This is a genomic window from Flavobacteriales bacterium, assembly GCA_020435415.1.
GTDB lineage: Bacteria > Bacteroidota > Bacteroidia > JACJYZ01 > JACJYZ01 > JACJYZ01.
In genome coordinates this window covers 1-50,333 of record JAGQZQ010000013.1, presented here as the reverse complement: position 1 = coordinate 50,333, position 50,333 = coordinate 1, and the positions used below count along the sequence as shown (strand labels likewise).

At 45.6% G+C, this 50,333-nt stretch carries 47 protein-coding genes; 17 read left to right on the top strand and 30 right to left on the bottom strand.

Going from position 1 to position 50,333, the window contains the following annotated elements:
• The 3 genes from KDD36_04135 to can form a co-directional block, all read left to right on the top strand.
• On the top strand, nucleotides 1–440 hold a 440-nt coding region (locus KDD36_04135), incomplete at its 5' end, for a hypothetical protein (GenBank protein MCB0395817.1).
• A gap of 114 nt (nucleotides 441–554) precedes the next feature.
• Entirely contained in the window at nucleotides 555–2,276 is a 1,722-nt protein-coding gene (locus KDD36_04130; protein ID MCB0395816.1) for a SulP family inorganic anion transporter, read from the top strand.
• Nucleotides 2,277–2,292: 16 nt separating this feature from the next.
• The gene (gene can / locus KDD36_04125) at nucleotides 2,293–2,937 is read left to right on the top strand and encodes a carbonate dehydratase (protein ID MCB0395815.1); all 645 of its coding nucleotides are present in this window, start codon (nucleotides 2,293–2,295) and stop codon (nucleotides 2,935–2,937) included.
• A gap of 68 nt (nucleotides 2,938–3,005) precedes the next feature.
• Here the strand turns inward: can and floA are convergent, their stop codons facing one another.
• The 12 genes from floA to KDD36_04065 form a co-directional block, all read right to left on the bottom strand.
• Nucleotides 3,006–3,971, bottom strand: a complete 966-nt coding sequence (floA, locus tag KDD36_04120; protein MCB0395814.1) for a flotillin-like protein FloA — start codon at nucleotides 3,969–3,971, stop codon at nucleotides 3,006–3,008.
• Between the two features lie 60 nt (nucleotides 3,972–4,031).
• Nucleotides 4,032–4,496, bottom strand: a complete 465-nt coding sequence (locus tag KDD36_04115) for an NfeD family protein (protein MCB0395813.1) — start codon at nucleotides 4,494–4,496, stop codon at nucleotides 4,032–4,034.
• A 36-nt stretch (nucleotides 4,497–4,532) separates the two neighbouring features.
• Nucleotides 4,533–5,297: a M48 family metallopeptidase gene (locus KDD36_04110; protein ID MCB0395812.1), complete on the bottom strand. Its 765-nt coding sequence runs from the start codon at nucleotides 5,295–5,297 to the stop codon at nucleotides 4,533–4,535.
• Between the two features lie 71 nt (nucleotides 5,298–5,368).
• Entirely contained in the window at nucleotides 5,369–5,755 is a 387-nt protein-coding gene (locus tag KDD36_04105; protein ID MCB0395811.1) for a hypothetical protein, read from the bottom strand.
• A gap of 9 nt (nucleotides 5,756–5,764) precedes the next feature.
• Entirely contained in the window at nucleotides 5,765–11,236 is a 5,472-nt protein-coding gene (locus KDD36_04100) for a PD40 domain-containing protein (protein MCB0395810.1), read from the bottom strand.
• Nucleotides 11,237–11,435: 199 nt separating this feature from the next.
• The gene (plsY, locus tag KDD36_04095; GenBank protein MCB0395809.1) at nucleotides 11,436–12,095 is read right to left on the bottom strand and encodes a glycerol-3-phosphate 1-O-acyltransferase PlsY; all 660 of its coding nucleotides are present in this window, start codon (nucleotides 12,093–12,095) and stop codon (nucleotides 11,436–11,438) included.
• A 34-nt stretch (nucleotides 12,096–12,129) separates the two neighbouring features.
• The gene (locus tag KDD36_04090) at nucleotides 12,130–16,638 is read right to left on the bottom strand and encodes a hypothetical protein (protein ID MCB0395808.1); all 4,509 of its coding nucleotides are present in this window, start codon (nucleotides 16,636–16,638) and stop codon (nucleotides 12,130–12,132) included.
• A 62-nt stretch (nucleotides 16,639–16,700) separates the two neighbouring features.
• A complete protein-coding gene (gene prmA / locus KDD36_04085) occupies nucleotides 16,701–17,537 on the bottom strand; it encodes a 50S ribosomal protein L11 methyltransferase (GenBank protein ID MCB0395807.1) in 837 nt (278 codons plus the stop codon).
• Nucleotides 17,538–17,550: 13 nt separating this feature from the next.
• Nucleotides 17,551–18,312: a triose-phosphate isomerase gene (locus KDD36_04080; protein MCB0395806.1), complete on the bottom strand. Its 762-nt coding sequence runs from the start codon at nucleotides 18,310–18,312 to the stop codon at nucleotides 17,551–17,553.
• A gap of 16 nt (nucleotides 18,313–18,328) precedes the next feature.
• Complete coding sequence (locus tag KDD36_04075; GenBank protein ID MCB0395805.1) at nucleotides 18,329–19,369, bottom strand: ABC transporter permease; 1,041 nt, start codon at nucleotides 19,367–19,369, stop codon at nucleotides 18,329–18,331.
• Between the two features lie 46 nt (nucleotides 19,370–19,415).
• Nucleotides 19,416–20,687, bottom strand: coding sequence for a DoxX family protein (locus tag KDD36_04070; protein ID MCB0395804.1), 1,272 nt, complete (start codon nucleotides 20,685–20,687; stop codon nucleotides 19,416–19,418).
• On the bottom strand, nucleotides 20,684–21,256 hold the full coding sequence (locus KDD36_04065; GenBank protein MCB0395803.1) for a DUF1599 domain-containing protein: 573 nt from the start codon (nucleotides 21,254–21,256) through the stop codon (nucleotides 20,684–20,686). Before KDD36_04065 ends, KDD36_04070 begins: the two co-directional genes overlap by 4 nt.
• A gap of 97 nt (nucleotides 21,257–21,353) precedes the next feature.
• On the opposite strand from KDD36_04065, the gene folP reads away from it, so the two are divergent.
• The gene (folP, locus tag KDD36_04060; GenBank protein MCB0395802.1) at nucleotides 21,354–22,145 is read left to right on the top strand and encodes a dihydropteroate synthase; all 792 of its coding nucleotides are present in this window, start codon (nucleotides 21,354–21,356) and stop codon (nucleotides 22,143–22,145) included.
• Nucleotides 22,145–22,939: a diadenylate cyclase CdaA gene (gene cdaA / locus KDD36_04055; GenBank protein MCB0395801.1), complete on the top strand. Its 795-nt coding sequence runs from the start codon at nucleotides 22,145–22,147 to the stop codon at nucleotides 22,937–22,939. The genes folP and cdaA overlap by 1 nt, the downstream gene beginning before the upstream one ends.
• Here cdaA and KDD36_04050 read toward each other — a convergent pair.
• Nucleotides 22,932–23,525 carry a tetratricopeptide repeat protein gene (locus KDD36_04050; protein ID MCB0395800.1) on the bottom strand — a complete coding sequence of 198 codons (594 nt, stop codon included), beginning with the start codon at nucleotides 23,523–23,525 and terminating at the stop codon, nucleotides 22,932–22,934. The two genes, cdaA and KDD36_04050, sit on opposite strands and share 8 nt — an antisense overlap.
• A gap of 12 nt (nucleotides 23,526–23,537) precedes the next feature.
• A complete protein-coding gene (locus KDD36_04045; GenBank protein ID MCB0395799.1) occupies nucleotides 23,538–24,098 on the bottom strand; it encodes a peptide deformylase in 561 nt (186 codons plus the stop codon).
• Nucleotides 24,099–24,237: 139 nt separating this feature from the next.
• Here KDD36_04045 and mnmE point away from each other — a divergent pair, with 139 nt between their 5' ends.
• The 9 genes from mnmE to KDD36_04000 all read left to right on the top strand — a co-directional run bounded on the left by mnmE (nucleotide 24,238) and on the right by KDD36_04000 (nucleotide 30,162).
• Nucleotides 24,238–25,587, top strand: coding sequence for a tRNA uridine-5-carboxymethylaminomethyl(34) synthesis GTPase MnmE (gene mnmE, locus KDD36_04040; protein MCB0395798.1), 1,350 nt, complete (start codon nucleotides 24,238–24,240; stop codon nucleotides 25,585–25,587).
• 307 nt (nucleotides 25,588–25,894) lie between these two features.
• Nucleotides 25,895–26,638: a response regulator transcription factor gene (locus KDD36_04035; GenBank protein ID MCB0395797.1), complete on the top strand. Its 744-nt coding sequence runs from the start codon at nucleotides 25,895–25,897 to the stop codon at nucleotides 26,636–26,638.
• A gap of 19 nt (nucleotides 26,639–26,657) precedes the next feature.
• A complete protein-coding gene (locus tag KDD36_04030; GenBank protein MCB0395796.1) occupies nucleotides 26,658–27,287 on the top strand; it encodes a Crp/Fnr family transcriptional regulator in 630 nt (209 codons plus the stop codon).
• Between the two features lie 73 nt (nucleotides 27,288–27,360).
• Nucleotides 27,361–27,564, top strand: coding sequence for a DUF2892 domain-containing protein (locus KDD36_04025; protein ID MCB0395795.1), 204 nt, complete (start codon nucleotides 27,361–27,363; stop codon nucleotides 27,562–27,564).
• Nucleotides 27,565–27,568: 4 nt separating this feature from the next.
• Nucleotides 27,569–27,949, top strand: coding sequence for a sulfite exporter TauE/SafE family protein (locus KDD36_04020; GenBank protein ID MCB0395794.1), 381 nt, complete (start codon nucleotides 27,569–27,571; stop codon nucleotides 27,947–27,949).
• A gap of 75 nt (nucleotides 27,950–28,024) precedes the next feature.
• Nucleotides 28,025–29,380 (top strand): MBL fold metallo-hydrolase, encoded by a 1,356-nt coding sequence (locus tag KDD36_04015; protein ID MCB0395793.1) that lies wholly within the window; start codon nucleotides 28,025–28,027, stop codon nucleotides 29,378–29,380.
• Complete coding sequence (locus KDD36_04010) at nucleotides 29,377–29,595, top strand: hypothetical protein (GenBank protein ID MCB0395792.1); 219 nt, start codon at nucleotides 29,377–29,379, stop codon at nucleotides 29,593–29,595. The genes KDD36_04015 and KDD36_04010 overlap by 4 nt, the downstream gene beginning before the upstream one ends.
• Nucleotides 29,588–29,845, top strand: coding sequence for a rhodanese-like domain-containing protein (locus KDD36_04005; protein MCB0395791.1), 258 nt, complete (start codon nucleotides 29,588–29,590; stop codon nucleotides 29,843–29,845). Before KDD36_04010 ends, KDD36_04005 begins: the two co-directional genes overlap by 8 nt.
• A gap of 2 nt (nucleotides 29,846–29,847) precedes the next feature.
• Nucleotides 29,848–30,162 (top strand): rhodanese-like domain-containing protein, encoded by a 315-nt coding sequence (locus tag KDD36_04000; protein ID MCB0395790.1) that lies wholly within the window; start codon nucleotides 29,848–29,850, stop codon nucleotides 30,160–30,162.
• 86 nt (nucleotides 30,163–30,248) lie between these two features.
• Here KDD36_04000 and KDD36_03995 read toward each other — a convergent pair whose 3' ends face one another.
• On the bottom strand, nucleotides 30,249–30,461 hold the full coding sequence (locus KDD36_03995; protein ID MCB0395789.1) for a hypothetical protein: 213 nt from the start codon (nucleotides 30,459–30,461) through the stop codon (nucleotides 30,249–30,251).
• A 444-nt stretch (nucleotides 30,462–30,905) separates the two neighbouring features.
• On the opposite strand from KDD36_03995, the gene KDD36_03990 reads away from it, so the two are divergent.
• Nucleotides 30,906–31,832, top strand: a complete 927-nt coding sequence (locus KDD36_03990; GenBank protein ID MCB0395788.1) for a DUF4407 domain-containing protein — start codon at nucleotides 30,906–30,908, stop codon at nucleotides 31,830–31,832.
• Nucleotides 31,833–31,840: 8 nt separating this feature from the next.
• On the opposite strand, the gene KDD36_03985 is transcribed toward KDD36_03990, so the two are convergent.
• From KDD36_03985 to KDD36_03930, 12 genes are all read right to left on the bottom strand, one after another.
• Nucleotides 31,841–32,428, bottom strand: a complete 588-nt coding sequence (locus tag KDD36_03985; protein ID MCB0395787.1) for a hypothetical protein — start codon at nucleotides 32,426–32,428, stop codon at nucleotides 31,841–31,843.
• A gap of 117 nt (nucleotides 32,429–32,545) precedes the next feature.
• Complete coding sequence (locus KDD36_03980) at nucleotides 32,546–33,256, bottom strand: DUF3307 domain-containing protein (GenBank protein MCB0395786.1); 711 nt, start codon at nucleotides 33,254–33,256, stop codon at nucleotides 32,546–32,548.
• A complete protein-coding gene (locus tag KDD36_03975; GenBank protein ID MCB0395785.1) occupies nucleotides 33,253–33,873 on the bottom strand; it encodes a transcriptional regulator in 621 nt (206 codons plus the stop codon). The genes KDD36_03980 and KDD36_03975 overlap by 4 nt, the downstream gene beginning before the upstream one ends.
• Before the next feature lie 204 nt (nucleotides 33,874–34,077).
• The gene (locus KDD36_03970; GenBank protein ID MCB0395784.1) at nucleotides 34,078–34,428 is read right to left on the bottom strand and encodes an Hpt domain-containing protein; all 351 of its coding nucleotides are present in this window, start codon (nucleotides 34,426–34,428) and stop codon (nucleotides 34,078–34,080) included.
• Between the two features lie 4 nt (nucleotides 34,429–34,432).
• Nucleotides 34,433–36,184, bottom strand: a complete 1,752-nt coding sequence (locus KDD36_03965; GenBank protein MCB0395783.1) for a response regulator — start codon at nucleotides 36,182–36,184, stop codon at nucleotides 34,433–34,435.
• The gene (locus KDD36_03960) at nucleotides 36,162–38,111 is read right to left on the bottom strand and encodes a PAS domain S-box protein (GenBank protein MCB0395782.1); all 1,950 of its coding nucleotides are present in this window, start codon (nucleotides 38,109–38,111) and stop codon (nucleotides 36,162–36,164) included. Before KDD36_03960 ends, KDD36_03965 begins: the two co-directional genes overlap by 23 nt.
• 42 nt (nucleotides 38,112–38,153) lie before the next feature.
• On the bottom strand, nucleotides 38,154–38,543 hold the full coding sequence (locus KDD36_03955; protein ID MCB0395781.1) for an STAS/SEC14 domain-containing protein: 390 nt from the start codon (nucleotides 38,541–38,543) through the stop codon (nucleotides 38,154–38,156).
• Complete coding sequence (locus tag KDD36_03950; protein ID MCB0395780.1) at nucleotides 38,543–39,244, bottom strand: response regulator transcription factor; 702 nt, start codon at nucleotides 39,242–39,244, stop codon at nucleotides 38,543–38,545. Before KDD36_03950 ends, KDD36_03955 begins: the two co-directional genes overlap by 1 nt.
• A gap of 141 nt (nucleotides 39,245–39,385) precedes the next feature.
• A complete protein-coding gene (locus KDD36_03945) occupies nucleotides 39,386–39,937 on the bottom strand; it encodes a response regulator (GenBank protein ID MCB0395779.1) in 552 nt (183 codons plus the stop codon).
• A gap of 10 nt (nucleotides 39,938–39,947) precedes the next feature.
• Nucleotides 39,948–40,457, bottom strand: a complete 510-nt coding sequence (locus tag KDD36_03940) for a response regulator (GenBank protein MCB0395778.1) — start codon at nucleotides 40,455–40,457, stop codon at nucleotides 39,948–39,950.
• A gap of 36 nt (nucleotides 40,458–40,493) precedes the next feature.
• Complete coding sequence (locus tag KDD36_03935; GenBank protein MCB0395777.1) at nucleotides 40,494–41,099, bottom strand: response regulator; 606 nt, start codon at nucleotides 41,097–41,099, stop codon at nucleotides 40,494–40,496.
• A gap of 153 nt (nucleotides 41,100–41,252) precedes the next feature.
• Nucleotides 41,253–41,807 carry a cysteine dioxygenase family protein gene (locus tag KDD36_03930; protein MCB0395776.1) on the bottom strand — a complete coding sequence of 185 codons (555 nt, stop codon included), beginning with the start codon at nucleotides 41,805–41,807 and terminating at the stop codon, nucleotides 41,253–41,255.
• A gap of 361 nt (nucleotides 41,808–42,168) precedes the next feature.
• Here KDD36_03930 and KDD36_03925 point away from each other — a divergent pair, with 361 nt between their 5' ends.
• Both KDD36_03925 and KDD36_03920 read left to right on the top strand, forming a co-directional pair.
• A complete protein-coding gene (locus tag KDD36_03925) occupies nucleotides 42,169–43,467 on the top strand; it encodes a hypothetical protein (protein ID MCB0395775.1) in 1,299 nt (432 codons plus the stop codon).
• Nucleotides 43,468–43,538: 71 nt separating this feature from the next.
• A complete protein-coding gene (locus KDD36_03920; protein MCB0395774.1) occupies nucleotides 43,539–46,361 on the top strand; it encodes a S8 family serine peptidase in 2,823 nt (940 codons plus the stop codon).
• Nucleotides 46,362–46,452: 91 nt separating this feature from the next.
• Here the strand turns inward: KDD36_03920 and KDD36_03915 are convergent, their stop codons facing one another.
• The 3 genes from KDD36_03915 to KDD36_03905 form a co-directional block, all read right to left on the bottom strand.
• A complete protein-coding gene (locus KDD36_03915; GenBank protein ID MCB0395773.1) occupies nucleotides 46,453–48,693 on the bottom strand; it encodes an NADP-dependent isocitrate dehydrogenase in 2,241 nt (746 codons plus the stop codon).
• A gap of 184 nt (nucleotides 48,694–48,877) precedes the next feature.
• A complete protein-coding gene (locus KDD36_03910) occupies nucleotides 48,878–49,588 on the bottom strand; it encodes a hypothetical protein (protein ID MCB0395772.1) in 711 nt (236 codons plus the stop codon).
• A gap of 116 nt (nucleotides 49,589–49,704) precedes the next feature.
• A partial coding sequence (locus KDD36_03905) for an SDR family oxidoreductase (GenBank protein ID MCB0395771.1) occupies nucleotides 49,705–50,333 on the bottom strand: 629 nt, incomplete at its 5' end.

The window sequence follows — 50,333 nt, the reverse complement described above, 5'->3', positions numbered from 1 at the left end:
CATCCGCACAGGACACATTTGATTTCTTACCTTTGTATTGCATGACACGCCACTATAGTATATCGCGAAGCTTACGTATTATAACCTTATTGCTGGGCATAGCGCTTCTGCAACAAAGCGTGGCATGGGTATCCTTCGCGAACGAACGGCACAACCTCCCAAAAGTTGAGAATGGACTTGTCACATTGATTTCCTGGGCGACAAACACACCCACCGACCCATATCTGGACAATACCAATCACGATAGTGATTATCCTGAGCCCCAGGAAAAGGATTCCGAGGAAGATGCCCTGGAGAAGGAAACCAAGGAAGTTACCGATCATCATATCCAATTGATGTGGGCTCAGCACCGGGACAATGTCCGTTGCTTTCTGCATCACATTTCAGAGCATTCTGAACCTGATTTTACAGTCTCTACCCCCCCGCCTGAATTAAGCTAACCCTTTTTCAATACACTGCCAGTATCAGTCAGGCTTATATACTTCACCCTGCCACAGAGTATACAATGCAGTTTCCGATACTTTATCAAGCAACAAGAATACTTTATTATGTCCATGCTACAGCAACTCAAGTATGACCGTTCAAACTTTAAAGGCGATTTATTCGGTGGGGTAACCGCCGGTGTTGTAGCCCTTCCTCTCGCGCTTGCATTTGGTATGCAATCAGGTATGGGAGCTGAAGCAGGGCTCTATGGCGCCATTGCCATTGGGGTCTTTGCTGCCATATTCGGTGGTACCAGCACCCAGATCAGCGGTCCAACCGGTCCGATGACTGTGGTTTCCGGTACATTCATCGCCTCTATGATCGCAACCATGGGTAACCTGGAGGCTGCACTTCCAGCCATATTGGCTACCTTCTTACTTGCGGGAGCCATGCAGATCGCATTGGGAGTTGTGCGTGTGGGACAATATGTAAAGTACATCCCATATCCGGTGGTGTCAGGGTTTATGAGCGGCATAGGAGCAATTATCATTCTGCTCCAGCTGTTTCCGTTTTTCGGACAAAGTTCTCCTAAAAGCATCCCTCTTGTTTTTATAAATATCGGCGAAGCATTGGGCAACATGAACGTTCATGCCACTCTGCTTGCAGCGGCTACCATCGGAATCATTTATACTTTCCCAAAGGTCACCAAAGCCGTTCCAAGTACCCTGGTAGCATTGATTGTGGTGTCACTGATACCGGCATTTATCCCGATGGACATCCCAAAGATCGGTGATATTCCGAAAGGCTTGCCACAATTGAGGCTGACCGAGTTTACCGGATTAGACTGGTCCCTATTGGGTACCATTGCCGTTCCTGCCATTACCCTAGCTCTTCTGGGCACCATCGATTCACTGCTCACCTCCATAGTTGCTGACAACATTACCAAAACCAAACACAACAGCAACCGGGAGTTGATCGGTCAGGGCATAGGCAATATGGTCGCCGCAATCATCGGCGGAATTCCGGGAGCTGGCGCCACCATGCGTACAGTTGTAAATGTGAAATCTGGAGGACGAAGTCGTTTGTCGGGTGTGGTGCATGGTGTTCTTCTTTTGGTCATCCTTTTGGGGGCAGGTAGATATGCCGCCGAGATTCCGTTGGCCGTGCTTGCAGGTATACTTATCACAGTGGGAATCGGTATCATGGACTATAAAGGTTTCCGGCATATTGCTAAAGTTCCGCGTACTGATGCGGTGATCATGCTCACCGTGCTTGTAGTGACGGTTTTTGCAGACCTGCTGGTGGCAGTGGGAGTCGGTATGGTACTGGCAACGTTTCTTTTCATGAAAAAAATGGGCGATACGGCTGACACACAAACGGAAGTAGGGTCATTACAGGCGCACGAATCAACCCAGGCTTGGGAAGATGAAGCGGATATGCCTGCCACCCTTAAGGAACAGGTGTACGTAAAACACCTCTATGGTCCATTGTTCTTCGGTTTCACATCGAAATTCCAGGAATTAGCCAAGTCCATACCTGATGTTCGTGTGGTAATATTCCGCATGGAACGCGTACCGTTTATTGATCAAACCGGTTTATATGCCCTGGAAGAGGCTATTGAAGAACTGAATGACAGGCAAATTACCGTAGCTTTTTCAGGCCTTCATCCTCAAGTGATCAAACAAATGAAAGCCGTTGGAATCATTCCGGGCCTGTTACCCGAATCTCAGGTATTCGAACAATTTTCAACCTGCAAAGTTTGGGTATCCGGTGTTCTGACTATGGTGGAAGAGAAATCAAACCGCAATGGCGGTCATTCTTCCGCGAGAAGACGAATCAAATCTATTAACTAATACAAAACTGAGTATCATGGATAAATTTTATCAAACCCTGCTCGATAACAATCAACAATGGGTAAAAGAAAAGCTGAATGAAGACGACCAGTATTTCAACAAACTTGCAGAAGGACAGAAACCTCCATTGCTGTGGATCGGATGTGCCGACAGTCGCGTCCCTGCCAATGAAATCACTGGTACCCGTCCAGGTGAAGTATTTGTGCACCGCAACATAGCCAATATGGTTGTACATACCGATATGAATATGTTGAGCGTACTCGATTACGCGGTGAATGTGCTGGAGGTTAAACATGTAATCGTTTGCGGGCATTATGGATGCGGAGGGGTACTGGCCGCCATGCAAAAAACACAATTCGGACTGATCGACAACTGGATTCGTCACATCAAGGATGTATACCGCATTCACAGGGACGAACTCGACGCGATCACCGACGTAGCAGCACGCGGTAACCGGTTTGTTGAACTGAATGTCATGGAGCAGGTTTTTGATCTGAGCAAGACCTCCATTATTCAGAATGCCTGGCGAAGGGCAAAACAACCGGCGCTGCATGGTTGGGTTTATGACATCCGTAACGGATTGATCAAGGATCTTAACGTCACATGCAGCGATGACTCTGAACTGGAAGACGTCTTTAAGATCGATCCGGTGGCAGTCTGAATTAACAAGGCATAAAAAAAGCAGGCGTAAATGAGCGCCTGCTTTTTTTTATTCAATATCTAAGATTATTATTCGTCCTCTGAACCAGAGATTGAATCCCTCATATTTGTATCCGCCTGGATATTCTTCATCTTGTAGTAGTCCATGATTCCAAGGTTACCACTGCGGAACGCTTCCGCCATAGCTTTGGGTACTTCTGCTTCCGCCTCGATCACTTTTGCACGTGCCTCCTGCGCCTTGGCTACCATCTCTTGTTCCAGTGCAACAGCCATGGCTCTTCTTTCTTCCGCTTTAGCTTGAGCAATACTTTTATCGGCTTCAGCCTGATCTATCTGAAGGACCGCACCAATGTTCTTGCCGATATCCACATCTGCGATATCGATAGACAAGATCTCAAATGCCGTTCCGGAATCAAGTCCTTTGGCAAGTACAACTTTAGAAATGGAGTCGGGGTTTTCAAGGACATCTTTATGAGAACCCGCGGATCCGATGGATGACACTACGCCTTCTCCTACACGAGCCAGAATGGTGTCCTCACCCGCACCACCAACCAATTGACGAATATTGGCCCTTACGGTTACCCTCGCTTTTGCAATCAACTGAATACCATCTTTTGCAACAGCAGTCACCGGAGGTGTGTCGATCACCTTAGGGTTTACAGACATCTGTACCGCCTCGAAAACATCCCTTCCCGCCAGATCAATGGCAGTTGCTGCTTTAAAATCCAGACTGATATTGGCTTTGTCTGCCGAAATCAAGGCATTCACCACATTATTCACATTACCTCCGGCAAGGTAGTGGGCCTCCAATTCGTTGGTCACAAGCTTAAGACCCGCCTTATGGGAAGTGATCATGGCCTTAACGATTACGGCTGGTGGCACTTTCCTCCAGCGCATAAAAATGAGCTGGATCAATGAAATATACACGTTGGACAGAACGGCTGAAAACCACAATCCCACCGGAATAAAATAAAAGAGAATCCACAACCCAATCAGGGATGCCACTGCAATGGCGATAACAATGCCTACTTCCATTTTAGGAATTTTTTAGATTAAGAATCAAAGATGGTCATTTTTTTTCAATGACCGCAGGCATCAAACGGAAGTAACTATGATTTTACTTCCATCCACTTTTACCACCCGGATATTCATTCCGGCATCAACCCATCCGTCCTTGCTTTGCACCTCGTATAACTGTCCGTTAATACGCGCTTTGCCCATCGGCGCCAGCCTGGAAACTGCATTCCCTGAATCACCTGCATTCACCTCCCCCTCTTCCAGCACATTCATTTTACCGGTAATTTCCTCCTGGACAGACAAACGCTTCCACGTTTTTGCCCTTAATGCCAATCGGAACATAACTGTAATCACTATGAGCGCACCACCCAAAACCATGTGCCCGGTTGTACTTCCGTATTTGTTGTAGGTAAACCAGATGCCTGCAATAAGCATCAATCCACCAATCACTCCTACGGCGGTGGTTCCGGGCACCACCAGTAGTTCAAGAATCACCAGGCCCAGGCCAAGTAATAACAGAATGAGTATGGTGGTAAGGGTCATGTAAATGTCGTTAGCACTAACAAGAGACTGATCACATCACTTTTTGTAATGCTTCATTGCTTCCGGAAGGTACGCTTTAATTTCTTTGATCCTGGTTGCATCACTGGGGTGTGTGCTTATCAACTCCGGTGGCTTCGCCCCACCTGTTTGTGCCATACGCTCCCAGAAGCTTACTGCCTGGGAAGGATCATAACCTGCCATGGCCATGAAGATCAATCCCATTTTGTCGGCTTCCAGTTCATGTTTGCGTGAATAAGCCAAAACTCCCAGCGTGGATGTTACACCATAAGACTGCATAAAGAGATTGCGCGTTTCCTCTGGCTTCTCGGACATTGCTACCGACAATCCGATCCCTCCAAGTTGCACCAGAAGCCCCTGACTCATACGTTCGTTGCCGTGGCGCGCAATAGCATGTGCTATTTCATGTCCCATCACCACAGCCAGCCCTGTTTCATCTTTTGTCACAGGAAGAAGACCGGAATAAACAACTACCTTTCCGCCAGGCATACACCAGGCATTTACCGTATTTTCGTTCACCAGGTTAAACTCCCATTGATAATCCTTGATCCGGTCTGTGAGGTTCTGGCTTTTCATATAAGCCTTCACAGCTGTGGCTATTTTATTTCCAACTCTCGACACCAACTGTGCATCTGTTTGTCCGGACGCAACAGGCGGGTTTTGCTTTAAAAAATCTCGGTAGTTGGTGAGACTCATTCCCACCAAAGTGCTCTCCGGCAAAAGATTCATTTGCTTACGTCCCGTGATGGGCACCTTATTACATGCGGCGGTAATGAATGTCATTCCCGCAACAACCAACCATACTTTTGTATTCATAGCTCAAAGTTAGTAAAAAGGAGAATCGGTAGATTGGCCTACTGACAGGATCCGTCGGTGACCATTGTAGCATTGCTTCCGTCACCTTCCATAATGACGCAAAAACGCTCAGGAAATTTTACCAGGTTCAAAGGCTTCACATAAACGAAGGCCACTACCAGATGTCCATCTTCATTGTTATCCAGAACCGTCTGGTTATAATATTTGGATTGAAGTTTGATCTTTTTATCCTGGGATTTCAGAAAACCCATCAACTCCTTGCCTTCATAAGTTTCAAGAAACTCCTTGAGGTATTTATCCGCCAATTCGCTTGCAATAACCTGCGCTTCCTTCTCCGAGATTTTTTGGGCATGTCCAGCAAGTGATATACAAGCAAGAAGCATAACAAAAGTGAACCTACCAATCGTTCCTATGAACGTTTTCATCGTGTTGGTTTATTTTGACGTAAGATCAATTGCCCGTTGCAGACTTATCGGCTTACCATTCTCGTAAGCCGTGACAAACACGCCTTCCATGCCCTTGGAGGTCAATTCTTTTTTCACAGCCGAAGCGGCATCATAATTAACAAGCTCACCCACAGTAAAAAGAGTGATACCTGTTTCCGTTCTGTAAGTCTTAATCTTCATACGAACCTGGCGTGACCATTGATTCACCACTTCGGTAGGAACTTCCTGTTGATATGCACCGATCTGCACCCTGAATACCACTCCTGTTTCCAGAGGGTTGATCTCTTCAAAAACACTCACTGTTTCGTTGCTACTTGAAGGTGAAGGTGTAGTTGTTGGAGATGTCGTACCTGTATTGGTGCTTCTGTTTGTTCCGGTAGATCTTTGAGAAGCTGCATCATTCAACGATATCCGTTTCCCATCCCGGTAGGCGATAACAAATGCGTCTTTGATTCCCATATTCACAATTTCCTGTTTAGCAGCGGAGGCTGCATTGATATTGTCAAACTTTCCGCTGGTATAACGGGTCAATCCGTTAGACATTGTCTCGGTGTATACCGGCGTTATATTATTGAGATCCGAAGCGGTGACTGCACGGCTATAAACACCAACCTGCACCGTGTATACAAGTCCTTTGAAAGTGGTCAGTTCGCCATTCGTTTTTACCGGCGCATTGTTGTTTGACTGAGTTGTGCTTCCCGTACTACTTCCGGTATTTCTGCCTGAATTATTGGCTGTGACATCACCGCCAGAATTCCTTCCACCTGTTGAAGTTGATGGCGTCGTTGAGGGTTGACGGTTGCCTCCTGACGGATTACTTCCATTCAATGACGCCAGAACCTCTTCACCGGTTTTTTCATTTTTGGCAATCGCCATTGCCTCATAGATCGGAATTCTCTTACCATTGTAAAATGCCACAACAAAGGCATCCCTGAATCCCTTATTACGAATATCCTGTTTGGCATTATTTGCTGGCGAGAAATCCCTCCACAAACCTGCCGTATACCTGATCATTCCACTGGGTGTGCGCTCTCCTGCAACCGGTTTTGTACCCCCAAAAAGATCCTGGCGTATCGCATTTCTGAATGCACCTATCTGAACTTTAAATATCAGGCCGTCGGGAAGTTTCGGATCAATCGGAATAGGATTGGATGCGCTGTAGATACTATTTCCTTCCAACGAGAATGTAGCTGTTTCTTCTGCGACAGAACCTCCAAGCGCCCCAACCGGTGGCAGGTTCTTCGGCTCGTTTAATTCGCCACCACGACCTGTGGTACGCTTTCCAACGGGCAGAGTAGCATAATCCAGAGACTGATCTCCTGTTCCTTTTGTGATGGATCCTTTATACTTATTGGCATTCAGGTCGTCCATGAATGCATCGGCATCCCTGACACGGGTTGCCGCATCCTGACGGTATTGCCTGGCCATGATTTCAGCTTGCTTGGCCTGACGTTCGAGCTCGGGTATTTCCGCAATCAATCTTTTGGACTCAGCTCTTTGTTGTTCTTTAAGTGCGGTTTCCCCGAATGTCGGGGTGTTCTCATCCAGAACAGCTGCCTCCTTCCGGTTTTCCTCTTTTTGTTTCCTGAGGTTAACCACTTTTTGTCTTTCAGCTGCAGCCTGCTCATCCAAACGCATAGCATCCTTTACAAGCGCGGTATAGGTAGCATACTCTGCATCATCAACCACAGCACGAACGCTGTTGGCATCATGTTTCATTTTTAAAGCCGGGGGCGGTGGTGGCGCCTGAATATCTTCCTTGTTTTCAGATTTCTCAGCGGCAGATGCCGTATTATCGTCTGAAGTTCTTTCTGCTGATGCTAACAAAGGCTTGCCGGTTGCCCGGTTCTCAAAGACTGCTGCCATAATTCGATCTCCTTCATCTTCGGCGGCCATGGCTTCATCCATTTTAGCAGTACGTTGCTGGGCAAGTTCCTCTCTTTTTGTTGCGGAACGCGTATCAAGCATCTCATCAGTCAGTGCATCGGCTTCATCTCGCAGCTTTCTTGATTCATTCAGCTTACCATTAGCGATGTCTAGTTCGTTCAGGCGGCGGATACGCTCCTGTTCCGTACCCGGAGCTGCTTTGGTGCCATCATAAGCAGGAGGAAGATTTGCCGCATAAAGATTTGCATTGGCTTCTTCTTTAAGCAGGTCACTCTTGGCTTTGTTAAACTGTACCTGTTTATCCAATATCTCCTGTTTCGTTGCGATGTTATCCAACTTATCCAGATACAACTGTTCGTTTTCTTTGGTCTTGGTTTTGGCCATCGCTTCAAAAGCGGTATTCTGCTGGGTTTCCAATGCTGCTTTTTGCTCTCGCAAAACGGTTGCGGCACGTTCCTGCTCAGCAACCTGTGCCTTATACATCTCCGCATCCCTTACCATTTGCTCCCTGCTTTTTGTAGCGGGAAACTCGGAGGGTTTAATTTTGGCATCGGACCGGGTTGGTGCTGGGTCAGGTTGCACATCAGCTACCGGGGTGTCAGGTACGGGTGCATCTTCTACTACAACGGGTGTATCTTGCACTTCAACGGGCGCGTTTTGCACCGCAGGTTTATCCGGCACTTCTACCTCCGGTATATCAGGGACCACTTCCGTGGACACAACGTCCGCATTATCCGGCATTATTTCTTCCACTGGCGGTTCACTGGAAGCCAAGGAGGCTGTATCAATTGTCGGTTGGTCCACCAACTCGGTTTCTACTACGACCTCATCTTCAGTCCGAGCCTTAGCTATTGTATCCGCCGGAACATTCCCCTCCGTTTGATCCTCGGAAACATCGGGCACCACTTCCCGGGTATCCTGGGCTACTTCATCAGCAGGCTCCGGATTATATGCCGACAGACCATCTGCCCTGAGCTGTTGCTCCTTTTCAAGAGTGGAGATTCTCGATCTTGCCTCATTTACCTGTTGCTCTTTTTTACTTGCATCTGTTTCCAGTTTAACCGCCTGATCAATCAGTGCCTGGCGATTCTTAGGATCGGGAATACTTTCAGCTGTCGAACGCAGGATTTCTGCTTCCTCCTTCATGGAAGGGATAGATTTCTCACTTTCACTAATGAACACCTTTTCCTCTTCTACCCTGGCGGATAGCGTCTCATCATCGTACGATCTCAGGGCCGGGTCTCCACCTGTTGATGGAGGAGAATCATTCTTCACAACAGGAGTTTCTTCAACCCTGGCTGTATCCAGTTCGGATTCCTTCGTATCTGAATCTACAACCGGAGGCGTTGATATCACCTCCTCCTGAACAGGCTCTTCGATAACTTCCTCCTCCTTCACCTCCGGAGAATCTTCGGGAAATGTCTCCTCAGGTATTACCTCCTCCACAGTTGCTACATCCGGCTTTTCTGTCTTCACATCTTGCCTTTCGGGTGCATTCTCAGAGGGAACATCAACCATGGCTAAACTGTCCGTTTGACCATACCCCCTGATCTCCTCCACAATATTTTCCGCAAGGTCCTGGTCACCCTGTTCTGATCCACCTTCGTCCTGAAGTTGCTGCAACTCTTCTCTGGTAGCCTGGGCCTGTTGTGTTTTGTTCTCAGATTCCTTTTCCAACTCTCCGGCCTGCGCCAGCAACTCTTTCTTCAGGTCAGGATCTTTGGCATTTCCCGCCTCATCTCTCAAAATGGCCGCATCTTTTTGAAGGTCAACCGCATCCTTTTCCAGAGCCTCCAGATAGGCTGTTTTCTTCACCAATTCTTCTCCTTTTGATGCACTTAGTTCAGAGACTGCATTCTTAGCAATGGAGGCATAGTCCGTTTCTTTTTCTGAACGCGCCTCCAACTTGGCTTTCTGTTTCGCCAGAATGGTCAGGGCCTCGTCCGTAGAATTAGATTTCAGGGCTTTCTCGATGATCTGAGCATTTTCGGTTGCCTGTTTGGCATTCTGATTTTTCTCATCCGCATCACCATCCAATTGCTGACTGATCTTCAGGGCAACGGCATATTCCTTCCGCAGTTTTGCCGCAGCCTGTCTTAGTGCCTCCGCTTCATTTTCATGGCCTTCCTTTTTGACAGGATCTGTTTCACTGTCTACGCGGCTTTCTGCTGCTCTGGCCATTTGGTCATACTCTTCTGCTTTTAATCTTTTCTGTTCGGCAATCATAGATGCCGCATCAGCATCTCTTCTCAGCACCTTGGACTCATTACCAAGCCTATCCGCATCGGCATACGCCAAATCAATGATCTTATCCGGTGTAAGGTCTGCATAGGATGTAATATCAACAGGAGGTTCTTTCTCTGGCGTTTTGTCTGCAGAGGGTTCCGGGTTTTTATTGTTCTTGTTCCGCTCGGCTTCCAGCATAGCCATCAGATCAGGGGAATTGTTGACCTCCAGCATGGCTTTTTTCTTCATTTCACCAGATGACAGGGCCAGGCTATCGCGATCTGAAGAAATACCTCCGGGTCTTGAAGAAGCCGAGTATGTTGATGGCAATTGCCCTACCCTGATCTTAAATACCCCCATTTTTCCTCCAACGCTTGCCCGGTTGGATGCAAAAAAAGCAACACTGTCCGCTTCATCAACCGCAAATAGGATATCATCGGCTGGAGTGTTAATCGCAAAATCGACATTCTGCGGAGGCATCCATGTATGGCTTTCCTCATTGTAGGTAGATCGGAAGATATCGAAACCACCCATTGAATTATGCCCTGTGGACGCAAAATACAGCGTTCGCCCATCGGGATGAAGAAAGGGATATGCTTCATCGAAAGGTGTATTGATGACACTTCCAAGGTTTTCAGGCTTACCCCATTCACCGGAAACCGTCTTTGCAATTCTGTATAAATCAAGGTTGTCGGACTGATCTCCATAACTGGATATGAAAATCTCATCTTTCGAGGCTGTAATAAACATTACCGGCTGAGCATTGCCACCCTTATCCTTTCGCCCCTGAAACTCCTCGGTCATGGGAATGACCTTGCCTCCAAAAGATGCATCCAGGTCATATGAACGGAAAAAATCTGCCTGGTTTACCTCTTTACGTTCTAAAACGAGAAGGTCTCTAATTTGACTCAACAGGGTTTTACCATTACGACACATTTCCATTTGATGGGTAACATCGTACTTCTCCAGTTGAGCCTTTGTCGCCTTTTCTTTAAAGGTATAATAGGAGGTAAGGGCCTCATTGAAGCGATAATTGAGGTGATATGCCTTTCCAAGAAAGAAGTGTGACTCTAGTGGAGCGTCGGCCTGGGTTGAGGCATATTTCAGGAATGGTAGCGCCTTTTCCTTGTCCCGGTTCACAAATAACTCACAAACCCCGAAGCGATAATTCAGGTCGGTGTTGTATTGATCCAGGCTGAGAAGCTGTGAATAGATGGGATGCGCAGAACCATAGTCCTCCTGATCAAAGAAAGCATCGGCAGCTGCCTTTTGAGAATCACCGCTGTCGCCTTTCTTTCCCTTCTGTGCCCATACGTTCACATGAACCAACAAAAGCAGGAGGCTCATTCCGAGGGCGATCAGAAAATACCTTATGGTTAATTTTGAATAAATACCTAATCAAATATTTGATTACCAATCATATACCTCATGTCCCACCATTTCGAAATTACGCATTCCGTAGCTATTGAGCCTTTCTACGCAAAAACACCAAAATGGTTAATACTTAGAATTTTACGAGGTTCATGGAGAAAAATAGTGCGTGTAACTACTTATCATCATCCTCATCCAATTGCTGGGTATTCTTTCTTAACCTGGCCTTGGACTCCTGACCACGCAACAACCGCTCCAGATTCTTCTGGTGAGTGATCAGTACCATGATAACCACAAAAAAAGAGAACAGAATAACCGCCGATTGGTTGGGCTGAAAATAGGTGATCAGCGAAATTGGAAAGGACAATGATGCGATGATGGAGCTAAGAGAAACATAACCTGTAATCAGAAGAACAACTGTAAACACAACTATGGCAACCATAGCAGCAGGGGTATGCATCGCAATCACTACCCCTAACAGTGTGGCTATACCCTTACCACCTCGAAAGCCAACGTAGACGGGAAAAATGTGTCCTATCAGAGCACCCAATCCGGTGATCAATTGCACACTAACGAATTCATCGTTTCCCGGAGTATACTGCGGCAGAAGAAAAGGTATATATACGGCAGCAATGCCTTTGGCAACATCGAACAGCAATACCGGAATCCCTGCCTTTTTACCAAGTATCCTCATGGTATTGGTGGCTCCTGCATTACCGCTGCCGTGATCTCTAATGTCTATGCCGTAGAATACCTGACCTACCCAGACTGATGTTGGAATAGATCCCAACAAATAAGCCAGTAGGAAGGGAAGAAAATCAAATTCAAAACGCATCACGAATCCGTTACTCTGTAGCGCAATTTATGATTTATTCGATAATACCGCACTTCTCCAATATTTCACGTCGCTTCCGTTCGGAAGTTAGCGGCATATATTGGAAAGGCCCTTCATTCTTCTCTGTTTTGGCCCTGCGATCATCCGGCTTCAACTCCATCAGTATTTTATTGAACTCTACATTGGAAGACATGATCTGCATAAGTCCGCGCTGATAAATAAACAGGTACCATGTATTACCTTCAGCCTCCAGGTAAACATTAAACCGGTCACCGCTGCGGCGCTTCTCAAATTCCATACAACCGCCATAATACTTATTCAAAGCATCTTTCCTGATACTGGCCAGACCAAGATCTCCCAGGGACACAAACGTATGGGTATTCTTGTCGAACTTCATTTTCACATCTGCAAAGTAGAAATTGTGTACAAGGTCAGACGGCCATTTTTTTGGAGCACCGTAGAGGTTAATTTCCGAAAACATCTTGTCTGCATCCTTTTGCGGCACATATTCCCTGGCAGCCTTCTCAAAGGATTTCTTACTGAGATCCACTGGTGTAAGTTCGGCAAACGTTTTAAGGTCCGCCGTCATTTTATCTTCGGCATTATTGGAGAAATGGAAATCAAATGACATGGTTGTTTGAACCAACACAGAATCGGGGATCAGATAATGTGTTACACTGCCGGCAGCATTAACTTTCACATGTCCCAGGTTTACACCCAGATCTAACTTACCCTCACCATATGTGATACAATCTTTGGTATTCAGGGTAATATAATTTCCCGGAAGATTCTGTTCCACCAATTTCTCCTTGGACCCGATCCGGTATTCACCGGATTCCTTATGATAATACAGAAATCCTGAGGCTTGCACCACCGGATCATCTCGCCGATCCTTTAATGGGGTGAGGAAAGCAGAATACACCGCTGTAGAATCTCCCCCCATAAAAATTCCGGACACCAACTTGATATTGTTTTCGCTCACAGTTCCGCTATCCACAGGTATATATATATCTCCCGGATTAATTTCAGACTTGAACTTGAACCAACTCTTGCCTATCTGAGCGCACTCATGTTTGATCTGACACGCTCCTGCATAGGTAAGATACTGGTTGCTTGCCGCCAACTCAACCCTGCCTTTGTAATCAAAAAACGGGCTGAGGGAGAATCCGGCATCAGCAGCAATCTCACCATGAGCAACAGTTTGCTGCGTCGAGTCTACCGAAATATTATCGAGGTGAATGGTCTGTTTGTTTTCCAGTTCATCCACATAATCGATATCTCCGGACCCGGAATAGGATTTCTTTCCGGCGATATTAACCTGTGCATTGTAAATCTTATGGTACTTGGTAATCTTGTTGGCAAGAACCCTCGCGCTGTCAAGCTGATTCATTTTAGCCTTTTTCTCAACAATCACCCTACCATTGCCTGGATATATGATTGCATCAGCCACGGCAATCAATTTCACGTCTTCAGCCTCAATAATATTCGTTTTCAGGCTATATCTGGCCCGTGGAGCAACCCAGCTGAGTGAATCCTGCTTGGGGTGATAAGATATGAACCGGGATCCTTCGAGCTTCACATCCTCCCCTGCATCGGTAGAAATCACTTCATTCTTTCCGGCACTCATTTCGATCTCACCCTGATCCATATACCAGGTAAACTGGTCCATATAACAAGCATACATATTCACCGGGAATTCCACAACGGATCCTCCTCCGTTTGATTTGAAGACTGCCTTACGCTCAATAAAATCAACCTTTGCGTTTACGTTCACCGTAGAGAAAGCCAATGCATCCAACTCCAATGCCGCAAGTCTGAAATCCGCTGTATCCGCAGTGAAGTCATTTTGATTATACTTCATCAACTTAGAGTCAAGTTCCGCTTCTCCGAAGGTAATGGTTCCACCACCGGTGAGCCCGGTAGGTTGCAATGTTGCCAAGCCTTTCAAGGTAGCTTGCTTATTAAAGAACTCAAGGGGTGTTGCACGATCCTTGATGGTCATCATATCCTTGTATGGCCTCCAGTGAAGCTTCACACTATCTCCATGAGCCTGTGGAAACTCAAGGGGTTTACCCTGTTCCTTGTTGTCAAAGGTTTGCGCAATCGTATTCATGGAATCGGGCAGAAAAATAAACTCCTTGGAAATTGAAGTGGAAGTCACATACTCTAGTTTTCCATCTCCCCTAAGCCCTTTATGGCTGAGATCAATCACATTATAATATTGCCCTTTCCCTCCATATGCAGGAAAGCCTGGTGTTGGAGTATTTCGCACAAAGCCTAATGAATAGTCCGGTTGTACCGTAAGTTGTTCCTCAAACTCCGGGAAAATTCCGGCAGACACAAATCTCCCTTTCAGTTCAAGGCCCTCCGGATCAAACGTGCTCAAGCTGTCAACTGCAAATGGCTCAAGATGGAAATAAAACCGGTCCTTTGTATAGACACCATGTTGTATACTTGGCTTATCATAGAAAACATAAGAATCCTTAAAGCTTTTAAATACCGGGTATTGTTTAAATGGCTTCACTCCTGATCTGTTGGCCGGATGGTCGATCAACAGCTCTCCTTCCAGCGCCTGAATAACAGTGCGCACTCTTTGCAGCTCGGGTCTGCCATATTCATCTGTCTTTCCTGTCTCCACCGACATCCGCATGGAATCGATGTTGGCCATATTAATCTTGAACATATCATATTCAAAGGAGAAATCCTTTCCAAAGAATTCGAATCTGCCGGCATTGACCTTTCCTGAAAACTTGAAATCTCTGTTTTCGGACATGGTCAGCTCCTGATCTTGCGGATAGATATAAACACTTTGTGAATCGCTAAGAAGAATACGAGCCACGCCCCTCATCTTCAGGTCGTAGTTCAGAAGACTTAAAGTTGCATTGCTAGCGCCGCTAATCACCGAGTTGAATTGTAAAACGTCGTAATCCACCTTCTCTGCCTTGGCATTGAGATAGCGATAAAGCTTGTCTTTCACGATTGCTGTTTCATCGTCAAAGTCGTAAATCAAAAATCCCTCGATAGACAAATTGATAAGCATAGCTCTTACCTGGCTCTCTGCCATATGCATTTGTTCAGCCAGCACTTTGGTATGCACCACTTCGCCATAGTTATCCACATATTTCTTGATATAAATCAGGGGGTGGCTATTGTCTATACCACGAAGTCTGTCAAAATGGGATTCCTTATAATAATTGGTAGACTCAAACATCGCCTTATCACGTGTACTTCCTTTCAGCGGTCGGAAATCTATCAGAGGCTCATCTATCTTCCAGTAGAGTGCATCAAAGTTCATGTCCACATCATGAAAGGTATTGGTGTATGGACTTTGCGAAACACCCCGGTCTTCCCGGTACAAAGTCAACTCACGGTCATCCGTCGCAAGTTTGAAAGACAGTCCGGGGTGAAATATGGAATCATTTTTAAGGTATATGGTAACGGCACAGTAATCCGAAACGATGCGATCTTCTCTGATAACAAAGGATTTGCCATTGGCAATGAGGAACTGTTGTCCTTCCCGTCGAAAAATGAGCCGGGCATCATTCACAGCGTTACTTGACCCGATCACTTTTCCTCCGTTCATGGAAAACCCGCCGATATAATCCACATTCTTGATAATATCCTTGATCTGGAATTCTGTCTGGTAAGAAACAAACCTTGGATAGGATGCTTTTTCTTCGGTTACATCTGCCAGCACTTTTTCCTCAAGGCTTCCAAGCAATGGGAAATCAAAGTACTTTTTGTTGTAAAACGTTACTGAATCAGCCTTGTAATGGGCACTATTGATTGAAAAGCTGTAATTGCTCAGTTCGGCTTTAACCTCATCCACCGGGATTCCTGCTCTTTGCCATGTTACGGTCCCTCCCTGCCCCATAAAAGTATTTTCGGTAGGATACAAGGTGCCTTGGGTATTCAGTATCACCGCACTATCACGCTTTGTATAGCAGGTCAGTGTTGCTCCTTTGAAAACGATCTTGGGCAATGAGTCATAGTCAAACACGTAATCGTTGTTGCTTGCAATCCACCGGGTTGTATGGGAAGCATAAAGTGCATTCTCGGAGAAAAGATTATCGCAAACTTCCAGAAAGGAATTGAATTTCCGGGCGGTACGGTTCTCCAGCATCTTCATGATGCTGGCCATGAAAGAATCAAAACTGGATTCGGGTTGTTCGGTAATCACAAAATTGATGAGGGTGTACATGTAAGCCATAAAGTGCGGATATGCCTTCATCCGCTTATCCAGCATTTTATTAGAGGTAAGGTAGATGACTTCCCGGTGAATTTCATTGATCTTTTTGGTATCCGGACCATACCGCTGTTTGATCTGAACCGGGGCATCTTTCAGTCTTTTCTCGAGGGCCTTGTTTGCCTTTTCGTAAATCTTTTCCTGTTCCTTTTCATCCAGGGGTCCCATGTCCCACATCACCCTGAATTCAGCCATGATATCATCCGCCTGATCCTGATTGGTCTCCGTCAGAAACTGATGCATCTCCTCAAAGAATTTCGCCGGTTCTGCAGAGAACCTTCTTTTTTGAGCCTGCATTTGCATGGCTGATAAAAAAATGACGAGAAAAAGAAAAATTGATCGAATATATCCTTGCATACCTACACCGGTCTTTTTTCAAAACGGGCCATCACCCAGTTTTGTTTTTCCCGGATTGCCCTCAATTGAAGCCCAAATGACAGTGCCCTGTGGTAGATTTCAAGCAGGTCTTTCACCAGGAAACCACTTGTGAATAAAGACCTGTTTTCTCTAAGGCATGTTGCATATACTGGCATATGTTCCAAAAGCACATTCCGGTTGATGTTGGCTAAGATAAAATCAAAGTGGGTATTCTCCAACCGGTCGATGTCACCAACCTCTGCAATCACACCTGTGACCCTATTTTCAAGGATATTATCTTTCGCATTGGATACTGCATCCGGATAGTTATCCACAGCCAATACAGATTTTGCACCTTTTTTTGAAGCATATATCCCAAGTATTCCGGTACCGCATCCCATGTCCAGGCCTTCCTGGTTGGTGAAATCTTCGGTCATCATTTCCGCCAGCATGAGCCAAGTACTGGCATGATGTCCTGTTCCAAAGGACATGCGCGGCATTATCACCAGTTCCTCACCATCGGGACTGGCAGAATGAAAAGGAGCACGGATTAGCAATTTTTGTTCTACCCAGATCGGATGAAAATTCTTCTCCCACTCTTCATTCCAGTTCTTCCCTCCAACTTCCCGGATCTCATAGGAAAAGGTAAACCTTTCATCATCGATTTCCTTCAGGTGTCTTTGAAGATCAAATCCAAGTTCATTTCCCGCAACATATGCGTTAAAACCCAACTCAGTTTCCTCAAATGACTCAAAGCCCATGGAAGCAAGCTCATCAATGAGCAAGTCAGCCCAAGGTTCCCTTGGGGCTACCTGACATATAACCTCCATATAATTCATTTACCCAATGTATTTAGGGATGCAGTGCCTGAATCACCTCAGAAAAATCAGAGGCCTTCAGTGATGCGCCACCTATCAATCCTCCATCTACATCCTCCATGGCAAACAATTCCTTTGCATTGCCAGGATTGCAGCTGCCACCGTATAATATTGTCACCTGTTGGGCAACATTGCTCCCATAACGATCAGAAATGGATTGACGTATAAATGCGTGCATTTCCTGTGCCTGTTCAGGGCTTGCCGTTTTACCGGTGCCTATTGCCCAAACCGGTTCATATGCTATGATCATACCTGCCATATCCTCCGAGCTAAGGTGATATAATCCTTTGCTTAATTGAGATTGAACAACTTCCTGATGCTTGTCTGACTCACGCTGCTGCAGGTCTTCTCCACAACAAAAGATAGGAACAAGATCATTTTCCAATACCCGATCTACTTTACGTGCAAGTATGGCATCGGTTTCACCGGCGTATTGCCGGCGTTCAGAATGACCAATGATTACATGGCTACAACCGACAGATGATAACATGGATGCCGAGACCTCACCCGTATAAGCTCCGTGGGCCTCATCATGACAATTTTGTGCGGCAAGTTTTAAATTAGCGTTGCCTCCAAGCATTTCAAAAATGCCTGGAAGATGTATGTAAGGGGGTGCAAGCAATACCGTCACCTGGTTATATTGCCCGGCTTGTTGAATGACCTCCCTCGCCAGCTGCAATCCTTCCTGAAGATTTTTATTCATCTTCCAGTTGCCGGCTACCAATTGTTGTCTCATGAAGTTAAAACATTAATTACCGTACCCTGACCCGAGGGTCCAGTATACCGTATAATATATCCACAACCATGTTGATAATGACAAACGTAACTGCCACAACCAAAACACAGCCCATCACTACAGGAAAATCGTATTTATCAAGGGAATCCACTATCTCCTTCCCGAGACCTTTCCAGCCAAAAATAATTTCCACAAAGATAGCGCCTGCCATGAGGGATGCAAACCATCCCGAAACAGCTGTCATCACGGGATTCATTGCATTCTTTAATGCATGCCGCGTGATTACCTTATAATAACTCAGCCCTTTGGCTGATGCCGTTCGAATATAATCCTGCGATAATACATCCAACAACGAACTTCTTGTGAGCTGAGTGATAATAGCCAGTGGCCGGATACCCAGGGTAAGTGCCGGCAGTATCAGATTCTTCAGATCAAGTATCTCGCCTTGAAAAGGATCCAATGTGTAAAGACTACCGGTCATATTCAGGCCGGTTGTATCACTCCACACATAACCAAAAAGCCATGCAATGATAATTCCTGAGAAAAAGGAAGGCAGTGACATGCCCAGCACAGAAAGCACGAGGGACATGTTATCATAAAGCGTATGACTCCTTACTGCTGAAATAATCCCAAGGATCACCCCGAAAAAAGTGGCAAAAAGAATGGCGGTAACAGCCAGAACAGTAGTGCCTGGAAGGGCATCCATCAGTACTTCTGAAACCCTGCGCTTGGTTTGATAGGACCTTCGCAGATATGGTGTCTTAAAAACAATCACCTTGCTCCCCATATGGATCAGTTCGGAAAATGATTCATATTTATCCGCATGCAGGAAAAGGAAATTGTCAGGATGATCAGTATCGTGGAAGGAGATCGGGGAAAGATCGTTAACGTACATCAGGTACTGCTGAAATAGAGGCTTGTCTCGGCCGAGGTCACGGTTGATCGCTTCTATCGACGCTCCATCAGCCCTCTGCCCCAGCATCATCCGGGCAGGATCGCCGGGCAACACGTTAAACAAAAGGAATACCACGGTGACTACGCCCCACAAGACAAGCACCCCGTATAATATTCGTTTTATCAGGAATCGTAAAAGCACGTATTTGCTACTTCTTAATCAACGTCTTTTTCACCTCCGGCCATTCCGGTATGTCGTTATAGTGCCATTTGGCCAAAATGGTTCCCTCTTTTATCAGAAGTAAGCCCGGGTTGGAGCGAATGATCGTTTTAAGCGTTTTACCGTCTGTGATGTAATAAGGATACATGGCCTGCACCTCATGGCGGAAATCATTGATCTTTCCGGAAGAGGCGGTCAGCCCTAAAGCCGTAACATTTTCCTTCTCGGCAGCATTGATCAGCGCATTCAATTTTTCCTGGCAGCCCATGTCAGCATAATCGAGATCATACGCCACCACCACAAAGTAATAACCGGGATTGGCCAGCACCTCTTCGGTGATATCGCCATCATCACTGGTAATGGTGAAATCATAGATGGGAGGATTATAGCCTTCGGAAATAAGCCTGTTAATCGTTTCCGCGTGCGCCCAATTAGCTGTATCCTGCCAAGGGTAATTCTGAATCGTAAATTCTTTTACCTCACCGGTGTTTTTATTTTTATACATAAGTATAGTCTCATACACATCCTGCGCTGCTCCTTCCGGGACGACCATTCCTTCCGGGATATTCTTTCCAACGGCATACGCCCGGAAATCCTTCACCGGAAGATGCCACAGGCAATAAAGGGTAAATACAAGCGAAAGGATGGTGCTCACAATGAGGATCGGGCGGTCCGCTTTCTGCTCACCCAACGCCATGTTCAAACCCCACAAGACGGCCATCATCACCAACGTGAACCAAATGGGAAATGCCCAGGTATTGTTCAGGATACCCAAACAGAACACGGCAACCAGAACAGTCGCCATCAGCAGAGAGATGACATTCTGCTTTGGTGTTTCCCGTTGAATATGCTTTCGCGTGAGAAAGATGATCAGGACGAAAACCAGCAAAACAACGTCCTTCATGAACGACTGGTACGGCGTGAGCTTTAATGCATCTCCGAAACAGCCGCAATCACGCACAATATCAAACACCCATGAAGCAAAGGTCAGGAAGGTGAAGAAGACGATCATGACAAGAAGAAGCCACGACACCGGTTTTATCTTTATCGCAAACAGCGCGGCAGCGCCCAGAACCACCTCAATCACACAAATAAATATCGCAATAACGAGGGTAGCCGGTATCAGAAAATCCATACCGAACTCCATGAAATACTCTTCCAGCTTATAGGAAAAACCGAGCGGGTCATTGGCTTTGATAAGACCGGAAACGATAAACAGTGAACCGACCAGAAGACGGCTCAGGTAGGCCAGAATTTTCATGTGGCAGAGGGTTTTGAAACAGACGACGGCTGCATTTCACCTAACCGGATCAGCGCGAAGATGGCATAATTGATCATATCCAGATAATTGGCATCCAGTCCTTCGGAGATGATCGTTTTACCCTGATTATCTTCAATCTGCCTGACACGGAGAATCTTCATCAGGATCAGATCAGTGATGGATGATATCCGCATATCCCTCCATGCCTCACCATAGTCATGATTCTTGTTCATCATTAATTCACGGGACTGATTGATATAGCCCTCATATAAAGATGCGGCTTTTTCGAATGCCAGTTCATTTTCTTCGCCCAAACCCAGTTCCAGCTGTATCAAGGCAATCACGGAATAGTTGAGAATGCCTATATACTCTCCGTCCACATCATCGGCTACCTTTTGCTCTCCTTTCTCCTCAATACTCCTGATGCGCTGGGCTTTTATGAATATCTGGTCGGTGATTGACGAAGGTCGCAGGATACGCCATGCAGTCCCATAATCCTTCATCTTCTTAAGAAATATATCTTTGCTCCTGGCAGTGACCTGATCGTACTGCCTTAAGGTTTTCTCCATCATTGACTTAGCGAAACGATCTGTAAATTACATCATTACGAGCCCGAAAGTTACATATTTTTCGACACATAAATGGTTGCGTATACATGGCAGCCTGATGTTGTCTGACAAGCCTCTGGTCATGGCCATCCTGAACCTGACCAACGATTCCTTTCATGTTACCTCCCGTGTAAAAGATACCGATATAGTGGAACGGGCACGATCATTCCTTGAAGCCGGAGCCTCCATCCTTGACCTCGGAGCAGCCTCCTCCCGTCCAGGAGCAGAAATGCCAGGTGAAAAAGAAGAACTGGACCGGCTTTTACCTGCCATAGAAGCCATACGTTCTGCATTACCTGATGCTGTGATCTCCATCGACACTGCCCGGTCGACCGTAGCAAAGGCCTGTGTGGAAGCCGGAGCAGATATGATCAATGATATTTATGCGGGCCGGTATGATGAGCATATGGCGGAGGTGGTCGGCAAGCTGGGAGTACCATACGTAATGATGCACATGCAGGGCACGCCTCAGACCATGCAATCCAACCCTACATATCACAATGTAACCCTGGAAGTCGCTTCCTTCTTTTCAGAACGGATAGACCATTTCAGAAGACACGGTGTTGCAGACATCATCCTGGATCCCGGCTTCGGCTTTGGTAAAAGCCCGGAGCATAATTTTGAGCTCATAAGAAATTTGTCCTATTTTCGTTGCTTCGAATTACCTATCATGACAGGCATTTCCAGAAAATCTTCTATAAGCAAGCTGCTTCAAACCGACACAGAAGGTTCATTGAATGGCACGACCGCCTTGCACATGATCGCCCTGGAACAGGGAGCAAAGTTGTTACGCGTTCATGATGTTAAGGAGGCCATGCAGGCCATCACCATTTACGAAGCCTGTTCATGATGATACCTGAAACCATACTCTTTATCACCCTGAGATGGCTGGATGCATTGGACATCCTCCTCGTAGCCTTTTTGTTGTACCTCCTTTACAACCTGGTCAAAGGCACCGTTGCCATCAACATCTTTGCGGGCATTCTTGCCGTGGTTTTGTTATGGACCATCGTAGATGCAGCCCAGATGAAATTGCTGTCGAAGATCCTGGGAGAGTTCATTGGCGTAGGTGTTATCGCCCTGATCGTTGTCTTCCAGCAAGAGATCAGACGCTTCCTCTTGTTTATCGGAAGCAGGGGATTTTACCGTCGAAACCTCCTGTTTAAAATATTTCTTCCTTTTGTCGGGAAGAAAGAAAGCAGCACCGGATTGAACATCGATCCGATCATTGAGGCCTGCAAGAAGATGTCCTCCACGTTAACAGGTGCCATTCTTGTAATCACCAGGCGTTCGGAGCTCAAGTTCTACATGAATACAGGAGAATTCATAAATGCGGATATCTCACCGACAATGCTCGAGACGATATTCTTCAAGAATAATCCTTTGCACGACGGTGCTGCCATCATTTCGGAAGATAAGATCAAAGCCGCACGATGTGTGCTACCCGTCACCGAGAACACTTCTTTTCCGGTTCACCTGGGCATGCGTCACCGCGCAGCTGTGGGGGTAACGGAACAATCAGATGCCATTGCCATTATTGTCTCTGAGCAAACGGGAGAAATCTCCTATGCAAAGGAAGGGGAAATATTTACGCAATTAACGATTGACCAGCTAAGAGAACACTTGCTGGAAGATTTCAGTTAGCAGGCGCATCATCTGAAGGCATGCCAGCTCCCTGAGCCTGACTGTTTCCCTCCTGCTCTTCCCATTTCCTGATCAGTTCTTCAACAGGCACACCCAGGTTATCAAGGCTTCCCTGTGCATCATCTGCAAACGAGTGTCCGGGATATTTTTCAATAAACGACTCATACAACACCTTGGCCTTGTCGTAATCCTTCAACAAATTATCATAGGTGAATGCCTCCAGAAACAACCCCATCGGACCTTTATCATGTTCAGGGTAATCAGTGTACAACCGATGATACACTTCAATGGCTTTCTCTCCCATTTGCAGGGAAGTAGCCACTTCGCCTGCCTTAAAAAGGTACTCCGGCGCCAAACTGTCCTTAGGGCTGGCATCCACATAAGCGATGTATGCATCCACCAATGCCCGCGCAGAATCCGCATTAAATACTCCTGCATCCTTCTTATACACAAAACTTTCAAGGCGCTCCACCCTACCCAGAAGATCCTGGCCTGGTTCGCTTCCTCCGCAGGACCCCAAGGTCAGCATCCCGAAAAAAAAACAGCATACATACAGATTATACAGAAGGGTGTGTTGATTTTTCATTTGAAAGATCTATTATCGTTTGACAGGAAACTTCATTTTATATTTGACATCCACGTTTCCGCGGGATATTTCAGTCAATTTTCGCTTTAACAATTTTCTTTTCAGAGGACTGATACGGTCCGTAAAGAGTACACCTTCCAGATGATCATACTCATGCTGTATGATCCTGGCTGCAATGCCTTCAAAAGTTTCCTCCTGTTGGTTAAATTCTTCATCCAGATACGCGATCCGGACCACAGGTTGCCGTTCCACATCTTCCCTTATGGTTGGGATAGACAAACATCCTTCATTGAATTTCCACGGGTTGCCCGACTCCTCAATAATTTGTGGGTTAATAAATATCTTTTTGAAATCGGCCAGAGAAGCATCATCCTCCTCAAAGGGCGACGCATCCACCATAAACAAACGCACGGACCGACCCACCTGAGGTGCAGCCAACCCAACCCCTGCAGCATCATACATGGTATCCCACATATCACGGATCAGGACCTGCAGGTTTTCACTGTCTGCCTCAATATCCTCGGCCCTTTTCTTAAGCACCGGATCACCATATGCCACTATCGGAAGTATCATCGTTCGGCAAATGTAAGAAATAGTCGTTAGTCGATTGCTGAAGGAGGAGAATGAGGTAGTAGACAGTAGGCAGTAGGCAGTTGGCAGGAACAACCTTAAACATTAAACCTTAAACCATTTACCTGTACTTTTGCATTCTATGTTGATTAACGACACCATCATTGCACCCCTTACCGGTTCGGCAGGAGCTGCCGTATCTCTCATCCGGATTTCAGGCCCGGAAGCCTGGAATATTGGGCGACAACTCTCTCCGGGCATATCTCCTTTTACAGAAAGAACATGCCGACTGGTAAAACTGAAAGATGGCGATGAGGTACTGGATGAAGCATTGTTCACAGCATTCAAAGCACCTGCCTCCTATACAGGTGAGGATGTACTGGAAATCTCGATACACGGATCCCCATACATTCACCAACGCCTGATTGAACTGGCCCTGTTACACGGTGCACGCCTGGCAGAGGCCGGGGAATTCACCCGCCGGGCGTTTTTAAATCGCAAGATGGATCTCTCCCAGGCAGAAGCGGTTGCCGATGTGATTGCCGCAGAGAATGCCATGGCACACAAAATCTCCATGCATCAGATGCGTGGAGGATTCAGGGATGAATTAACGGCACTTCGGGACCGGCTGATCGAGTTTGCCTCACTTATAGAGTTGGAGTTGGACTTCAGTGAAGAAGATGTGGAGTTTGCCAACCGCCACCAATTGTTATCCCTTTTGAATGAGATCCACCGAAAGTGTTGCGACCTGGCAGGATCATTCCGGCAAGGTCATGCCATACGTACCGGTATCCCAGTGGCCATTGCGGGAAAACCTAATGCCGGAAAATCCACGCTTCTGAATGCTTTATTAAAGGAAGAACGGGCTATTGTAAGTGACATCCCAGGCACCACCCGTGATACGATTGAAGAACGCTTTACACTCAACGGCGTCACTTTCCGATTGATGGATACCGCAGGATTACGTGAAACCGCTGATGTGGTAGAACGCATCGGTGTGGAGCGCGCCACAGAAAAGATTGCAACCAGTGCTGTGGTACTCTATGTGTTTGACACTTCTCTTACGAACAAGAATGGGGTTAAAGCAGAGCTCGATGCTATTCGTAAAGATATTCACCAGGATGCGCTGCTGATCCCGGTTGCCAATAAAACGGACCTGGCATCTGAAAAGAAGATCCCGAATGCCATTCACATTTCAGCACAGCATGGTCAGGGCATGGACACATTACTTGACCGGCTTGCAGAGATAGCCACAACGCTTTCCGCAACCGAAGGACAAACGGTGGTAAGCAACATCCGTCACGCCCAGGCACTGAAGGAAACCGCAGAAGCTGTTGAACGCGTGCGCGAAGGACTGAATAATGGCTTAAGCGGTGATCTGGTGGCAGCTGATATACGGGGGGCACTTCATCACTTGGGCAGCATTACAGGAGAGATCACCACTGATGATTTATTGGGGAGTATTTTCGGGCGGTTCTGCATCGGGAAGTAGATATGCCTGATGTTTGGTTTCCTGTATACTATCACCAGGGTTTGTGAAAATGAAGACATTGGAGAAAACTTCAACACCTTTATTTTTTTATGTGCTGACCCTTTGACACGATTATATCTCCACATACCCATACCATTATTCCTGCCGATCGCAACCGCTCTCTACCGGTCAGTATCCTTTTTATGTATCATGAGACATCATGGAATTGAGCCAAAAATTACGGACCTTCACGATTCAATGAGGTAGGCCTGAGGCACATGAACAGGATTGTTTCTACCGATCAGAAAGGCACCAAAAATGCAAATGAATGCTTAAAATACTATTGGTTGATGATGAACGATCCGCCACAGACTCGCTCACCTGGATGCTGAAAGAATGTTGCCAGGAAACGAACATTGTGGGGGTAGCCCATACCGTTTCTGATGCGATCCTGAAAATAAACTCGTTAGAACCCGAACTCGTATTCCTGGATATCGCGATGCCGGATGGTAGCGGATTCGAGGTATTAAAGCAGGTAAATACCAGGAATTTCGAAGTGGTATTCTGCACAGCATATGGCCATTATGCTATCAAGACCTTTAAATTCAGCGCCTTCGATTATCTGCTCAAACCCATAGACATAGATGAACTGACTGACACCATAGGAAGAATCAGGCAAAACAGGAATCTTAATCACGCTGACCGACTGGATAAACTTCTGGATAATATTGAAAGCACAACACCCTCGACATTAACAATACATACCACGGAAAGCATTCATTTCATTCCTGTTTCAAATATTGTTCGCATCGAGGCCGATGGCAAATACTCCACCTTCCACCTGGACAATGGAAAAAAACTGTTGGTATCACAAAACATAGGCAAATATGAGAACATGCTCGGACGGGAATTCTACCGTTGCCATCAATCCCACCTCATAAACCTGAATAAAATTGACTCATTTCAAAAGACAGATGGCGGCTTCATAAAAATGAACAATGGTTCCACTGTTGACCTGGCCCGCAGAAAACGCGCCGAGTTTATTGAAATAATGGAAAGCAGAGGCATATAACCCTTCCTCAACAAATCAAATGGACATTATTGAACAATACAAACACATTTTTGAGCCCGAACTATTACACGAAATCGAGACAAAGGCAAAAACAGTTTCGGTAAAGGCAGGAACTGTTATTCTGGACATCGGTCAAACAGTACGGGTCATTCCGTTATTGCAAAAAGGCACACTCAAAATTTCCAGGACAGATGAAGAAGGGAAAGAGTTATTGCTATACTACGTCACCGCAAACGAGAGTTGCGCGATGACATTTACGTGCTGTATGCAACAATTCCCGAGTGAGATCAGAGCGGTAGCGGAAGATGACGTGGAATTTCTCGCCATTCCCATTTCCGTGATGGATGAATGGATGACAAAGTACCCTACGTGGAAAAGCTTTGTCATGAAAACCATTCGCATGAGGTTCAATGAACTACTGAAAAGCATTGACCAGATTGCTTTTCAGAAACTGGACAAACGATTGGTTCATTACCTCAAGGAAAAATCCAGGGCCACCGGTTCATCGCTGATCAACCTTACCCATGAACAAATCGCAAACGAATTGGCAACATCCCGGGTGGTGATTTCACGGTTACTCAAGAAGCTGGAAAACGACAAGAAGCTACTTCTCTACCATAACCAGATAAAGCTTCTGAGTGATTTGTAACTAATGTTACTGCATCTCCCATGACATTGTCGGAATTTTGTACAACAAGATTCTTTCACCAATAATTCCGGCAATGAAAAAAAACATGGGTTCTTCAGACAGAGTGATAAGAGCATTGCTCGCTATTGCTGTTATTGCTCTCTACCTCACCAATCTGATCTCCGGCACACTGGCTATTGTACTCCTCGTACTCGCTGGCAGATTCCTATTCACAAGCTTTGTCAGCTTCTGTCCTTTGTATTTACCGTTCAGGTTTTCCACTTGTAAAAAACAATAAGAGCATGGAGTGGCAACAAACCATAATAATTGCCCTGATAGGCATTGCAGCCGGACTTCTAAGTGGCATCATGGGACTGGGTGGCGCTATTATCATTATACCAGCCTTGGTAATGCTGTTAGGCTTTTCGCAGCAAATGGCTCAGGGAACAGCCCTCCTGATGATGGTGATGCCGGTAGGAGCACTAGCGGCATGGCAGTATTATAAGGAAGGCAATGTAGATATGAGGTCCGCGCTCATCCTGGGGGTGACATTTTTTGTCAGTGGTTTTATCGGGGCGAAATTCGCCAACCAGATTCCCCAGGACATCCTAAAAAAGACGTTTGCTGTCTTTCTTGTACTGATCGCCATCAAGATGTTCTTTTTCGAGAAATCTCTGAACTGACAGTTGTAACAAAAGTAACTGCAAGGTAGTCCTCTGAACCAGAACTTTGTAATCATATCATAAGAACTTTGAGTCATGGAAATCAAACAATTTGAAGACAAGAATTTAGCGCACTATTCATATGCCATTATAAACAATGGTAAAGTAGCATTAATAGACCCTTCAAGAAATCCCCAACCCTACTACGAATTCGCCAAACAACATAACGCCACCATAACGACCATCATTGAGACACATCCACATGCGGATTTTGTAAGCAGTCATTTGGAAATTCACAAAACAACGGGGGCGACGATATATGCGAGCAAACTTTTAGGCGCTGAATATCCTCACAAAAGTTTTGATGAAGACGATCATATCACACTGGGGGGCATCACCCTATCCGCATTGAACACACCTGGTCATTCACCTGATAGCATAAGCATAGTTGCTCTGGATGAGAACGGCATACAAACAGCGGTTTTCACGGGTGATACATTATTTATCGGAGACTGCGGCAGACCTGATCTCAGGGAAAACGCAGGAGCTATCACAGAAGCACGCCAGACACTTGCCAAACAGATGTACCACTCGCTTCGTACCAAATTAATGACCTTACCCGATGAGGTATTGGTTTATCCGGCACACGGCGCTGGCAGTTTATGCGGAAAAGGTTTAAGCGTGCAAAACAGCAGTACCATAGGGGCAGAGAAAATAAGCAATTGGAGTTTACAGGAAATGAGCGAAGATGATTTTGTTAGTCGGCTGCTTGCAGATCAACCCTTTATTCCCAAATACTTTCCTTTTGATGTGGGAGTCAATAAAAAAGGTGCGGAGAACTTTTCGGAGGCCATTGCAAACGTTGAGATACGTGAATCCGTTAATTGCGAAGGCTGCACCAACACGCTCAACCCTTCTGTCACCATCATTGACACCCGCCCTCAGAGCCAATTCAAGAAAGCTCATATCAAGAACGCCATCAACCTGATGAATGATGTAAAGTTTGAAACATGGCTGGGCAGTATCATAAATCCGGGAGAAAAATTTTACCTCGTTGCTAAAAATGAAACCGAGCTGAAAAAGTTAATTGAACGTACAGCTAAAATCGGCTACGAGCATCAGATACTTCAGGCATTTACGGTTCATCATGGCAATACCCGGATGGATGTGTTTAACAGTGAAGAATTGAAAAACAACAGCAGGGCCTTTACCATAGTTGACATCCGCAACAAATCGGAGGTAAATACCGGAAAAATATTCCCGGATGCATTACATATACCATTATACGAGTTAAGAGAACGTAGCAACGAAATCCCATTAGACAAGCCGATCGTTGTGCACTGTGCGGGTGGTTACCGCAGTGCAGCAGGTGCCAGCATCATTCAATCAACCACAGGCGGCACCATTCCTGTATACGACCTGAGTGAGGCCGTAACAACATTCCAGAAATGAGATTTCTCCTTAAATATAAGTTCACCCTCACAGGAATGATAGCCGGTGCCATTGGGGGCTACCTCTACTATCATTTCATAGGATGTGGCTCCGGCACTTGTTCTATCACATCGCAACCACTGAACAGTACATTGTATGGAGCAGCCATGGGCGCTCTGATCTTAAGTGGCATAAATAATCATCAAACAGAAACCAAAGACCAGAACCATGAATAAAAAAACGATTATCGATGTACGTACCCCGGGAGAATTTATGGGTGGTAACGTGGCAGGAAGCATCAACATTCCGCTCCAGGAATTGCCAGAGCGATTGAATGAGATCAAATCAATGTCACAACCGGTGGTCTTATGTTGTGCCAGCGGCATGCGAAGTGAAAAAGCCACATCCTATTTAAAAGGTTATGGCATTAACTGCGAAAACGGAGGTAGTTGGATGGATGTGAATTATAAGAACCAAACACTTTAATCATGATACAAATACTAAAGAACATATTGGGAATCGGGCCTAAGGTCGACTTCAAACAGCTGGTAAAAGACGGGGCACAAATTATTGATGTACGAACCGTTGGTGAATTCCGGAGTGGACATATTAAGGGGGCCGTAAATCTGCCGCTCCATAACTTACACCAAAACATATCCAAGATTAAAACGGGTAAACCCGTCATTACCTGTTGCGCATCAGGGATGAGAAGCGCATCGGCGAAAAGAATCCTGAAAACCGAAGGGTTCCAGGAAGTACATAATGGCGGCGGCTGGGTAAGCTTGCAAAGCAAAATCTCATAAAATCTTATTCGGCATTCAGGCAAGAGGAATTACAAAAGAACTGTGCCCCGCCGAACCGCAGGAAAGCATAAACGATCAGGCACTGTTCATATGCTGTTCTTTCCGGTTATCAGACTTTGGTGACAATGATTTGCCGCTTTGAACGATTTCCTCAGGCGGGACTTTACAAACAGGAACCGATGTTGCATTTGCTTCCGAAACTTTTCATGATCGATATCTGAACCGAATCCACCATTCTCCATCACCTCGCGCAGCGAAAGCTCACATTCTTCCATCGCCTGCTGACATGATTCGATCATTTGCGTTAGGGATTTGTAAAATAATTCCGTTTGAATTCCCGAATTGGCTGGATTCCGATTTCCTGATAGCATGTGTGGTGCGCTTTGGTGAAATTCTCATTCTTATATAAAACGATACAATTTAAGACGGGTACAAACTTTTTTCTAGCCTGATAGATAAGCGGTTGGATTAAATGAATATTCGGTCGCTTTTGACTCTAATCCGTTTGTCACTTACCGAAATCCATCCCCGGGCACAGTTCACAAAAATTAACAATCCTTAACCCTTGCGCTTTCTTTCAAAACATAAATTGCGGTTTACCTGCGTTATTGATACATGACAAAAGTGAACCGATTCTTCTGGTGGTGCTCAGGCAGCAACCCGTACCTTCTGAAAAAATCGCCTTCGGAGCATAACAAATACTTGGCATCGGCGCAACGGTTTTTTTCACCGGCTTGTTTGCAATGATCTCGAGTGCCTATGCCTTGTACTTTGTTTTCAATGACCTTCCGGTATATCTGAGATTGAGCGCCGCCGTTCTTTTCGGACTTGTCTGGGGACTTATGATCCTTAACCTTGATCGTTTCATTGTCTCAAGCATGAAGAAGAACGGAAGTCGCTGGCGAGAACTGAGGCTTGCCATTCCCAGGCTGTTCCTGGCCGCAATGATTGCCATCACCATCTCAAAACCCCTGGAGTTAACCATCTTTCATACATCCATTGATTACGAAATGGAGATCATGAAACACGATGATATCAAGAAACAGGAGGAGGCCCTTGCACAGCGTTATGCAGGTGATATATCATTGCTTGAGAATAGCATTACGGCATTGCAAGGTCAGATTGATGTTGCAACATCCGAACGCAACGCTCTGGACCATGAAGCCAGGATAGAAGCAGATGGTACAGGCGGTTCCTCACGTCGCGGTCTGGCTCAGATTTACCCACTAAAAAAAGCTGATGCTGATAAGGCACAAACAGAACTTGACACGATCACTGCACATAATTCTCCGCTAATTTCAGAACAGCGTATGCAGTTGACCAAACTGCATATGATGGTAGACAGCATGCAACAAAACATTCAGCGCGGTGCATACGATGGGTTTGACAAACGGTTGATTGCATTGGCAACCATTTCCGAACGCAACCCGGTCATTGCCACCGCCGGTATCTTTGTTATGCTTCTATTCCTGATCCTGGAGATGTCACCCGTTCTGGTCAAGCTGCTATCTCCCAGAGGACCCTATGATGATCTGCTGGAGGTACACGAACATGCATTCACCAACTATCGTATAGAAAAAATAGCCAAAATGGATAGCGACACAAAAGAGCGGTTGGCCCGATTGGGGGTCAATGTGGATTTCGGATCAGCGAATACAGCACCCGCCTGACTCCAGAATCAATAACTGCTCAGATACCATTTCCCATCGCGGTTCACCAGCTTCATGGTTTTTGGCGTGCGGCCCTTGGGGCCCGTCATCATGGTAACACTGGCCTCGTTCCCACGAATTACCGGCTTGCCCACAACCTGACCATACTTAAACTGTGTCACAAAATCCTGCCTGACATTTGCAGGAGCAGTTCTGATATTGCATAGTGCTTTGGTTTCCGCATCACCATGTCCGTGTGGATCACACAACCCGGATAGTACACCGAAACTTCCGCTTTTGGCCGCCTTGAATATTTGTGACACTACCCATGCCGGATCTTTCTGACCACTGCTGGCACTGGTTTCCTCTGCAGATACCTTTTTCTTTGAAGGGGTCACTTCATCCGCGGAAGGAATGTTCTTCTTTCTTTTCTCTGCAGGTGTTTCCGAACCGGAAGCCGAACCATCAGATTTTTCTCTTAGCGCAAGTTCACGTTTGGTAAGCTCCAACTCCTTTTTCAGCAATTCTACTTCTTTTGAACAATCCGAGCCGCTATCGGAATCTGCACAACCGGTTATCATGGCAACGATCACGGAGAAAAGGAGGAGATTTTTCATAGCTAAAAGTTTAGAGGTTGGATTATCAATATAATAAGATCCATTGAAAAGACAGGGGGTGAAGCGCCACAAATTTTGCAAATAGGGGACAATTCTTTCGTCCCGGACACCCATAAACTAATGAGCGATGCAGTACCTCACAAGAACGCCTGTTGTCAATGCCATCGCAAAACTCAACAAGGTTCCAATCAGAATATACTCTGTGAGTTTGCGGTCTTTAGATTGGCGAAGGTCACCGAATCGAAATACGGATTTGGCCGCAATCAGAAAGCCGATGGCCTCCCAATGCTCTGTTACTACAAAAGCAAGAACGAACAGCCGCTCAAGTATTCCTATATATTTCCCCGCATCCTGAAGCGACTCATCATTATGCTCTTCTGTCTGGGGTGCCCATTTTGAGATAAATACTTTGATACAAACAGAGGCCGGGAGTGTCAGCATCACAACTGCCGTTATATAAATGAGCACGTCATCTGTAAACCAGTTTATTTCCCACAACAACGGCCTGGTATATGCATACCATACAACAATCAGAACAACGAGGTGAAGACACTGGTCGATCATAAACCACTCCCGCTTCCGGTTATCTTTTTGAAAGCTCAGCTTGACGGTGTCTATCAGACCGTGGGAAATAGCTAAGACTACTGCGGGCAACCAGAAAGCAAACTCCCATACAAACAACCAGGCGAGGGCTCCGTGAAGCAGTGTATGCAGGTAAAGTTTGGGAGACCTTAATCTCTTCTCCTCTTTTTCCCGTATCCATTGATCGGGTTGCAATATGAAGTCACCGATCAAATGCGCCAGAAAAAGTTTTACGAGCAGCATCATTGACGTATCAACTTATTTATTTTCTCTCGATACCATGCTTCAAGATCCATGATCTCCGCATGGTGCGCCCGTGTTTGCCTTTCACTTACAGATGATTGCGCTATGCCCAACTTTTCCGCTATTTCCTGTTGCCCTAAAGTGCGGTTTGCCAATGATATTGTCATCAACTCAGCAGCTCCCTGACTCCAGTTATCCATGGCAATCAATGCAAGACGTATGTGGAGATTGATTTCCTCATCAAAGGCTGGCCACGGGGTTTTCACCGAAAGGTTTTGCTTCTCCTTCTTCATACTTTCAAGCCTTTCGCCGGAATGCACGAACGCTTCGCCGTTTGATTCGGATACCCTGTTAGCTTCATAATCCTTCCCCCCTATTCCTATTCCCATTCGCACATCTATTCCCTTCACACATTTCACTGTGGCCTTTATCCGGATTGCTGTGAGCAATGCATCTGCAGGATCCTTCACTTCTACCTGAAAGCTATCGCCCCGATAGATTTCCCATACTTTTGGCGTCTTTCCGTATTCGTTGAATAATTTCTTGAGAGGAATCAGCCAGGGGTCCTGATTCTGCAAAGTTCTTGAATGGATGATATCTCCGGTGATCACACTTGTCATACACCAAATATCGGATAAATACCCGATAAATAAAAATATCGGCTAAATACCCGATAATGAGCTTTATCGGATGATTGGGAAATTCAGAAAAGGATCAGATTGGGGTGCTTGACCCGGTACGGGAAAGACAATATTCACTGGTTCCACCGAAGAACCGAATTGCAAGGCGAAAGGCTATCGAAACAAGCGGATAAATCCCTTGAACTATGCGCCGGATAATTCTTCCTTTACCTTCTCCATCTCTTCCATCATCTGCAACCATGATTCTCTCGCCTGCTCAATCTCGCCCTGAAGCTGATTAATGGGTTTTCCTTTCTCAGCATCGGTTTCAATATTTTCGAAAAGACGCGTCACGTTGTCCATACCCATGATACGTGTAGAGCTAAGCATTTTATGAGCAGAACTTCTGATTCCATTCACATCTTCTTCGATAAGCCTTTGCTCGAGGTGTTCTATGATTTCCCGTGATTCCTTCATAAACCGGTCAATCACCATCACCACGAATGCATCATCACATTCGAGGTATTGTTTGAGTCTTTGCACATCCAGTCCCATAACATTATGTTTTTTTAGAGATCAATTGAGCTATTTTCTTGTATAGTGTTATTTTCTTCAATGGTTTACTGATGTAGTCATTCATTCCCGCCGCTTTACAACGACGTTCTTCCCCATTGATGGCATGCGCTGTCATTGCGATGATTGGCACAGGACTTTTCAATTCTTCCCTTATCATTCTGGTGGTTTCATAACCATCCATACGAGGCATCTGGATGTCCATCAAAACAAGATCTGCCTGTTGTTTTCTCAGCCACTCCATAGCCTCCTGTCCATCATTGGCAATACTGACCTTTATTCCCATAGAAGCCAGAAAATCCGATGCAACCATTTGATTAAGCTTATTGTCTTCAACCAGGAGAATGCATTTATCAGAAAGAACATCCCGTAATCTTCCCATATCCTCTGTTGCATTTTCACTCAAAGGTTTATCAGTTATTCTGAAAGGAAGATCAATGGTAAACGTTGTGCCTTTACCTTCTTTACTCTGCAATTTCATCCGACCATCCATCATGCTTGTAAGTCGTTTCACGATCGACAGGCCAAGTCCGGTACCGCCATATTTTCTTGTATTTCCCTTATGTGCCTGTTCAAACTCTTCAAAAATTTGTTCCTGTTTCTCTTTAGGAATACCAATTCCCGAATCTGCCACCATAAAGCGAAGAAGACATTTATCCTGATCCTGTGAATGCACCTTCACAGACAGCTGCACACCTCCTTCATGTGTAAATTTGATCGCATTACTGACCAGGTTGAGAAGTATCTGATTGATACGAACAGGGTCTCCCACCACCACCGGTGGAATGTCGATGTCGAGGTCTAGTTTCATCTCAATACCTTGCTCATGCGCCCGGTATGCCACAGAGTTTACAAGGTCACGGACCATTTCCACTATATCAAACCCCTGCTCTTCTATACTTAATTTTCCGGATTCAATTTTAGATAAATCCAATACGTCATCGATAATTCGCATCAGGTTCTCCCCCGCAAATTCCATGGACTTTAAATAATAATTTTGTTGCGAATTGATAGAGGTTTCCCTTAACAATTGAATGATACCCATGATGGCGTTCATCGGCGTCCGGATCTCATGACTCATATTGGCAAGGAACATCTCCCTGGCCTTGGCAGAGGATTCCGCAATTTTCTTCGCCTTCAGCAATGCTTTCTCTGCCTTTTTCTTTTCGGTCACGTCAGAATCCATGGCCACAATACCCTCAATCTCGTCCTTGTCATTCAATACCGGAGTAATGGTGGTCAGGGTCCAATACTCTTTCCCGGACTTCGCAAAGTTCTTGCATTCATACGACACCGAGCGTCGTGTCTTGATCATCCTTTTGAAATATGGGTGCCTGGGATCCAGGCCTGTTGATTTACCATGCCTGAGTATCTCTCCATGCGTTCCCTTCACATTCTCCAGAGAATACCCACTGATACGCTTAAATGCTGCGTTTACCCAACGTATAGTACCATCGGCGTCGGCAATCATAATAGAATTATCGGTCTGAGACAAAACAAAAAGGAGACGTTTTACCTCTTCTTCTGCCTGCTTCGCCATCGTAATATCTGTACCGTAAAGGTTTACATAATGCCCATCCCTTATCGGCACAATGGTAAACAGGTAATTACGGTTCTCAATAACCATTTCCTCCTTTGTAACCTGATTACGGATATAAACCTTATTGATCAAAGAGTTCCATTGTTTACGGAGTTCATGGCTCCGATCAAGACAATCAACGAGATGCACGGTTGACATATATCAATGCCTGCCCCCTCATAGAGAACCGCATAACAGGACTAGGGTTCTCAGCCGGAAACCTGGCCAATGCATCCAGCTCCGCCTCATGTTGCTTACGTTGATTAATGTTGGTATGCAAACCCACCGAACCTATAACCTCATTGGCATTGCTATACACAGGAGAACCATTAACAAGCATCCATAATTTCTGTCCCCATTTTGTTTTTATTCTGATCTCATACTGACTGGCCTCTCCATCCTGACGCTTCAGAATCATATGCTTCATTCGCTCACGTTCATCTTCATCCAGCAATAAATCCATGGCCTTCTGGCCCACCAGTTCATCCATTGGATAACCAGATTGCCTGCAAAACGTTTCATTGACAAATTCTATCACGTCATCATTATTGACGATAAGAACTCCTTCATTCATCGTTTCCACCAGGGTTCGGTACTTCCGCTCACTTTCGTTTAGGGCCTGATCACTTTGCTTTTGCTGTGTTATGTCACGGCTTATCACCCCAATTCCTTCATCAAGCTTAAATATCTCAATGGCAAAAAACCGGTTACCGAAAACATCATGAGAGAGAAAAGTCTCCAGTCTTTTGCTGCGTCCTTTTAACAGGACCTTCTCGTACAATGCCTGATGCTCGGTTCCTTTTATGGAAGGGAAAATCTCATTCATATGCTTCCCGATCAGATTTTTCTTGCTTCTTTCTCCAAGCAGTTTTACACCCGCTTTGTTTATATCAACCAGGCGAAGTTCGTGGTCATATATGGCAAATACATCCCTGGCCGCGTTCATGAAGTTATTAAGCCTTATCTGGCTCTTTTTCATTTGATGCTGTGCTGCAACCTCCCGGGTAATATCTTTGGCGATACTGGATGCCCCGATCACCTCACCGGCACTGTTGTAAATTGGAGATATCGTAAGACTAACATACACGAGGTGTCCGTTTTTGTGCCTTCTGATCGTCTCCAGCCGTTTGATCATCTTCCCCTGGCTTAGACGCAACAGGATGTTCTCCAACTCGTCCTTCCTTTCATCAGGCACGATGATCGCAACATTTTTCCCAATGGCTTCTTTAGGAGAATACCCATAAAGTCGCTGTGCAGCCTTATTCCAACTGGTTATGGTGCCATCCAGGGTTTTGCTCAAAATGGCATCGTAGGTACCTTCAACAATAGCCGCCAACCTTTCTGCCTTGGCTTGCACCTCTTCCCTCCTGGCCATCTCTTTACGAAGGTCTTCCAGAGCCCTTTTAAGCTTGGTCGTTCGTTCCTTCACCTTTTTCTCCAGGTTATTCCTGGCATAAATCAACTCATCTTCCACACGTTTCAAATCGGTGACATCCTGACCAGTACCCAGAACACGTACCGGGTTTCCATCCCAATCGGCTTCTACCTTTCCTCTTCCCTGAAGAATGCGCACAGAACCATCATCTCTGACAATCCGGTAAAATATGTTGAATGGTTTAAGAGACTTAAGAGAAAGATTGACACAGTCACCAACACGTTCACGATCATCAGGATGAACATACTGCAGGAATGTGCCGTAATCAATAGGCTTGGTTTGTTTCTGGAGTCCGTAAATCCGGTACATTTCATCGGACAGATCGAGTTTCCCCTTTTCCACATCACACTCCCAACTTCCAATATGGGTCAGATACTGTGCTTCTTCAAACGCCCTGGTTTTTTCCGCAATTCTGTCGGCAAGTTCATCATTCCATTTACCAAGCTTTCCAAGTTTATCACGGATAACATCCAGCATTACCTGAACACCTACATAAAGTTCCGAGAACTCATCTTCGTTTTCAGTAAATGGAACATCCTTTGAGAAGTCACCAATTGTTGCCCTGGCAAAAACCGGTATAAGTTCGTTCAACCGGTGCTCCACACGTTTCTTGTATTGCTCAAGGTCGCTATATGTGGTTTTGATGGTCATGGATGTTGACTCCTCATTTGGGTTGTGCAGTTTACGTCGAGCTCATTCTTTCAGGGCTGTATTGACTTTATTCATCAGCAGCCATTTACTGGCAGTCTCCTTTGAATCAAAATATTTGACTTTTGCACTTTTCTTGGTGGCGATCACAATGAGTTTGGTGAGGTATTTAAAAAACATGTTACCGCCATACAAGGCAATCTTATCATACGTATCCAGCATCAATGCATCAGCCACAGCCTTTCGGGATTCTGCTGTTGTACCCTTGATGTACTTCAGTGAATTCAGAATTTTCACCTCCTTGTGCCTCAACCGGAGTTTCTCTGCTGCCGCAATGACTTGTCGCGTCACGGAGGTCACACTTTCATAGGTTTGATTTCCCTGGTAAATCACACAAATGAGATCGCTTTCTGATATGTAAACTTTATTAGCCATTACCTTTCTATATGCAATCGTTCATACAATTCACGAATGTAGGTTCTGCTTACAGGTATGGTTCTTTTATTGATTTCCAGAATTTCTCCATCAACTTTGTCGATCTTATTCAGATTTACAATGTAGGACCGGTGAACCTGCATGAAAGCACCTGCGGGTAATCGTTCAAATATTTCTTTCATACGCATTGGGCTATGAAAACTTTCCTTTTCTGTTTTAACGACAACGCTATTATTATGCCCTTTGATCAATTGTATTTCTTCAAATGCAAGTCGTTTCCAAAGGCCATCGCAACGAACAAACAAGTGTCCGTCGGAAAGTCCATCCACAGGCATCGGTGCCGCATTTTTTTGTTGAATCTTATTAACGGCCTTTACAAAACGGGAAAACGAAACTGGTTTTTTCAGGTAGTCCAACACGTTATAATCAAACGCATCTGCACCGTATTCCTTCTTTCCTGAAACAATGATTACCTGAGGCGGGTTTTCAAGGGTTTCCAGAAATTCAATTCCTGTCATTCCCGGAAGTTCAACATCCAGAAATACCAAATCCAGATTTTTGAATGCACGATTATCATTCAAGACGGTGGGAATGTCGTGGTAAATAGCCTCCAATTCCATTAAATCAATCTTGCTGATATAATGGGAGAGTATATCGCAAAACACTTTATCGTCGTCAATAATGGCCGTTCTTAACAGCATATATTCATTTGTTTGGTGAGAAAATGGAGGATTTGCAAATATGGTACATGCCCGGTTAATATATTTACGAATTGAGATCAGTATGGTTATCATTCCATACCCTCATAAACCTATCTGGAGCATATGCCAAGATATGCAATGTTACACAAACCATCCTCCCAAAATCAATCCGGCAATAAAGCAAAGAACGCCTCCGATAATCATCTGATTCTGTCGTCTTTTTCTGTGTCTTTTCTCCTCAAATATTCTCAGAACAGCCTCTTCAACCCGCACATGACAGGCATGTTCTTTTGAAATATATTCACGGATTCCGTTGTTAAACAATTCTGCAACGACCATAACTTCTTGTTGGCCGCTCATCATTATTACTTCCGTTGATGGCGATTCCTTCTTTACACGGCGTAGAATAGCCAAACCGTCCATGGCTGATTCGTTTTTCTCATCCAGAAAATAATCCAGCACAATGATGTCCGGGTGTAGATAAAGATGTTTCAAACATTCCTCACCACTTTCAAATGTGTGAATTTCACAACGTGGTTTGCTTTGGTCTTTACAGCGGGGTAAACGCTCCAGATAATGTGCCAGCAGAGCACCTGCAGCAGCAGAATCTTCAACAATGAATATCTTATAATCCGCTTCCCGCTCTCTTTCCTGAGTTATCCGAAAAGGCCTGTATGCTGCTATGGCTTCCATAATTCCTCCTTTATTTGGTTAAGAAGGTCCATGCAAACGCTGCACAGACGGTAATGACTGCTAATATTAACAATGTGGCATACTTCCGAAATCTTCTCTGGTGTACCATTTTTGCATGAATGATATTCCCGACCAGATCCTTCACTTTTGTTGCGCTTCCGGGACCATCCTTTTTAACATACCTGTTGATTCCGGACCTAACAAACTCCTTTACAATGCTTACATCCTTTTGGCAACTTAGAACGATAGCCTCTACATTTGGCCAGAGCTGCTTCATCTTCCTTAATAGCATCAGGCCATTCATATTGGATTCATAACCATTCCCGTTCAAATGATAATCCAACACCACCACATCGGGGGAAATATGAAGATCATTGATACAATCTTCCCCGGATGAAAATGGGTAGAGTACATACTGCGAGTCATTATCATTTGCGCGCCCCAGAGCCTCCATCAGAATAGTCCGGTACACATCCGAGTCCTCCACAACAAAAATGTTATATGTTTCTTTTCTTTTCATAACGCACAGGTTTGGTTCAACAATCCGTTCATAAATCTAATGTCCCGCCTGGAAAAACCTCCTTTTAAATGACAGGGTGATCGACGGAATCACCAATGCACCGCCCATTCCAACAAACAGGGCGGATGCAACGTAGTACGGCAGCCAATTGGTAAACGCATAGCTTACCACAACCAATCCGCTCAGCAGTAACACCACCAGGGAAACAAAACCTGCAATAGCCCGTTGTTCCCTGTATCCACTGAGCATGTATTCAATCTGTCCGGAAACCGCGCCTACCATTCTTTTCAGAAAGCGTTCGTCCCTGGGAATAAAATCCACTGCTCCCCGCTTCATCAGGTTAACTGTTAAATCCACACTATTCACTGAGGAATACATGATCACAGGAAGACTAGGATGCCGTGCCTTCAACTGAACAAGCATCCGATCGCCATTCATCTTATGAGAGTAACTGGCATCCAGATTATAATCAGACAATACCAGATCCGGTGCCCGCCAGGCAACATTTCGCAGACATTCTTCTGCTGTGGTAAAAATCCGCACCTTACAACCCAGGTTTGCCCTGAGTTTGTGCTTGATAACTTCCAGGTTTGTTCGGTTATCGTCGACGACGTATACCGTCATATTTTCTACCTTTTTCATGACGCAAATGGATATTGGTTTAGGTACTTAGTTTAACGTTGCACGAGGCATTGCTATGTTTTGCATGGAGGTAGTTTACGTGTTTCGGAGGGTGAATTCCGGTGCACTAATCACGAGGGAAGGTTACCAGAGATTAGACTTGCGATCAGTCAACTATACACTTTGAGTGCTGGTCTCCTTGCTCAGAAGGTCAAATGTCTTATCGTATGAGACGGGCTGACTGGTCGCTGTTCCGGTTTCTTCATCATACACCCTGATGTGGGTGATCGGTGGAGCAAAAACCGCGATACTTATGGTTCTGGCACCAAAAATATTGGTAAACCGGTGCGCACTAACGTTACGCATGTATGAAAAATCATTTTCCCATACACTCATGGATCCTGCTTTAACCAGACCTTCACCTTCGATTCCTGGAATAAATTTTTCTTCCCTCAACCGCCCGGATATGGGATGCACCCATGCTTCATGAGAATCAAAATCATGTATGGGAGAACTCTGTCCTGCCTCCCAACAAATTAACAACACTTCTACATCTTCTGTTTTTGCAATCAGGTTTCTCGTATATCGTTCGCTGTTCCACGAACAATATGCTTCGACCTCTGATACCGGGATTTCTGACTGTTGCATAATATCTACGACACACATATCTCCCTTACACATGCTTAAAGCCCTTACCAGACTCTTCAGCGTTTTTATTGTAGTTTTCATGATTATGGCGATTATAATGACACATCCTTACTTGCTATATATCTACGGAATCACCTTCCCCTTTAAAAAGGGTAAATGGCGAGTTGCAGCATTTGGATGGTCATCTACATAGAATACTAATCCATACACAGGGTAAAATCCTACCCCCTTCCTGAGCTTCTCCAATCCAAATCACCCTACACCGGCTTAATAAATCAAACAAAAGAATTTTATCGTATCAGCCGAAGTTTAGATGTTGATTCAAGCTACGTTCACAAAATCGTCACATTGACTTTTCTTGTATTTCTCTGTCTTTTAAGGTAATTTAATGCAAGTGAGTCGATTTACTATTCAATAAATTGCTTTTTGGAAGTCTGGGTTAATGATAAAGATCTGTATTACCGTAGGGCTTATATGTATTGGTTTCTTTCATGTTGAAGGACAGGAACTCCGTTGGGTAAACTCCTGTAAACACGCCGATGATGCCGAAACAAAAGGCGTAGTAATGGATCATTCAGGAAATATTTACTCCACCGGTTATTTCCAGGACACCCTGGTTGTTGGCCCAGACACCATCGTAAGTCACGGCAACAATGACATCTTTCTCTTCGCACACGACTCGCTTGGCAACGAACTATGGCATACCACTTTCGGCGGCAAACTGAATGACCAGGCCAATGCCATAGCCATTGATCCGGCTGGAAACATCTGGATAACGGGAGGCGTTAACGACTCAATCTTTGTTGAAGACACACTGTTTACAACAGGGACAACGAGCCAAACTCTTTTCTTTGCACGCTATTCCAAATCCGGTCAATACATCTCGATGAACCTGATTCCCGGCGCCATATACAGTCAGGCACAAGATATCGAAATAGACTCCGACTTTACTGCCATATTAACCGGGCAATTCTATGGCACCATTTCAAAAGACAACGTAACCCTCAGTAACCCCACCGGTAAGACCTTTTACATCCTGAAAGTTGATGTAACCGGAACAATCTTATGGGGGCGAATGTGTACTGGAAATGCCAACAACGGATCAGATATTTCCATTGGCCCGGATGCCTATTATGTAACCGGGAGCTATAATGATGGCGCACAATTCGGTATACAGGTACTTCATGCCTATGGCAATAACCACAACCTGTTTGTTGCGAAATACAGCAAAGCAGGATCTCTCCAATGGATTCAAACACAGACCGGCCCGGCCGAGGTTCACGGACTAAAGGTTTCAACCAATAACAACGACCGCATTCTGGTGGCAGGTGAGTTTGCTTCGAAGATAGACGACCTCGAATATGAAAGCAAAGGAAGTCTTGACATGGTCCTGTTATGTTATGACCCAAACGGAGGCTTGCAATGGTCCAAACCGATAGGTGGGATTAATGCAGACAAGACCAATGGAATTGCTACCGACGGTGAGGATTTTTATCTGACCGGAATGTTCTCGGATAGTGTTCTGTTTTCGGATACAACGATCGTAGCAGGAGGCATCAATGCGACCTTTATCATGAAATTGGACCAATTTGGAAACAGACACTGGTTTCGCCAACTGGCAGGAACCGCCAATAATGGAGCGGAAATCGCCCAGGAAGATGTGTATGTATGGTTAGTTAAGGCCATTGATTGTTACGGTGAGAAATGGCGACGAACCGGCCATGTAGCATTAATACGATGATTTCAAATTGATTATACACTGGATCTCCCAAGCTTCAAGTATGACTACAAACACTTCAAAACAGAGTTACAATGAGAACATTTATTCACAAAAAAACAGAGGCGTGTCTGCCCGAAAGTCAGGCACTTAAGACAGACATTGATTCCGTGAATAACCTGCTGAGGGTTATTGAAGTATTTCAACGAAGATTACTTACGATCACAATGGTGTTCCTGATCGTAATTGCAAACACATTTCAGGCATCTGCCCAGAGTCAAACTTCCGAGGAAGATTATGAAATCGGTCGCATTTATGTAAAACTGAAAGATGACGCACCTTGTCAATTCAGGACCCGCAACACCGAAAGATTGGCCATCGAAAACCTGCCTTGCCTGGTTCCCCTTAAAGAAACATATAACATTCAGGCACTTTCCAGCCCGTTCTATTTCTCGAAAAGCGACAAGCTTTCACGTACTTTCGAAGTCACTTTCTCGAATACAGACAAGGTCATGGATCTTATTCAGGAATTGGAAAAGGATCCAACCATTGAATACGCTGAACGCATTCCGGTTCACCATTTACATTACACACCCAACGATCCCTTATACAGCAGCAATAACATGTGGCACCTGTTTAAGATCAGGGCCGGAGAGGCATGGGATATCGGCCGCGGTGATCCCAATATTGTGGTTGCTATCGTAGATGGCGCCATATCCGTAGAACATAGTGATCTTAAACCGGTCATCTGGAGTAACGCCGATGAAATAGCCGGCAATGGCATCGATGATGACAACAATGGATTTGTGGATGATTACCGGGGGTGGGATTTCGGGAACAGTGACAATGACCCCAGTCCCGAATCAACATCCGGCAACAACTGGAATCATGGAAGCCATACCGCAGGAATTGCCGGCGCCGCAACAGATAACAACAACGGCATTGCTTCGATTGGCGCCGGTGTTTCCATCATGCCCTTGAAAACCGGATATGAATGTGGTGGCGTATGTCTTCGAAATACAACACAAGCCATCACCTATGCTGCAGAAAATGGCGCAAACGTCATCAGTATGTCGTTCGGAAGCACTAATTCAAGCACCACAGACCAAAATGCCATCACCAATGCATACAACAACGGGGTTGTGCTGGTAGCTTCCGCCGGAAACAGTGGCGGACAAACCAGCAACTATCCGGCCATGTATAGCGAAGTCATAGCGGTTGCCAATACCACAGAGAATGACACCAAAAACTCCGGGTCTACTTACGGAACGTGGGTGGATGTAAGTGCACCCGGAACCAACATATATAGTACCGGCTACCCGAGCAGTTACTACAATAATACGGGCACCTCCATGTCCGCCCCACTGGTTTCCGGACTTGCCGGGCTTCTACTTTCCATCAACCCCAATTTGACACCGGCTCAGGTAAAACAGTGCATCACCAGCACCGCTGTAAACATTGACAATCTTAATCCGTCCTATGCCGGTAAACTCGGATCGGGCCGTATTGATGCACGTGCTGCAGCGGAATGTGCAGCCCAGGGAACACAACCAACGGCGAACTTCACCTCATCGATGAACAATTGCGATGGTACGGTTACATTCACCGATATTTCCACCAGCGCCACATCATGGAGCTGGAATTTTGGCGACGGTGGAACATCCAGTCAAGCAGATCCAACACACACATACAGTTCTGCGGGCACATATACCGTAACACTTACGGTCACCAACAGCAATGGCACCGATGTAAAAACCGCATCCATCACTGTAAACATACTAACTGCCCCCACCGTACAGGGCGATCAGGTTTGCGAAGGCACACAGGCTTCCTTAACCGCATCTGGAAGTGGATCGGGGGCATCATACAATTGGTATGATGCCGCCACCGGAGGCAACCTCATTTTCAGCGGCACCAACTACGCACCCACACCCACCACTACCACTACCTATTATGTCTCGGCACTTAACACTGTCAGTCCGCAGGATATGGAACCACAGGCGAATTCAATTGGTGGAGGTGGGTATTTCACCGCTAATTCAGATCACGGTTTGTTCTTTGATGCCCTGGCAAAGTTTACATTGAAATCTGTAAAAGTATATGCCAATACTGCCGGTAACCGGACCATCGAAGTTCTGGATGGTCAGGGTGGCAATGTGCTTCATTCCAAAACTGTTGACATTCCGGCTGGAGACAGTCGGGTTACTTTGGATTTCGTTATAGAACCTGGACATGGGATGTTTATTAAAGTAAGCGGAAATACGGTTGACCTTTACCGCAACTCTGACGGCGCCAGCTTCCCATATACCCTCAATGACATTGTTTCCATTACCGGGACCAGTGCTTCCGCCAACACCTATTATTACTACTTTTACAACTGGGAAGTGCAGGGCTTTGGTTGTGAAAGTGCAAGAACACCTGTCACTGCGGATGTATTCAACGTACCGGCAGCCACCATCACCTCGGGCACATCCGTGTTATCTTGCGACCAAAGTGGCTATACATATCAATGGTATCTCAATGCGGGGTTGATCTCCGGAGCCACCAACATCAGCTACTCACCTTCTCAGGCAGGATATTACCAGGTAAGCATTGAGGACGGAAACGGATGTTCTTCTTTGTCTGATTCAGTATACTGGGCTCCGGTGGGGGTTCCCAACACCCCTTCCGAAGCGTCCTTCAGATTATTCCCTAATCCCAACCACGGGCAGTTTACACTTTCTTTCGGGGATCATGCAAGCGGTACATGGGAATTGACTCTTGTTGACATGATTGGACAAACCATCATGCACCGTCAAATATACATTATCCCTCAATCATCTATGAACATTGAACTTCCGGGTATAGAAAAGGGGATATACTTCATTAACATCAAGAGTGAACAGTGGTCGTTAATGAAGCAGGTGGTCGTGGAGTAGTGACCAGGGTGCTTACCTAACCAGCACCCATGTATGCTTCAAAAAAGCCCCTTCAGTTGAAGGGGCTTTTTATTTGCTATTTGCATTGACATCAGGCTGTTTCCCGGGCAACCATTTCAAGCGCAGCATTTAATGTTTTGCTTGGCCTCATGGCTTTTGACGCCAACTGATCATTGGGATGATAATAACCACCAACGTCCACAGGCTTTCCCTGAACACCGATTAACTCCTGAACAATGGTGTCTTCCTTCTGGGTTAACTCATTTGCCAAAGGCGTAAATATAGCCTGGAGTTCGGCATCTTCTGTTTGCTTTGCCAGTGCCTGAGCCCAGTACAAAGCCAGGTAAAAATGGCTACCACGATTATCGATGCCACCTACTTCACGGGTGGGTGATTTGTCGTTGTTAAGGAAAACACCTGTCGCTTCATCCAGTGTATCTGCCAGCACCTTGGCTTTCTTATTACCGGTAACACCAGCAAGATGGTCTAACGATACCGCAAGTGCGAGAAACTCCCCGAGCGAGTCCCAGCGAAGATAATTCTCATGGTTAAATTGTTGAACGTGCTTTGGAGCGGAACCACCGGCTCCGGTTTCGAACAAGCCTCCTCCGTTCATAAGCGGAACGATAGACAACATTTTAGCGCTGGTACCTAGTTCTAGAATAGGGAACAGATCGGTCAGATAGTCCCGAAGTACATTTCCAGTAACAGAGATGGTATCCTTGCCTTCCTTGCTTCGTTGCAATGAAAATTTAGTTGCTTCCACCGGTGACATGATGTGAATTTCCAAACCGGAAGTGTCATGATCTTTCAGGTACATATTCACCTTTTTAATCAACTCGGCATCGTGGCTCCGGTTCTCATCTAACCAGAATACAGCAGGCACTCCGGTGGCTCTGGCACGATTCACAGCCAGCTTAACCCAATCACGGATCGGGGCGTCCTTTACCTGACACATTCTGAAAATATCACCCGCACCAATGCTTTGTTCGAGTATCACATCACCCGATGCATTCCTCACCTGAACTTTTCCGTTGGCCTTCAATTGAAACGTCTTATCGTGGGAGCCATACTCTTCCGCCTTCTGCGCCATCAAACCAACATTCGATACGCTTCCCATAGTGGCCGGATCAAAAGCACCGTTCTTCTTACAGAACTCGATGGTCGCCTGGTATACACCGGCATATGAGCGATCCGGAATAATCGCCTTGGTGTCCTGCTGTTTGCCATCTGCATTCCACATCTGTCCGGATGCCCTTATCATGGCAGGCATCGACGCATCCACAATCACATCGCTCGGAACATGCAGGTTGGTGATGCCTTTATCGGAATCAACCATGGCCAATGCCGGACGCTGCGCGTAAAGTAACTTAATATCTTCCTCTATGGATTTCTTTTGATCATCGGGCAACCCCTGTATTTTGCTATATACATCACCCAGTCCATTATTCGGATCAACTCCCAACTGCGCGAATGTATCCTTGTATTTATCAAAGATCTCTTTATAAAAGACGGATACGGCTGCACCGAAAATGATCGGGTCCGACACTTTCATCATGGTCGCCTTAAGGTGAATGGAGAACAGCACATTTTTTTGCATCGCATCTTCCATCTGACCTTGCAGAAATGACTTCAGTTTGCCCATGCTCATGGCAGAAGCATCAATCACTTCGCCTGTCAATACCGGCACTTTATCTTTCAATACGGACTCTTGTCCATCCTCCGATACAAACACAATGCTTAGGTTTTCTTCCGCTGAAACGGTAACCGATTTTTCACTTCCAAAAAAATCACCTTCACTCATGCTGGACACGTGTGATTTGGAATCCGCACTCCACGCTCCCATGCGGTGGGGATTTTGCTTCACATAATTTTTAACGGCTTTTGGTGCGCGGCGATCCGAGTTACCTTCTCTTAAGACAGGGTTGACCGCGCTGCCTTTAATTTTATCATATCTCGATTTTATTTCCCGCTCCCGGTCATCTTTTGGCTCTTCGGGGTAATCAGGCAATGCATAGCCCTGATCCTGCAATTCTTTAATTGCCGCCGTCATTTGGGGAATTGATGCGCTGATATTGGGCAATTTGATAATGTTGGCTTCAGGTGTCTGTGCCAATTCACCAAGTTCAGTAAGCGCATCCGCAACTTTTTGCTCGGCCTTAAGAAAGTCCGGAAAATTTGCAAGAATGCGTCCTGCGAGGGATATATCCCTGGTTTCCAAATGCACACCGGCTGGTACCGCGAATGCTTTTACAATAGGCAAAAATGAATACGTGGCCAGTGCCGGCGCTTCATCGGTCTTGGTATAGATAATGCGGGATTCTTTGCTCATGATTTTTTCTATCTGAAAATAAATAAGGTTCTACAGAATACGTCGCCGAAGTTACCAATTAAAGCGCATAATGCCGAACACATCTCTTTTGGAAATAACAAATCAGACACCAACCTTTTCCATTAAAAAAGCCGGCCTCAAATCGAAGCCGGCTTTATGCATTGCATTGGTCACACAAAACAAATTAACTGTAAATATCACCCGGGTCGTCCGGATCGTCGGAACCACCGCCACCGGGGCAGTTCAGATCACCGTTATTCTTTTTACCATCCACATAATTCTCGTTGATCGAGGTCAACGCAGCATGGACATCAGATAAAGTATAATCACTTTGGCAACCACCCAGAATTTTATTGGCTTCGGCCAGGACCTCGTCAACCGTCAGTCCATCCAGGGCACCACCGATAATGGTAGCATCTCCAAGGCGGTTAGGGCTTTGAGAAAAATTGGCATCGTAGTCATCCATGGTGACACTGATGGTTGCGGCAACGAGTTGACCGCAAAGGTTCCCCAGGCCGTCAGTTACATCGGTATAGTTGGCATTCAATGCTGTCGAAGGTCCGCCTTGTGGCAGAAAATCGGAGACAGCCTGTGAATTTGTAAGGGTAAGGGTATAATCACAACCAACAGTGAGGCCATTCGGGAAGGCCAATGCAAAATTCGCAGCAAGGTAGGCACCCGGATTATTGCCATGTGGCTTAGAGCCCCAGCCACCCATCGTTTGGGTACGGAACTGACAGCTATCAACCTGATCTGTATTGTTGGTATGATCGTTCGGATTAATGGGATCCAGGTTACTGTCCTGTCCACCAAGACCGAACAGGCTTCCTTTCTCACAGCCTCCCAGCGCAAAGACAACTGCCAGGCATAGTACTTGAATGATTGGCTTCTTCACAAATATTGCTTGTTTTGGTTACGGAATTCAAATGTAAGAAATTAACCAGGATGATCCAAAAGTTTAAACACACCAGGAAGTATAAAATTTAGCTTTCCAATAAGCAAAGAATATCCCTAAATCCCTTTAACCCAACCACCATCCACTGGCAAAGACACACCATTAATATAGGATGCCCTTTCGCTGGCAAGAAAAGCGACTGCTGCCGCAAACTCCTCCGGTTTGGCAAAGCGTCCAAGCGGTATTTCGTTTTTTGCATCTGCAAAGCCGGGGGTTGATTTTATCAGGGACAACAAGCGCTCTGTCTCAGTAAAACCAGGCATGACATTATTAACCGTGATATTATAAGGCCCCAGTTCATTGGCCAGGGTTTTCATTAGACCAACAACTGAAGACCGCACTGCATTGGACAGAATAAGATTGTTCACCGGTTGCTTCACAGCTTGCGAAGTAATCGTGATAATTCGACCCCACTTGCGTTCTTTCATACCGGGTAGAAATCCGCGAATCAGCGCAACCGCACTCACAAGCAACTGCTGAAACGCCTGTTCCCATACCGAATCATCATGCGTCTCAAACAAACCTGCAGGTGGACCACCGGTGTTGGTAACTAAAATATCTATATGTCCGCATTTTTCAAGTGCCTGAGAAATAATACGGTTCCTATCCTCAGCAACGGATAGGTCACCGGCAAAAACATGAACAGGCTGATCGGAAATAGCTACCACCTCTTGCTTTGCCATAT

Coding starts and splice junctions, on each gene's coding strand:
- KDD36_04000 (MCB0395790.1), top strand. CDS start 29,848: ATGATACAAATACTAAAGAACATATTGGGAATCGGGCCTAAGGTCGAC.
- KDD36_04130 (MCB0395816.1), top strand. CDS start 555: ATGCTACAGCAACTCAAGTATGACCGTTCAAACTTTAAAGGCGATTTA.
- KDD36_03995 (MCB0395789.1), bottom strand. CDS start 30,461: ATGATCGAATCATGTCAGCAGGCGATGGAAGAATGTGAGCTTTCGCTG.
- KDD36_03980 (MCB0395786.1), bottom strand. CDS start 33,256: ATGATGCTGCTCGTAAAACTTTTTCTGGCGCATTTGATCGGTGACTTC.
- folP (MCB0395802.1), top strand. CDS start 21,354: ATGTTGTCTGACAAGCCTCTGGTCATGGCCATCCTGAACCTGACCAAC.
- KDD36_04015 (MCB0395793.1), top strand. CDS start 28,025: ATGGAAATCAAACAATTTGAAGACAAGAATTTAGCGCACTATTCATAT.
- KDD36_03945 (MCB0395779.1), bottom strand. CDS start 39,937: ATGGAAGCCATAGCAGCATACAGGCCTTTTCGGATAACTCAGGAAAGA.
- KDD36_04105 (MCB0395811.1), bottom strand. CDS start 5,755: ATGAAAACGTTCATAGGAACGATTGGTAGGTTCACTTTTGTTATGCTT.
- KDD36_03915 (MCB0395773.1), bottom strand. CDS start 48,693: ATGAGCAAAGAATCCCGCATTATCTATACCAAGACCGATGAAGCGCCG.
- KDD36_04025 (MCB0395795.1), top strand. CDS start 27,361: ATGAAAAAAAACATGGGTTCTTCAGACAGAGTGATAAGAGCATTGCTC.
- KDD36_04115 (MCB0395813.1), bottom strand. CDS start 4,496: ATGACCCTTACCACCATACTCATTCTGTTATTACTTGGCCTGGGCCTG.
- KDD36_03925 (MCB0395775.1), top strand. CDS start 42,169: ATGATAAAGATCTGTATTACCGTAGGGCTTATATGTATTGGTTTCTTT.
- KDD36_04045 (MCB0395799.1), bottom strand. CDS start 24,098: ATGATACTTCCGATAGTGGCATATGGTGATCCGGTGCTTAAGAAAAGG.
- KDD36_04110 (MCB0395812.1), bottom strand. CDS start 5,297: ATGACATTCATTACCGCCGCATGTAATAAGGTGCCCATCACGGGACGT.
- KDD36_04035 (MCB0395797.1), top strand. CDS start 25,895: ATGCTTAAAATACTATTGGTTGATGATGAACGATCCGCCACAGACTCG.
- KDD36_04070 (MCB0395804.1), bottom strand. CDS start 20,687: ATGAAAATTCTGGCCTACCTGAGCCGTCTTCTGGTCGGTTCACTGTTT.
- KDD36_03960 (MCB0395782.1), bottom strand. CDS start 38,111: ATGACCATCAAAACCACATATAGCGACCTTGAGCAATACAAGAAACGT.
- KDD36_04065 (MCB0395803.1), bottom strand. CDS start 21,256: ATGGAGAAAACCTTAAGGCAGTACGATCAGGTCACTGCCAGGAGCAAA.
- KDD36_04090 (MCB0395808.1), bottom strand. CDS start 16,638: ATGCAGGCTCAAAAAAGAAGGTTCTCTGCAGAACCGGCGAAATTCTTT.
- KDD36_04020 (MCB0395794.1), top strand. CDS start 27,569: ATGGAGTGGCAACAAACCATAATAATTGCCCTGATAGGCATTGCAGCC.
- KDD36_03935 (MCB0395777.1), bottom strand. CDS start 41,099: ATGAAAAAGGTAGAAAATATGACGGTATACGTCGTCGACGATAACCGA.
- can (MCB0395815.1), top strand. CDS start 2,293: ATGGATAAATTTTATCAAACCCTGCTCGATAACAATCAACAATGGGTA.
- KDD36_03930 (MCB0395776.1), bottom strand. CDS start 41,807: ATGAAAACTACAATAAAAACGCTGAAGAGTCTGGTAAGGGCTTTAAGC.
- KDD36_03920 (MCB0395774.1), top strand. CDS start 43,539: ATGAGAACATTTATTCACAAAAAAACAGAGGCGTGTCTGCCCGAAAGT.
- cdaA (MCB0395801.1), top strand. CDS start 22,145: ATGATACCTGAAACCATACTCTTTATCACCCTGAGATGGCTGGATGCA.
- KDD36_04080 (MCB0395806.1), bottom strand. CDS start 18,312: ATGAGACAACAATTGGTAGCCGGCAACTGGAAGATGAATAAAAATCTT.
- KDD36_03975 (MCB0395785.1), bottom strand. CDS start 33,873: ATGACAAGTGTGATCACCGGAGATATCATCCATTCAAGAACTTTGCAG.
- floA (MCB0395814.1), bottom strand. CDS start 3,971: ATGGAAGTAGGCATTGTTATCGCCATTGCAGTGGCATCCCTGATTGGG.
- prmA (MCB0395807.1), bottom strand. CDS start 17,537: ATGAATTATATGGAGGTTATATGTCAGGTAGCCCCAAGGGAACCTTGG.
- KDD36_03965 (MCB0395783.1), bottom strand. CDS start 36,184: ATGTCAACCGTGCATCTCGTTGATTGTCTTGATCGGAGCCATGAACTC.
- KDD36_04050 (MCB0395800.1), bottom strand. CDS start 23,525: ATGAAAAATCAACACACCCTTCTGTATAATCTGTATGTATGCTGTTTT.
- KDD36_03955 (MCB0395781.1), bottom strand. CDS start 38,543: ATGGCTAATAAAGTTTACATATCAGAAAGCGATCTCATTTGTGTGATT.
- plsY (MCB0395809.1), bottom strand. CDS start 12,095: ATGCGTTTTGAATTTGATTTTCTTCCCTTCCTACTGGCTTATTTGTTG.
- KDD36_03950 (MCB0395780.1), bottom strand. CDS start 39,244: ATGCTGTTAAGAACGGCCATTATTGACGACGATAAAGTGTTTTGCGAT.
- KDD36_04005 (MCB0395791.1), top strand. CDS start 29,588: ATGAATAAAAAAACGATTATCGATGTACGTACCCCGGGAGAATTTATG.
- KDD36_03970 (MCB0395784.1), bottom strand. CDS start 34,428: ATGGGACTGGATGTGCAAAGACTCAAACAATACCTCGAATGTGATGAT.
- KDD36_03990 (MCB0395788.1), top strand. CDS start 30,906: ATGATCTCGAGTGCCTATGCCTTGTACTTTGTTTTCAATGACCTTCCG.
- KDD36_03940 (MCB0395778.1), bottom strand. CDS start 40,457: ATGAAAAGAAAAGAAACATATAACATTTTTGTTGTGGAGGACTCGGAT.
- KDD36_03985 (MCB0395787.1), bottom strand. CDS start 32,428: ATGAAAAATCTCCTCCTTTTCTCCGTGATCGTTGCCATGATAACCGGT.
- KDD36_04030 (MCB0395796.1), top strand. CDS start 26,658: ATGGACATTATTGAACAATACAAACACATTTTTGAGCCCGAACTATTA.
- KDD36_04010 (MCB0395792.1), top strand. CDS start 29,377: ATGAGATTTCTCCTTAAATATAAGTTCACCCTCACAGGAATGATAGCC.
- mnmE (MCB0395798.1), top strand. CDS start 24,238: ATGTTGATTAACGACACCATCATTGCACCCCTTACCGGTTCGGCAGGA.
- KDD36_04100 (MCB0395810.1), bottom strand. CDS start 11,236: ATGAGCCTCCTGCTTTTGTTGGTTCATGTGAACGTATGGGCACAGAAG.